Source organism: Lacticaseibacillus jixiensis (assembly GCF_042847315.1).
In the GTDB taxonomy this organism is placed as follows: Bacteria; Bacillota; Bacilli; order Lactobacillales; family Lactobacillaceae; genus Lacticaseibacillus; species Lacticaseibacillus jixiensis.
On record NZ_BAAFPR010000023.1, the window covers coordinates 1 to 49,349 of the forward strand.

General features: G+C 50.9%; 41 protein-coding genes. 32 read left to right on the plus strand and 9 right to left on the minus strand.

From position 1 onward, the window contains the following. Positions 1-445: 445 nt before the first annotated feature. The 6 genes from ACGG90_RS12000 to ACGG90_RS12025 all read left to right on the plus strand — a co-directional run bounded on the left by ACGG90_RS12000 (position 446) and on the right by ACGG90_RS12025 (position 6,169). A complete protein-coding gene (locus ACGG90_RS12000; protein ID WP_390409721.1) occupies positions 446-1,411 on the plus strand; it encodes an ABC transporter permease in 966 nt (321 codons plus the stop codon). A 12-nt stretch (positions 1,412-1,423) separates the two neighbouring features. Further along, positions 1,424-2,347: a carbohydrate ABC transporter permease gene (locus ACGG90_RS12005; protein WP_390409723.1), complete on the plus strand. Its 924-nt coding sequence runs from the start codon at positions 1,424-1,426 to the stop codon at positions 2,345-2,347. A 52-nt stretch (positions 2,348-2,399) separates the two neighbouring features. Beyond that, complete coding sequence (locus tag ACGG90_RS12010; protein ID WP_390409724.1) at positions 2,400-3,884, plus strand: ABC transporter substrate-binding protein; 1,485 nt, start codon at positions 2,400-2,402, stop codon at positions 3,882-3,884. A 193-nt stretch (positions 3,885-4,077) separates the two neighbouring features. Then, positions 4,078-4,917 carry an MBL fold metallo-hydrolase gene (locus ACGG90_RS12015; RefSeq protein WP_390409726.1) on the plus strand — a complete coding sequence of 280 codons (840 nt, stop codon included), beginning with the start codon at positions 4,078-4,080 and terminating at the stop codon, positions 4,915-4,917. Continuing rightward, positions 4,914-5,501: a YitT family protein gene (locus ACGG90_RS12020; RefSeq protein ID WP_390409727.1), complete on the plus strand. Its 588-nt coding sequence runs from the start codon at positions 4,914-4,916 to the stop codon at positions 5,499-5,501. Before ACGG90_RS12015 ends, ACGG90_RS12020 begins: the two co-directional genes overlap by 4 nt. Next, positions 5,492-6,169, plus strand: coding sequence for an endonuclease/exonuclease/phosphatase family protein (locus ACGG90_RS12025; protein WP_390409728.1), 678 nt, complete (start codon positions 5,492-5,494; stop codon positions 6,167-6,169). The genes ACGG90_RS12020 and ACGG90_RS12025 overlap by 10 nt, the downstream gene beginning before the upstream one ends. A 353-nt stretch (positions 6,170-6,522) precedes the next feature. Here the strand turns inward: ACGG90_RS12025 and ACGG90_RS12030 are convergent, their stop codons facing one another. Beyond that, positions 6,523-6,921: a prepilin peptidase gene (locus ACGG90_RS12030; protein ID WP_390409730.1), complete on the minus strand. Its 399-nt coding sequence runs from the start codon at positions 6,919-6,921 to the stop codon at positions 6,523-6,525. 298 nt (positions 6,922-7,219) lie between these two features. Between ACGG90_RS12030 and rpsL the strand changes: the two genes are divergently transcribed. The 5 genes from rpsL (at position 7,220) to ACGG90_RS12055 (ending at position 13,009) form a co-directional block, all read left to right on the plus strand. Continuing rightward, entirely contained in the window at positions 7,220-7,639 is a 420-nt protein-coding gene (gene rpsL / locus ACGG90_RS12035; RefSeq protein WP_056964667.1) for a 30S ribosomal protein S12, read from the plus strand. A 55-nt stretch (positions 7,640-7,694) separates the two neighbouring features. Continuing rightward, positions 7,695-8,165 (plus strand): 30S ribosomal protein S7, encoded by a 471-nt coding sequence (rpsG, locus tag ACGG90_RS12040; protein WP_390409733.1) that lies wholly within the window; start codon positions 7,695-7,697, stop codon positions 8,163-8,165. A gap of 130 nt (positions 8,166-8,295) precedes the next feature. Continuing rightward, the gene (fusA, locus tag ACGG90_RS12045) at positions 8,296-10,383 is read left to right on the plus strand and encodes an elongation factor G (protein WP_390409735.1); all 2,088 of its coding nucleotides are present in this window, start codon (positions 8,296-8,298) and stop codon (positions 10,381-10,383) included. A 759-nt stretch (positions 10,384-11,142) separates the two neighbouring features. Further along, positions 11,143-12,084, plus strand: coding sequence for a dihydroorotate oxidase (locus ACGG90_RS12050; protein WP_390409736.1), 942 nt, complete (start codon positions 11,143-11,145; stop codon positions 12,082-12,084). A gap of 73 nt (positions 12,085-12,157) precedes the next feature. Beyond that, positions 12,158-13,009 (plus strand): SDR family NAD(P)-dependent oxidoreductase, encoded by an 852-nt coding sequence (locus tag ACGG90_RS12055; RefSeq protein WP_390409738.1) that lies wholly within the window; start codon positions 12,158-12,160, stop codon positions 13,007-13,009. 56 nt (positions 13,010-13,065) lie between these two features. On the opposite strand, the gene brnQ is transcribed toward ACGG90_RS12055, so the two are convergent. Continuing rightward, positions 13,066-14,445 (minus strand): branched-chain amino acid transport system II carrier protein, encoded by a 1,380-nt coding sequence (gene brnQ / locus ACGG90_RS12060; protein WP_390409739.1) that lies wholly within the window; start codon positions 14,443-14,445, stop codon positions 13,066-13,068. 1,076 nt (positions 14,446-15,521) lie between these two features. Here brnQ and ACGG90_RS12065 point away from each other — a divergent pair. From ACGG90_RS12065 to ACGG90_RS12125, 13 genes are all read left to right on the plus strand, one after another. Then, a complete protein-coding gene (locus ACGG90_RS12065; RefSeq protein ID WP_390409741.1) occupies positions 15,522-16,805 on the plus strand; it encodes a PTS sugar transporter subunit IIC in 1,284 nt (427 codons plus the stop codon). A 361-nt stretch (positions 16,806-17,166) separates the two neighbouring features. Next, positions 17,167-17,949: a MurR/RpiR family transcriptional regulator gene (locus ACGG90_RS12070; protein ID WP_390409742.1), complete on the plus strand. Its 783-nt coding sequence runs from the start codon at positions 17,167-17,169 to the stop codon at positions 17,947-17,949. A 78-nt stretch (positions 17,950-18,027) separates the two neighbouring features. Beyond that, positions 18,028-18,717, plus strand: a complete 690-nt coding sequence (gene rpiA, locus ACGG90_RS12075; protein ID WP_390409744.1) for a ribose-5-phosphate isomerase RpiA — start codon at positions 18,028-18,030, stop codon at positions 18,715-18,717. A 212-nt stretch (positions 18,718-18,929) separates the two neighbouring features. Continuing rightward, positions 18,930-20,678, plus strand: a complete 1,749-nt coding sequence (gene ilvD, locus ACGG90_RS12080; protein WP_390409746.1) for a dihydroxy-acid dehydratase — start codon at positions 18,930-18,932, stop codon at positions 20,676-20,678. Between the two features lie 352 nt (positions 20,679-21,030). After that, positions 21,031-21,354 (plus strand): metal-sulfur cluster assembly factor, encoded by a 324-nt coding sequence (locus ACGG90_RS12085; RefSeq protein WP_390409748.1) that lies wholly within the window; start codon positions 21,031-21,033, stop codon positions 21,352-21,354. An 86-nt stretch (positions 21,355-21,440) separates the two neighbouring features. Then, positions 21,441-22,418: a bile acid:sodium symporter family protein gene (locus ACGG90_RS12090; RefSeq protein ID WP_390409750.1), complete on the plus strand. Its 978-nt coding sequence runs from the start codon at positions 21,441-21,443 to the stop codon at positions 22,416-22,418. 91 nt (positions 22,419-22,509) lie between these two features. After that, the gene (locus ACGG90_RS12095) at positions 22,510-23,733 is read left to right on the plus strand and encodes an MFS transporter (protein WP_390409752.1); all 1,224 of its coding nucleotides are present in this window, start codon (positions 22,510-22,512) and stop codon (positions 23,731-23,733) included. 371 nt (positions 23,734-24,104) lie between these two features. Next, positions 24,105-25,193 carry a PTS transporter subunit IIC gene (locus ACGG90_RS12100; protein ID WP_390409754.1) on the plus strand — a complete coding sequence of 363 codons (1,089 nt, stop codon included), beginning with the start codon at positions 24,105-24,107 and terminating at the stop codon, positions 25,191-25,193. A gap of 206 nt (positions 25,194-25,399) precedes the next feature. Then, positions 25,400-27,037, plus strand: coding sequence for a peptide ABC transporter substrate-binding protein (locus ACGG90_RS12105; RefSeq protein ID WP_390409756.1), 1,638 nt, complete (start codon positions 25,400-25,402; stop codon positions 27,035-27,037). Between the two features lie 279 nt (positions 27,038-27,316). Continuing rightward, positions 27,317-28,612, plus strand: coding sequence for a serine/threonine transporter SstT (sstT, locus tag ACGG90_RS12110; RefSeq protein WP_390409758.1), 1,296 nt, complete (start codon positions 27,317-27,319; stop codon positions 28,610-28,612). A 246-nt stretch (positions 28,613-28,858) separates the two neighbouring features. Further along, entirely contained in the window at positions 28,859-30,346 is a 1,488-nt protein-coding gene (locus ACGG90_RS12115) for an APC family permease (protein WP_390409760.1), read from the plus strand. Between the two features lie 308 nt (positions 30,347-30,654). After that, complete coding sequence (gdhA, locus tag ACGG90_RS12120; RefSeq protein WP_390409762.1) at positions 30,655-31,998, plus strand: NADP-specific glutamate dehydrogenase; 1,344 nt, start codon at positions 30,655-30,657, stop codon at positions 31,996-31,998. Between the two features lie 298 nt (positions 31,999-32,296). Continuing rightward, complete coding sequence (locus ACGG90_RS12125) at positions 32,297-32,497, plus strand: cold-shock protein (protein ID WP_125753234.1); 201 nt, start codon at positions 32,297-32,299, stop codon at positions 32,495-32,497. 886 nt (positions 32,498-33,383) lie between these two features. Here the strand turns inward: ACGG90_RS12125 and ACGG90_RS12130 are convergent. After that, positions 33,384-33,929 (minus strand): TetR/AcrR family transcriptional regulator, encoded by a 546-nt coding sequence (locus tag ACGG90_RS12130; protein WP_390409765.1) that lies wholly within the window; start codon positions 33,927-33,929, stop codon positions 33,384-33,386. A gap of 124 nt (positions 33,930-34,053) precedes the next feature. On the opposite strand from ACGG90_RS12130, the gene ACGG90_RS12135 reads away from it, so the two are divergent. Both ACGG90_RS12135 and ACGG90_RS12140 read left to right on the plus strand, forming a co-directional pair. Continuing rightward, positions 34,054-34,755: an ABC transporter ATP-binding protein gene (locus ACGG90_RS12135; RefSeq protein ID WP_390409767.1), complete on the plus strand. Its 702-nt coding sequence runs from the start codon at positions 34,054-34,056 to the stop codon at positions 34,753-34,755. Positions 34,756-34,760: 5 nt separating this feature from the next. Continuing rightward, positions 34,761-37,373 (plus strand): ABC transporter permease, encoded by a 2,613-nt coding sequence (locus ACGG90_RS12140; protein ID WP_390409769.1) that lies wholly within the window; start codon positions 34,761-34,763, stop codon positions 37,371-37,373. 157 nt (positions 37,374-37,530) lie between these two features. Here ACGG90_RS12140 and ACGG90_RS12145 read toward each other — a convergent pair whose 3' ends face one another. The 3 genes from ACGG90_RS12145 to ACGG90_RS12155 all read right to left on the minus strand — a co-directional run bounded on the left by ACGG90_RS12145 (position 37,531) and on the right by ACGG90_RS12155 (position 40,915). Then, positions 37,531-38,352 carry a hypothetical protein gene (locus ACGG90_RS12145; RefSeq protein ID WP_390409771.1) on the minus strand — a complete coding sequence of 274 codons (822 nt, stop codon included), beginning with the start codon at positions 38,350-38,352 and terminating at the stop codon, positions 37,531-37,533. A gap of 181 nt (positions 38,353-38,533) precedes the next feature. Beyond that, positions 38,534-39,910 carry a glycoside hydrolase family 1 protein gene (locus ACGG90_RS12150; protein ID WP_390409772.1) on the minus strand — a complete coding sequence of 459 codons (1,377 nt, stop codon included), beginning with the start codon at positions 39,908-39,910 and terminating at the stop codon, positions 38,534-38,536. A 294-nt stretch (positions 39,911-40,204) separates the two neighbouring features. Beyond that, on the minus strand, positions 40,205-40,915 hold the full coding sequence (locus ACGG90_RS12155) for a GntR family transcriptional regulator (protein WP_390409774.1): 711 nt from the start codon (positions 40,913-40,915) through the stop codon (positions 40,205-40,207). A gap of 136 nt (positions 40,916-41,051) precedes the next feature. Between ACGG90_RS12155 and ACGG90_RS12160 the strand changes: the two genes are divergently transcribed. The 3 genes from ACGG90_RS12160 (at position 41,052) to ACGG90_RS12170 (ending at position 43,740) form a co-directional block, all read left to right on the plus strand. Continuing rightward, on the plus strand, positions 41,052-41,378 hold the full coding sequence (locus ACGG90_RS12160) for a PTS sugar transporter subunit IIB (RefSeq protein ID WP_390409776.1): 327 nt from the start codon (positions 41,052-41,054) through the stop codon (positions 41,376-41,378). Between the two features lie 427 nt (positions 41,379-41,805). Continuing rightward, on the plus strand, positions 41,806-42,135 hold the full coding sequence (locus ACGG90_RS12165; RefSeq protein ID WP_390409777.1) for a PTS lactose/cellobiose transporter subunit IIA: 330 nt from the start codon (positions 41,806-41,808) through the stop codon (positions 42,133-42,135). Positions 42,136-42,303: 168 nt separating this feature from the next. Continuing rightward, positions 42,304-43,740: a 6-phospho-beta-glucosidase gene (locus tag ACGG90_RS12170; RefSeq protein WP_390409779.1), complete on the plus strand. Its 1,437-nt coding sequence runs from the start codon at positions 42,304-42,306 to the stop codon at positions 43,738-43,740. A 204-nt stretch (positions 43,741-43,944) separates the two neighbouring features. Here the strand turns inward: ACGG90_RS12170 and ACGG90_RS12175 are convergent, their stop codons facing one another. Continuing rightward, a complete protein-coding gene (locus tag ACGG90_RS12175; protein WP_390409780.1) occupies positions 43,945-44,085 on the minus strand; it encodes a hypothetical protein in 141 nt (46 codons plus the stop codon). 559 nt (positions 44,086-44,644) lie between these two features. Continuing rightward, entirely contained in the window at positions 44,645-46,162 is a 1,518-nt protein-coding gene (glpK, locus tag ACGG90_RS12180; protein WP_390409782.1) for a glycerol kinase GlpK, read from the minus strand. A gap of 179 nt (positions 46,163-46,341) precedes the next feature. On the opposite strand from glpK, the gene ACGG90_RS12185 reads away from it, so the two are divergent. Further along, positions 46,342-46,749 (plus strand): YxeA family protein, encoded by a 408-nt coding sequence (locus tag ACGG90_RS12185; RefSeq protein WP_390409783.1) that lies wholly within the window; start codon positions 46,342-46,344, stop codon positions 46,747-46,749. Positions 46,750-46,840: 91 nt separating this feature from the next. Here ACGG90_RS12185 and ACGG90_RS12190 read toward each other — a convergent pair whose 3' ends face one another. Then, entirely contained in the window at positions 46,841-47,947 is a 1,107-nt protein-coding gene (locus tag ACGG90_RS12190) for an SLC13 family permease (RefSeq protein WP_390409785.1), read from the minus strand. 172 nt (positions 47,948-48,119) lie between these two features. Here ACGG90_RS12190 and rlmH point away from each other — a divergent pair, with 172 nt between their 5' ends. Next, complete coding sequence (gene rlmH, locus ACGG90_RS12195) at positions 48,120-48,599, plus strand: 23S rRNA (pseudouridine(1915)-N(3))-methyltransferase RlmH (RefSeq protein WP_390409788.1); 480 nt, start codon at positions 48,120-48,122, stop codon at positions 48,597-48,599. 74 nt (positions 48,600-48,673) lie between these two features. Next, on the plus strand, positions 48,674-49,114 hold the full coding sequence (locus ACGG90_RS12200; protein WP_390409786.1) for a GNAT family N-acetyltransferase: 441 nt from the start codon (positions 48,674-48,676) through the stop codon (positions 49,112-49,114). Positions 49,115-49,349: the final 235 nt, after the last annotated feature.

Genomic DNA, 49,349 nt, shown 5'->3' on the forward strand with positions numbered 1-49,349 from the left:
TTCAAACCACCACATTTTTAAAGTGATCAGGCGAAGCGTATTTAGCTTACCAAAAAAGTGACGACCGTTTTCGGCCCCTCCCTCTTTGATACAGAGTCCACAAAACCTAAAACATAAAACATAAAACATAAGACCAGGATCACAAGTTCAAGACCTAAAACCTAGTTCAAAACCCTTGACTAATCGTAGGAATCGGAGGCTGAGACATAAAGCGCTTTTAGCCAATAACGCAAGCTGCTCTGCACCACGATTCGCACTATGAATCGCGGTGCAGAGCAGTTTGCGTTATTTGGCGTTGCTTTGTGGAACGCGACTAAGTGACTGATGTCTTGGTCACTGGCCTTAAATGCCATAGTTTGGCAACGAAGACCCATAATTTGGCAACTGAACATAATTGTAAGCGCTTATATAATGAACCTATATCATGAATAAAGGAGGAATGGTGATGCAGACTTCGCAATCTGCCGTTTCGGGAACTCGAAAAAAAGGGCTTTTTGCAAAACTATACAAAAATCGTATTTTCTTCTTATTGGTCGCACCAGGGGTATTGTATTTGATCTTCTTCTTCTACATTCCGGTGCTTGCTAATGTGGTCGCGTTTCAGAATTTCCAGTATTCCGATCAAGGGTTCTTGTATAGCTTGTTTCACAGCCCTTCGGTTGGCTTCAAGAACTTTGAATTCTTCTTTAAGTCGCAGGATTTCTGGATCGTCTTGCGCAATACAGTTGGGTATAATCTGACCTTCTTGTTGTTGAATTTCTTCTTTGCGATCTTCTTTGGCATCGTGATGAGTCAAATGCGCAACGTGCGACTGTTGCGGGTATTTCAGACGTCAATGCTGTTTCCGTATTTCCTGTCTTGGGCGATTTTGGCCTATTTCTTGTATGCCTTCTTGTCTGCGGATAAAGGGATCATCAATCACTTGATTACCGCTTCCGGCGGCAAGGCGATCGATTTCTATAACACCCCTGCGGTATGGCCGTTCATCATCGTCTTTATGGGGGTTTGGAAAGGAATCGGGTATAACAGTATCTTGTATTTCGCCACGGCTTCTGGGATCGATCCGTCTTATTACGATGCGGCAATGATCGATGGCGCCAACAAGTGGCAGCAAATTAAGAACGTCACCTTGCCGCATGTGCTGCCGATTGCGACGTTGATGTTGATCATCAACATCGGCGGGATCTTTCGTTCAGACTTCGGGTTGTTCTACTTAATGCCGCGGGCGTCTGGCACATTGATCAATGTGACGCAGACTTTTGACACGTATATTTATCGCGCCTTGACGACAACCAATGACATCGGCATGTCGACGGCCGCGGGTTTGATCCAATCAGTGGTCGGCTCGATCATGATCTTAGGCAGCAATGCCATTGTGCGAAAATTGCAACCTGATTCTGCATTGTTTTAGGAGGGGGAAGTCTTGGCTAAGAAGAAAAAGCACATTAGCGCGGTGGAGATCCGCAAATTTAGCGCTGGGACGAACCTGTTTTTCAATATCTTTCTGGGCATCTTTGCCTTGAGTTGTGTCTTGCCGTTCGTCTTTATCGTGATCCTGTCTTTGACCAAGGAAAGTGATATGGCGATCTACGGCTACCAATTCTGGCCGAAGCATTGGACGTTTGCCAGTTATGAATACCTGACAGGGATGGGCGGTCAAGTGATCCGCTCCTTCGGGGTCACGGTGGTGGTTACGGTCATTGGGACGTGCATGAACAGTTTGTTTTGCTCGACTTATGCTTATGCGATTTCTCGGCGGGACTTTGATTATAAGAAGTTCTTTACGATCTTCGCCTTGATCTCGATGCTGTTTACTCCAGGCATGGTGCCGCATTATTTGGTGGTTACCCAGTTATTAAATCTGAAAAACAGTATCTGGGCGTTGATCTTGCCGCCGGCCTTTGGGGTGTTCAATGTGTTGATCATGCGGACCTTCTTCTTGACGCAGATTCCAGAGTCGATCATTGAATCAGCACGGATCGACGGGGCCAGTGAATTGCGGATCTTCAAAAGCATTGTGGTGCCCATGGCGGTACCAGGGATTGCCACAATCGCTTTGTTTTCGGCATTAGGTTATTGGAACGAATGGTTCAATGCGATGCTTTATACCGATGATCCAAGTGTCACGCCGTTACAATATTTATTAGTGAAGATCCAGAATAATATCGAGATGTTGACCCAACAAGCCGCCCAAGGGGGATCCACAATGGCAGCAGGTACCGAGATCCCCACTGAAGGAATGCGCTTTGCAGTTGTTGTGGTGGCCACATTACCAATTGCGATGACTTATCCATTCTTCCAGAAATATTTCGTCAAGGGGATGACGATTGGCGGGGTCAAAGGTTGATTCAAGCGGACTTGGATTTGTTACAACTCACAACTAACAGGAGGGATTTCTGATGAATAAGTGGCACAAAGGGTTTGCGCTAGTTGGCTTTGCTGCTGCCGCCTTGTTCTTGGTCGGGTGTGGCAACAAGAGCAGTTCCAGTAGTGAGAGTGGTGGGAAAACTGTCGTGACAATGTATCGTCCAGGCGATGAGTTGACGAATTCCAAAGAAATGATGAAGATCGTCAACAAAGAGATCCAGAAGAAATATCCCAAAATCGAATTACAAATCAAGCCAATTGCCTGGGGGGACTATCTTCAAAAATATAACGTGATGTTGACTTCTGGTGAAGGTTTTGATTTGGCCTTCTCGCAAGGCAGCTATGTGGATAACGCCCACAAAGGGGCTTTTGCAGATCTGACCAGTTTGATCAAGCAATATGCGCCGAAAGCTTATGCTTCGGTTAATGATGCGTATTGGAAAGGGGTCAAAGTCGATGGCAAGATCTTCGGCTTCCCAACCAATGCCAATGTCTTTTCTTCCGAAAAACTGGTGTTTAACGGCACGTATTTGAAGTCAGACAACATTAATGTTGATGCCGTGAAAACATTAAATGACGCCACCCCGGCATTGGCGGCTTTCCATAAAGCCAACCCAAGCAAGGCGGCCTTTGCCATCGTTAAAGGGTACCACGCGCCGGTATATGATGCGACGCACACTTATGAATACCCATTAGGCAACTCGGTGCCGTTGGTTTTAGATGCGGCAGGCAAGTCCACTAAGATTGTTAACCCGTACGACACCGAAACCATGCGCAATAACCTGGCGATTTTGCACAAATGGTATCAAGCCGGCTACATTCCCAAGGACGCCGCCACTTCAACAACGCAATACACCTTGCCTGAGGACACTTGGTTTATGCGCATCGAAACCAACGGCCCATTCGACTATGGCAACACGGCTTTAGAGAATGCCCGGATCGGCAAAACTGTTGTGACCAAAGGGATCTCGACGCCGTACAAGTCCACTGCCGATGCCCAAATGGCGGTATACGTGGTGTCTAAGGCTTCCAAGCATAAGAAAGAAGCCGTCCAAGTGCTTAACGAATTGAACACCAACAAGAAGATCCTCAACACAATGGTTTGGGGGATCGAAGGCAAGCAATGGGAATTCACTGACAAGCAAAAAGGCAAGATCAAGACCCTTAAAGGTTACCAAGCCAAGACTTATTACGGGGCTTGGATGACTGGCAATAACAAATTGTTGTATACAAAAGACAGCGTCACCGATGCGCAAATCGCCGAACGTGACCAGTCCATCAAGGATACGAAAGAATCTGCTGGTTTAGGCTTTGTGCCAAACACCGAATCGGTGAAGACAGAAATGACTAACATTGCCAATGTGATGAGCAAGTATTCTGATATTATCAACACCGGTACCGTAGATCCAGTACCAACCATTGAGAAGATGGATAAGGAACTGGCGGCAGCCGGTTACGCTAAGGTGCAAAAAACGGTGCAGGCGCAATACGATAAATTCTTGGCAGCCAAGAATTAGACGCGCAAAAATTGGGCTGAGCGGCGAAATTAGGCGCTCAGCCTTTTTGTATCCAGAGCGGAACAAAGCGATTTTAGCGGGTCGGATAGCCTAGCCAAGCTGTTTGAGGCGCACTTTGCCTCGTGCAGCTTGGCGTAGCTAGCCGCACCCGCGTTGCTTTGCGCAGCTCGACGAAAATGAGAGGGATAATAACGTGAAGCTTAAATATTTAGGCACCGCCGCTGCCGAGCGGGTGCCGGCGTTATTCTGCCAATGCGCCGTGTGCCAACATGCCTGGCAAGTCGGCGGCCGGGATCGGCGGACTCAGCAGCAAGCCTTGTTGGATGATCACCTGTTACTCGATTTTTCTGGCGATAGTTATTTACACATGCTGCAATATCAACTTGATTTGGGTCAGATCACGACATTACTTATCACCCATTGGCATGCCGATCACTTCTATGGTGAAGACCTCACACTGAGAATGCATGGTTATGCAAAAGGCCCCTTGGCGCCATTGACCGTGTATGGCAATGCATACGTTGAAGATTTCTATGCGCGCGCCTTTGCCTTGGAAGACCGCAGTGATCCGACACGCATTCAATATCAGGTATTGCACATTCACGAGCCAGTGGTGATCAGTCATTATCGTGTTTATCCGCTGCCAGCCCAACATGGGCATTTTGAAGGTGACTGTTTCATCTATGCAATTCAAGATCTGCACGATGGGCATACCTTGTTGTATGCCCATGATACCGGGATGCTGCCTGAAGCAGAGTTTGCATGGCTGGCGGCGCAAGGGTTGCGCTTTGATTTGTTGTCGCTGGATTGTACCGGCCAAGGATTGCCAAGTGCCGGGCCGATGCACATGTCATTGACAGAAGATGTGGCGTTTGTTGCAGCGCTGGCTAAGCATGGGCTGTTAGCTGAAACGCCGGTAATTGTGACCAGCCATTATTCGCATAATTCCGGGGCAACTTATGCGCAAATGCAGGTGTTAGCTGATGCAGTGGGGTATGTGACAGCATATGATGGCCTGGAGGTAACGGTGTGAATTTAACGCGGTCGTTGGCAAAAATTGCACTTGGTGATTTTGTGATGGCCTTGGCTTATGCACAGTGGGTGGTACCGCAACGCTTGATCAATGGCGGCGTGACAAGCTTGGCTTTGATCTTGACGCAATCGGGTTATGGCAATGTGCCCTTATGGACTAACGTGTTGACCATCGGGTTGCTGATTGCATGCTGGAAGTGGCTTGGCCGAGAAAACTTGCTCAAATCGGCATTCTCCAGTATTGCCTATATTCTGAGCTTTGATTTGTGCGCGATGTTTCATTTGCAGTACCCCGCTATATTGTGGTTGGATCTGCCGCTGGCGAGTTTGGCGATCGCCTTTGGCTATTATTGTTGCTTATCTGAAGGGGCCTCAACAGTTGGCGTCGATGTGATCGCGTTGATTTGGGTGAAGTTTCATCCCCACATGTCAGTCGCCGCCTTGATCCGCGACTTAAACCTCATCGTATTAATGCTGGGCGCATTGGTTTTGGGTTGGCGCAGTGTGTTGCTGGGAGTCGTCTTCAGTGTGCTGTATACGGTGATACTAAATCGTTTATTAAAGGAGCAACGCTTGTGCGCGTGAATATTGCAACGTTTAATGTGGCTGGCGGCCGCCAGCCGGATTGTGAGGCAATCAACCGCTTGTGCCGGCGCAAGCAGGTGAATATCCTTGGGGCCCAAGAAGTCGACGTGAACACAACACGGATGCCTTTGGACATGCCCAAGCGGATCGCCGGCGCTGATTATCAATATGAATTTGCTGCCAGTATGCCGTTGTTAGGCGGCGCATACGGGCTGGCCTTGTTTGCCGATCAAGCCCTCACTGATTCTTCTGTTTATCGCTACGCTGCGCATGGTGATGAACCGCGAATCTGCCAACATGCCGTGTATAACCAGACGCTGTCGCTTTATCACACGCATCTTTCGTTTGAAAGCGAAGCGATCCGCCGCCAACAAGTCGCCGCGCTCAAGCAGCTGATCGCCACGGATCCCCTACCAGCAAAGGTGGTTTTGGGAGATTTTAACATGGATCAAAGTCACGCCGAATGGCAGGCGTTCCAACCAGATTGGTGCCTGCTGAATGGTGATGGCGGTCAATGGTTTGAGACTTTCTCTTGGCGTGACCCAACGATGCGTGTATTTGCAATCGATAATATCTTGCTGTCGCCTGCTGTGCATTATCACAAGCGCTGGGTGGCAGACACCATCTTGTCAGACCATCAGATGTTGATTGGCGAAATCGACTATTAAGCTGCTGGATACCAAAGCGGAGCAAGCGCTCTTAGCGGCTGATATAAGATGGGATGACGCAAAGGCGCTCTTTGCCTTGGCGGCGTCACAGCTTATATCACTGCCGCGTCGCTTTGCGCAGCTGGACGATACCAAAGCGGAGTGGCGCGTCTTTAGCGATGTGTGTAAGGCAGGATGACGTTTGGGCGCTTTTGGCCCAAGCGGCGTCACGACTTACACGCAATCGCGTTGCGCCACGCAGCTCGACGATACCAAAGCAGATCAGATACGAAGGATGTTTTATAACACAAAGCAGTGCGTATCGCGAGACGAATGCTAAATCGCGATACGCTGTTTTGTGCCGTTTCAGCTGGCTAAAGCACTAACCAGCTGCTAGGGATGAGGCTGCACACGACAGCAGCCAATGCCAAGTGCGGCAGCCAAGGCAAATCATGATGATGGCTGATCAAGCCGTACGCCAAGCCGGTGATACACGCGCACAACAGCAGCCACAGCATGGCAGCGGTGGGAAAGCGACTGGCCAAGACGGCCAACAGCCAAGCATCGGCAGAGCCTAGCCAGTGTTGCCACACCAGCAGGTAGGCACCAATGAACCAAACTACAGGCGGCCACCATAAGCTGCCTGTGGCCAATTGAGCGATGATGGTTAACCCGCACCATACTTCAAAAGGGCAGGCAGGAACGCTTTGGCTGCGCCAATCACAGACAGACCAAATGCCCAGTCCAATGAAAAAATCGAGTGTAAGCAGCATGAGCTCACCTCCTTGGGGTGAAAAGGTGCTATGCTTGGTATACGCGGTGATGGTTTGCTTTTCGCCGCAGTTCAGCAAAAAATTTCTCGCAGTTGCCAAGAGAAGTGCTTGACACTCGACGTGAAAACTTAGTATACTATCAAAGGTGCTTTTTTCCAGTTATTCGGGTTTCCCGGACGTGCGAACTGGTCAATTGCCACTTCGCCGTCCAGTAGGCCATTTTTTTATGATTAAAAATGAACCGCCTGGATGTGTGGACTTGAAAAGTTAAACCAGAATCGAAAGGAGGAACCTTGAAATGCCTACTATTAACCAATTAGTACGTCAAGGTCGCAAGTCTCAGGTAACCAAGTCCAACTCTCCTGCGTTGAACTTCGGTTATAACAGCAAGAAGAAGTCTCTTACTAACACGCCAGCTCCGCAAAAACGTGGGGTGGCTACTCGTGTCGGCACCATGACACCAAAGAAGCCAAACTCAGCTTTGCGTAAGTATGCCCGTGTGCGTCTGTCCAACTTGATCGAAGTGACAGCCTACATCCCAGGGATCGGCCACAACCTGCAAGAACATAGTGTTGTGTTGATCCGTGGGGGCCGTGTTAAGGACTTGCCAGGGGTCCGTTACCACATCATCCGTGGGACGCTTGATACTGCCGGTGTTGACGGCCGTATGCAATCTCGTTCCAAGTACGGTGCAAAGCGCCCTAAGGCCAAGAAGTAATCAACTGATTACAACGTTTCAATAACTAACACGACTATAAGAGGAGGCAATCAGCATGCCACGTAGAGGTACTGTTTCAAAGCGTGACGTCTTACCTGATCCAGTTTACAATTCTAAGCTGGTTACCCGCCTGATCAACCATTTGATGATCGACGGTAAGCGCGGTAAGGCCCAAACGATTTTATATTCTGCATTTGATATCATTAAGAAGGAAACTGGCAACGAACCAGTCGACGTCTTCGAAGAAGCAATGAAGAACGTTATGCCAGTGCTTGAAGTTAAGGCTCGCCGTATCGGTGGTTCTAACTATCAAGTGCCGATCGAAGTCCGTCCAGATCGTCGGACGACTCTCGGCCTTCGTTGGCTTACGCAATACTCCCGTGCTCGCGGTGAACACACTATGGACGAACGCCTTGCGCGCGAAATCATGGATGCGGCTAACAACACCGGTGCGGCTGTTAAGAAGCGTGAAGACACCCATAAAATGGCAGACGCTAACCGCGCCTTTGCACATTATCGTTGGTAAGACAGTTTGGCTATTATATCCTTCCTTTGTTGGCATATAGTAGCCAATTGTTTTATCCATAGAAACTCGCAAGTGTATTTAGTATGCTTGCAAACGTACACCTTAAATTTGAGAGGAGAACTACTTTCACATGGCCAACAAGCGTGAATTTCCGTTAGACCGGACCCGCAACATCGGGATCATGGCCCACATCGATGCTGGTAAGACCACTACTACCGAACGTATCTTGTATTACACCGGTAAGATCCACAAGATCGGTGAAACTCATGATGGCGCGTCCCAGATGGACTGGATGGCACAAGAACAAGAACGTGGGATCACGATCACGTCCGCTGCCACTACAGCCTTCTGGAAGGATCACCGGGTCAACATCATCGACACCCCAGGGCACGTGGACTTCACTATCGAAGTTGAACGTTCCTTGCGTGTGCTTGATGGTGCCGTGACTGTCTTAGACGCCCAGGCTGGGGTTGAACCTCAGACTGAAAACGTCTGGCGTCAGGCTTCCACGTATTCCGTTCCGCGGATCGTGTTCGTTAACAAGATGGACAAGATCGGCGCAAACTTCAAGTATTCCGTTGAGACTTTGCATGATCGTTTAGGCGCTAATGCCCACGCCATGCAATTGCCAATCGGTGCTGAAGACAACTTCGAAGGTATCATCGACTTGATCGAAATGAAAGCCGATTTATACGACGAAGATGCTTTGGGTTCCGAATGGGATGTTGTTGACATTCCGGACGATTACAAAGAAGAAGCTGAACAAGCCCACACTGACTTGATCGAAGCCGTTGCCGACGTCGATGAAGGCATCATGGACAAGTACTTGAACGGCGAAGAAATCAGCAAAGAAGAATTAAAGGCTGCGATCCGTAAAGCAACCTTGAACTTGGAATTCTTCCCAGTTTTTGCTGGCTCTGCCTTCAAGAACAAGGGTGTTCAGATGATGCTTGATGGTGTTGTTGACTACTTGCCATCCCCATTGGATGTTAAGCCTTACAACGCCACTGATCCTGAAACTGAAGAACCAGTTGAATTGACTGCCGGCGACGACAAGCCATTCGCTGCCTTGGCCTTCAAGATCGCCACTGATCCTTTCGTTGGCCGTTTGACTTTCATCCGGGTTTACACTGGGACGCTTGAAGCCGGTTCTTACGTGCTTAACGCTTCCAAGAACAACCGTGAACGTGTTGGTCGTCTGTTGCAGATGCACTCCAATCACCGTGAAGAAATTCCTGAAGTCTTCTCTGGTGATATCGCTGCTGCTATCGGCTTGAAGAACACCACCACTGGTGATTCTTTGACTGACGTTGATCACCCATTGATCCTTGAATCTCTGGAGATCCCAGCCCCAGTTATCCAAGTTTCCATCGAACCTGATTCTAAAGAAGACCGTGATAAGCTGGATGTTGCCATCCAGAAGCTTTCTGAAGAAGACCCGACTTTCCAAGCTGAAACTAACCCTGAAACTGGCGAAACTTTGATCGCCGGCATGGGCGAACTGCATTTGGATATCATGGTTGACCGGATGAAGCGTGAATTCAAGGTCGGCGCCAAAGTTGGCGAACCTCAAGTTGCCTATCGTGAAACCTTCACCAAGCAAGCAAGCGCACAAGGTAAGTTTGTTCGCCAGTCTGGTGGTAAAGGTCAATATGGTGATGTTTGGATCGAATTCACCCCTAATGAAGAAGGCAAAGGCTTCGAATTTGAAGATGCCATTGTCGGTGGTGTGGTTCCTCGTGAATACATCCCGTCTGTTGAACAAGGCTTGAAGGAAGCAATGGCTAACGGTGTCCTCGCCGGTTACCCATTGATCGACGTTAAGGCTAAGCTTTATGATGGTTCTTATCATGAAGTCGATTCTTCTGAAGCGGCCTTCAAGGTTGCGGCTTCTATCGCGTTGAAGAACGCTGCTTCTAAGGCTGGTGCCGTGATCCTCGAACCGATCATGCACGTTGAAGTCGTTGTCCCAGAAGATTACCTTGGTGATGTGATGGGTCAAATTACCGCTCGTCGCGGCCGTGTCGAAGGCATGGAAGCACGTGGTAACGCCCAGATCGTCAACTCCATGGTACCGCTGGCTGAAATGTTCGGTTACGCAACGACTTTGCGTTCCGCAACTCAAGGCCGTGGGACTTTCACCATGACTTTCGATCACTACGAACCAACGCCAAAGTCTATTCAAGAAGAAATCATCAAGAAGAACGGCGGCAATTAATGCTGGAAGTGTCTCACCATTATGGTGAGGCACTTTTTTTGTAACCAGAGCGGAGCAAAGCGGGTTTAGGGCGGAGTGTAAGGCAGGATGACGTTTGGGCGCTCTTTGCCCAAGCGGCGTCATGACTTACACGCAAGCCCGTTGCTTTGCGCAGCTCGACGAAGACCCCAGAGCGGAGCAAAGCGGGTTTAGGGCGGAGTGTAAGGCCCGGAAACGGTGAGCGGAGGCGGCTGGAGCTTCGGCCAAATGGCGTGGAACGTGGTGGGCGGCGGGCGAGCTAACTCGACAACTCCGCTGCGCTGCGCCTGTCGAGTGGATCTCGCCCGCGCGCCTTCTTCTAAGCACCTCCGCGCGTTGCGCTACGATGCTAAGTAGAACGACACCACTGACGCCATTTGGCCTTCGCCCCAGCCGCCTCCGCTCGCCGTTTCCGCCGAAGTTCAAAGATTTAACGCCTCTGTGATTTGGTCAGAGTGGTGAGTTGTCCAATGATCAAATAGTTGCAGATTATGGATGTTGGTGAATTTGAATCTGGTACAATATCAGCAGCTAACTCTCATTGTCTAAGTTTTGCTTTGGAAGTAGCATGATGTTGATCGATTTGTAACCAATTGCAATCTGTTACCGTTTATCGTTCAGTACGTCGCTTTTGTACCGCCTGATTTGTCCAAAATTACCGATGACGTTTGCGCGTTATCAGGGTATGATAGAAAACAGTGTAAAGTCGAAAGCACAGTTGAGAAAAGGAGATTTGATCAAATGTTGTCACTTGCCACCACTATTGCCGGGCGCCACTTTGATACTTGCTTGATGAACGCCGCAGGGATCCGTTGCCAATCTAAACGCGACTTAGACGCGCTGGTGCAGTCACAAGCCGGCGCTTACGTGACCAAAAGTGCCACGCCACAAGCGCGCAGCGGCAATCCGGAACCGCGTATGACGACAATGCCGCATGGCAGCTTCAATTCCATGGGCTTGCCCAACAATGGCTTGGATTATTATCTGAAGTACGTTTTGGCAGATCAACAGCAGCGTCCAGGGACGACGAATTTCTTGTCCATCGCCGGCACCAGTTTACAAGACAACTTGGACATGCTGCACAAAATCAACGACTCGGCTTATCAAGGCTTCGTGGAGTTGAACTTATCTTGCCCGAATGTGCCAGGCCATCCGCAAACCGCATATGATTTTGACCAAACGCAAAAGACCTTAGAAGCAGTGTTTGCTTTCTACCAGAAGCCATTAGGCGTGAAGCTGCCGCCGTATTTTGACCTGGCTCACTTCGATACGATCGCAGCAATCCTCAACCAATTCCCGTTAAGCTTCGTGACCACCATCAACAGTGTTGGTAATGGCTTAATGGTTGATTTCGATACCGAAACCGTGGCTATCAAACCAAAAGGCGGCTTCGGCGGCATCGGCGGGGCCAGCGTGAAGCCAACGGCCTTGGCCAACGTGCGCGCCTTGTCGCAACGTCTGAATCCGTCGATTGCGGTGATCGGCGTGGGCGGTATCATGAATGGCCGCGACGCCTTTGAACACATTCTGTGCGGGGCATCGATGTTGCAAATCGGGACGCAATTTGGCTATGAAGGTACCGCCATCTTCGCCCGCATCGCCAAGGAGCTCAACGACATCATGCTGCTGAAAGGCTATTCGACTATCGACGACTTCCGCGGCAAGCTCAAGACGCTGGATTAGTTGCGACTTTGGGCCGAGGGCGCAAGGCTTAGGCGGTGTTACACTAAAGCCATCAATATGCGGAGGAAAGCTTATGCAGAAAACGATTTTGATCACCGGGGCATCAAGCGGCATGGGGAAGGCCGCCACGCAATTGTTCGCCGATCACGGCTGGCAGGTGTTTGCCGGCGCGCGGCGTGAGCAATTGATTCCCACCGGCGATAATATTCACCCGTTGCACTTAGATGTGTGCGATCACACCAGCAACTTGGCCTTTGTCGCTGCGGCGTTGACGCAACAAACTCGCTTAGATGTGTTGTTAAATAACGCCGGCTATGGCGAGTTTGGACCGCTTGAAGAAGTGCCGCTGGCCAGTGCGCGCAAGCAGTTGGAAACCAATTTGTTAGGGGCAGCAGATTTGGCGCAATTGGTGTTGCCAATCATGCGCCGACAAGGTTATGGCCGCATCATTAACAACTCCAGCATCGGTGGGGATATGTATTCACCGCTGGGCGGCTGGTATTACGTATCCAAGCATGCGTTAAACACGTGGTCGGATACTTTAGACTCAGAAATTCGCCAGTTCAACTTGCGCTCGGTGGTTGTAGAACCTGGTGGCACCGAGTCCAACTGGTCGACCATCGCCATGCAGCACGCGCAAGCCAACCTCAAGCCGGATTCGCCTTACCAGCGTTTGACTGATGGCTTCCTCAGCTTGTTCGACCGCTTCTTGACTGTCTCCAGTGCCACATCTGAAGACTTGGCAGAAGTGTTCCTGCGTGCTGCCACTGACAAAAGGCCGCATCGGCGCTATTACAATGCGCCAGCTGATCGCGCCGTTGCCGCTTTTGCCCGCATCCATCCAGGGGTGTTTGCGCAGGTCATGCGCTTCGCCTCGGCGCTTGCCATTAAAGTCGCCAAGACGCCAACAGAAGCAGAAGAATAAAAAAATTGCTCGCACAGTTTGACCTGTGTGAGCAATTTTTTGCTTTTGGGAAGAAGCTAGTTGGTGGCGTGGACGCCAGCGCGTTCACGGACACGATAAACAACCAGGCCTAGAACAAAGCCAACCAAGGCTGGGACGACCCAGGCCATCCCCATTGCAGCAAAGGGGAAGACGCTGTGTTCGAAACTCGTCAAGGCCAAGCCGACACTGGATTGAGAAACAACTGCTGGGAAGTTGGCCACCATGTCAAAGAATGCCGGTACGGCGGTGAACGCTACGGTAAAGCCGTAAACCACGCGGGCGTGGTTGAACCAGCGGCCGGTGACACTCAAGAGGATCAAGACCATGGCAAATGGGTACAAGAACATCAGCATTGGCGTGGACCATGCGATGATGGTTGCAAGCCCGAAGTTAGCCGTTAAGAAACTGGCAAAACTCATTAACGCCAGCCATTGCACATAAGAAAGTACTGAGAAATGCTTATGGAAGTCTTGGGCAAAAGCGGCAACTAAACCAACGGCAGTCGTGAGGCAAGTGACGGTCAACAAGGTCGCCAACAAAGCATGGCCAGCGGCGCCGAAGTAATAGGTAACAACTTGGTTGAATGCCGTACCGCCTTCAGCGCTGAGTTTGAAGTGAGCCAAAGACTGCGCGCCCAGGACGATCAAGAATAAGTAAACCACACCGATCATGCCGGTAGCCAAGACCCCGGCTTTAGCCGTTACTTTGGCGACGCTGCTTTGACGATGCACGCCTAAGCCGCGGATCGCCGTAACCACCGTGACCCCAAAGGCCAACCCGGCCAAGGCGTCCATGGTGTTGTAACCTTGCAAGAAGCCGTTAAAGAAGCTGCCCCCTAAGGCAGTGTAGCCTGCGGCGCTGGCTTGCGCGCCGGCGTGGCCCATGGCATGGCTGAAGCCAAAGAAGAATACGAAGAATAAGAGCAATAAGAAAACTGGGTTCAAAGCTTTACCAATGGCACTGGTGATGCGCTGTTCCTTGTATGACAGCAAGAACGCCGCCAAGAAGAATAATGCCGAGAACACCAGCAAGCCGCCAGATTGCATCGATTTTGGCAACATCGGTGCAACCCCAGTGGTGAAGGAAACCGTGGCAGTCCGTGGGGTACCAAACAGCGGGCCGATGGTCAAATGGATCAACACCATGAACAATACCGCAAACCATGCGCCTAAAGGCTTGCCGATATCATAAACCCCTTCGGCATGCATTGCCGAAACCGCCAGTACTGATAGCAGCGGCAAAACAACGGCGGTGACTAAGAAGCCTAAAGCCGCAGGGATCCAGTGACTGCCGGCCAATTGCCCTAAGTGCAGCGGGAAAATCAAATTCCCGGCACCGAAGAACAAGCCGAACAACATTGAAGCGACAAGCAAGTAGTCTTTTTTGGTGAGCTTTTTTTCTGTTAATTTCTCCATCGATAATTCCTCCTAGTAATCACGCGGTTTACACCGCGTGGGGTGTCCAAACAAGCGTAATATTGCTAATGCCATCTTTCATTGGTCACCATCTCCTTTGGGCAATGAATGCGGGCCTAGGTTCCCGCGGACTGATTCCTTGAGTAGGGTGTTCGGGTATCGTCGAGCTGCGCAAAGCAACGCGGCAGTGATATAAGCGCTTTGCTCCGCTTGGGTAGCGTCGAGCTGCGTGGCGCAACGCGATTGCGTGTAAGTCGTGACGCCGCTTGGGCCAAGAGCGCCCAAACGTCATCCCGCCTTACACACATCGCTAAGTGCGTGCCACTCCGCTTTGGTATCGTCGTCGAGTTGCGTGGCGCAACGCGGGTGCGGTTAGCTACGCTGGCATACTCGAGGCAAGAAGCGCCTCAAGCATGCCAGCTAGGCTACCCGACCCGCTAAAAGCGCGCCACTCCGCTCTGGTATCGTCGAGCTGCGCAAAGCAACGCGGCAGTGATATAAGCTGTGACGCCGCCAAGGCCAAGAGCGCCTTTGCGTCATCCCACCTTATATCAGCCGCTAAGAGCGCTTTGCTCCGCTCTGGGACAAAAAAACGGCGCCCTTAGTTTTCACTAAGGGCGCCGCAGCACGATACCACCTTAATTCGCTACTTGTGTCGCCACAAATAGCCTCGAAACGTACAGCCATGACGGCGATACGCGAACACGATAATGGGTGTTTCCCATGACACGTTACTTAGTTCGGTGTCCTGCTCGAAAGGGATATTCGTCGTGCTTGCGCTTGCTTCCTTCCACCTGACGAAGCTCGCTTGAAGCGCAAAACCGATTACTGGTCTTTCTCATTGCATTTTGATTTCTTGATTCTGAGTATAGCATGAGATTTCTCACTGTCAACCATGAAATTCGACTGAGAAGAAATTCTGCCCTTTTTGCGTGCAATCACTGGGGTCAACTTGGTAACCTTAAGGTAGGGCCGATCCAGTGATACACCGCTCTGTTACATGTATCATTGAGTCGCCTGGAGTTGGGATGCTATAACATTAAGTGTAAGCGGAAACAAAAAAGGGGGAAAAGTTTATGCAGAGATTTATCGCGTTCATGGAGAAGCATTTCCTGCCGATCGCTGCGAAAATTGGTAACCAACGCCATTTGATCGCGATCCGGGATGCTTTTGCCTACACGATGCCACTGATGATCCTTGGCGCGTTTGCGACTTTGATCAATAACCTGCCGATTCCGGGCTATCAAGCCCTGATGAACGGGATCTTCAGTGAGAAGATGAAGGACGGGACGTTTATTTGGACCAAGCTCGGGGGGAACTTATGGAGTGGGACCTACGCTGTGTTAGGCGTAATGATCGCATTCTTGGTCGCATACAACTTGGCAAAGTCTTATAACTCCGCGCCAGTTGCTGCAGGTATTGTTTCATTAGGATCATTCTTCGCCGTTGGTGGGGCCAGTGGGATGGACTCCAGCGGTTTATTCATTGCTTTGATCGTTGCTATTATTTCTGTTGAGATCTTCCGGCGTTTGGAAGCCAACAAGCACTTGGTCATCAAGATGCCTGATTCAGTACCGCCGGCGGTTGCAACCAGCTTCGCCGCGCTGTTGCCTGCGATGATCACGATGCTGGTGTTTGGGTTTATCACCACGCTGTTTAACGCCGCGCATGTCGAGAACCTGGTATTGGCCTTCTACAAAGCTGTTCAACAACCATTCATGGGGATGGCCAACTCATATCCTACGGCGCTGCTGATCGCGTTCATCACGCCGTTCCTGTGGTTCTTCGGGTTGCATGGGGCCAACATGATCGACCCATTCATGCAAACCATCAACGCCCCTGCCATCACGGCCAACTTGGCTGCGTTGAAGGCCGGCGAGAAGATCCCTTATGTGGTTAACAAGCCATTGTTTGATTCATTCGTTAACATGGGCGGTACCGGGGTGACGATTTCTTTGATCATCGCCATTTGGTTATTTGCCCGCAAGAACAAAGCTTACAACATGGTGGCATCGATGTCTTTTGCCCCTGGGTTGTTCAACATCAATGAACCATTGACCTTCGGCTTGCCGATCGTCTTGAACCCGATCTTGTTTGTACCGTATATCGTTGCGCCAATGGTCTGCATCACCATCGCCTACTTCGCGACGACCACCGGCTTCATGCCGGCATGTACCGTCATGGCGCCTTGGGTAACGCCGCCGATCATCGGTGGGGTGATCGCCACGGCCAGCTGGCAAGGCGGGGTGATCGCCGCAGTCAACTTGGTGGTCGCCACGATCATTTATGCACCGTTTGTGGTCATGGCCACCGCCATGCAAAACAAGAAAGACGCTGCTGAAGCAGCCAAGGCTGCCTAAGCTTGATCAGCCTGTTCCCAATGTTGGGAGCAGGCTTTTTTGGTGGGTGCGCAAACTTGTATCAGCGGCGATCGCCACTTGGGGTTTGATGAATGTGACACGACCTGTTGGATAGCTGATGGACCGGCAATGGCAGCGATTCAATAAGTTGTAGGAACAAATTCGTCAAAAGTCACACAGTGTAACATTTCTGGCATTTGTATCATTGCAACCGCTTTTGTGACAAGATATAATATGATGAAAAGGCAAGGGAATGCGTTACCGGTTACCTAAACCACAACATTGGTAAACGATTAAATTATTCATGGGGACAAATCCAATTTGTTCGCAGGTGATACAAGGGGTTTTATGGGAGGCCATTATGCTTTTTCTAAACTACACACCGGACCTGACCGAAACAGACATGACGATTTATCGCGAAATCGTCAAAGACATGGACGCCGTGGTTTACATGCGCATCCGTGATCTGGCTGAGGCGACCTATTGCAGCACCGCCAGCATTCAGCGCTTCTGTCAGAAATTCGATTGTTCCGGCTGGGCAGAGTTCAAAACCAAGCTGCGGATGTATAACACGCAGCGCAACAACAGCGGCCAGCTGCCTAACGACATTGACGGCGGCGAAATCGTGCGCTCGATTCAAGCTTGTGAAGACGGTCAATACCAACAATCCATGGATCGCGCTGCACACCTGCTATACGAACACGCCCAAGTGATGTGGGTCGGCGTTGGCACCTCGCATGTCGTGGCTGAATATGGTGCCGTGACTTATTCCAACAGTGTCAACATGTCTTTTGCGGTGAGCGCACCAAGCGCCCATCCCTTGGTGGATTATTCCGAGGCGGTGTACGCATCGATGTGTGCGGTGATCTGTTCGGTAACTGGCGAGAATCGTGTGGTGATCGGCTACATGAATGAGCTGCTTAAGCATGGGGTGCCGATCATTGCCATCACCAATTCGGCCAATTCCACGATCGCCCGCTTGGCCACAGTGGCGCTGGCCTATTACGTTACGCCGCAAGACTTAGACGGCGGCAATCTTACCAGTCAAACCCCGGCGATTTATATCATTGAGAAGATCACCCGCCGGGCCATGATGCTGGCGCGGCCGGAAAACGTGCGGCAGCTGGAACAAGCAAATTTATAGGCGGTTAACTTATGTTGAATGCCGCAGCGTGGCGCGCTAGAATTAGCAGTAGTTGTCACACCAAGCATGGAGGAAATTATGCCGACACAAGACGAATTGAAACAACAAGCTGCCAAGCTCGCAGCCGAAATGGTGCAGCCAGGGATGGCTTTAGGCGTTGGAACCGGCTCAACAGTGGCGTTTTTTATCGATGAATTGGCCAAGCGCAACCAGCAAAGCCCATTGAATTTGGCGGCGATCGTGACCACATCCAGCCGCTCGCAGAAACAACTTGAGGCCAATGGTTTTACGGTTAACGAATTGGCAGACGTGGATCAGCTGGATCTGACCATCGACGGCGCTGATCGCGTCGACGCTGATCTTAACGGCATCAAAGGCGGCGGGGCCGCGCACACGTTGGAGAAGAATGTGGCGATCAATTCCAAGAAGAACTTGTGGATCGTGGATGAATCCAAGGTTTGTCAGCGCTTAGGCGGCTTTCCTTTGCCAGTGGAAGTGCTGCCGGTATCTGCCAAGCAGAACTTCGCCAAGTTTGAACAAGCCGGCCTCAAGCCCAGTTACCGGCTCAAAGCAGACGGCAGCCGCTTGCAGACACATTATGGCAACTGGATCATTGACCTTAACGTCGATCCGCTGCCGGTACCAGCAGGCTTAGCGGCGTATCTTGATGGGTGCGTCGGCGTAGTCGAACACGGGTTATTTCTCAACATTGCATCAGAAGTGTTGATCGCCAAAAGCGACGGCACCATCGAACATCGCGTTAAATAAGTTGCCACTAAATGAGAAAAAGGCTGTTCACCCTGCTGGTGAGCAGCCTTTTTACTTTGCTTAAAACCGGCAAAATATTGTTGTTAATTAGCCTTTTAGTTGGTAGATCATGCCTTAAATTAAAATTTACCTGTTGACACATTAGAGAATGGTGATAATATTGCCATTAACCGAAAAGATTCGGCAGATAATCCAACATGGAAGGTGAGCAAATGAGTGACACGTTAAACTTCACCGTCAGCGGTGACGACATGCAAAAGCGCAGTGACGAAATTACGGTCGGTGTCGATCGGGCTCCGGGGCGCAGCTTGTTGTACGCGACTGGTAAAGTTAAAGATCCAGAGGATATGAAGAAGCCGTTTATCGCGATTTGCAATTCGTATATTGAGATTGTGCCAGGCCACGTGCACTTGCGCGAACTTGCCGATATCGCCAAAGAAGAAATTCGCAAAGCCGGCGGGATCCCGTTCGAATTCAACACGATTGGCGTTGATGATGGAATCGCCATGGGCCACATTGGGATGCGGTATTCACTGCCGAGTCGTGAGATCATTGCCGATTCAGCTGAAACGGTGATTAATGCGCACTGGTTCGATGGCGTCTTATACATGCCGAACTGTGACAAGATCACCCCAGGGATGATCATGGCCAGCTTACGGACCAATGTGCCTTGCACCTTCGTCTCCGGCGGCCCAATGAAAGCCGGCGTTGACCCGCACGGTAAAGCCGCCACCCTTTCGACCGTGTTTGAAGCCGTTGGTGCCTTCAAAGACGGCAAGATGTCTAAAGAAGACTTCTTGGAACTTGAACGCCACGCTTGTCCGTCATGCGGCTCTTGTGCCGGCATGTACACCGCAAACTCCATGAACTCCTTGATGGAAGCACTGGGCTTGGCTTTGCCGTACAACGGCACGGCTTTGGCCACTTCTGAAGAACGCCGCGAATTGGTACGCAAAGCCGCTCGTCAGGTGATGTATAACGTGGAACACGACATCAAGCCGCGCGACATTGTCACCAAAGAAGCCATCGATGACGCTTTTGCCTTGGACATGGCTATGGGCGGCTCCACCAACACCGTCTTGCACGGCTTGGCCATCGCACATGAAGCAGGCATCAAGTACTCTGAAGAAGACATCAACGTCATCGCCAAGAAGACGCCGCACATCGCCAAGATCGCGCCAAGTTCTTCTTACACGATGGAAGAAGTTCACGAAGCCGGCGGGATCCCTGCCATCTTGAACGAGTTGATCGAACACGGCGGTATCTTGCATCCGGACCGCTTGACCAACACTGGCAAAACGCTGCGCGAAAATGTGGCCGGCGCGCATACCAAGAATCCTGAAGTCATTCGCACCATCGACAATGCTTATTCTCCTGAAGGCGGCTTGTCCGTATTGTTTGGCAACATCGCCAAAGACGGCTCCGTCATTAAAGTGGCGGGTGTTGATGACGATATTCATGAATTTACTGGCACTGCCGTATGTTTTGATTCTCATGACGAAGCCGTTGAAGGCATCGATAATGGGACAGTTAAAGCCGGCGACGTGGTGGTTATCCGCTACGAAGGCCCTAAAGGCGGCCCTGGTATGCCGGAAATGCTTAACCCAACTAGTGACATCATCGGCCGCGGTTTAGGCCGCACCGTTGCTTTGATCACCGATGGCCGCTTCTCTGGTGCCACCCACGGGATCTGTGTGGGCCACGTGTCTCCAGAAGCTGCTTCTGGTGGTGAAATCGCCTTGATCCATGATGGCGACAAGATCACCATTGACTTGACCAACCGGACGTTGAACGCCGACGTTTCTCCAGAAGAATTCGCCCGGCGCCGCAAGGAACTCAAGCCATTCAAGCCAAAAGTCCGCTTCGGTTACTTGGCACGCTATGAATACTTGGTCACTTCCGCCAACACCGGCGGCGTCATGTTAGGTGCCGATGAATTGTTTGGTAAAGAAGACGAATAGCCAGAGCAAAGTGGCGCGCTCTTCGCGGTGGATATAAGACGGGATGGCAGTTGGGCGGTTTTGGCCCAATTGACGTCACGCCTTATATCACGCCGTGTTGCGCCACGCAGCTCGACGAGGAAACCCAGAGCGCAGCGGCTCGAACTTAGCGATGTGGGTAAGATGGCCTGCGCCACTGGCGGTTTTTGCCAATGGCGCGGGACAGCTTACACGCGATCGCGTTGGGCTGCGCAGCTCGACGAAGAAATCAAAGCGCATTTAACGCTGTACTCGACAGCTTTTCGTATCACGTTACTCAAACCCATCAATTCGTGCGGCTCTTTGAGCGTGCCGCACACTAAGGAGGCTGCTTATGGTAGAAACAACGACGACTTCAGACTTGCAAGATCGTTTACTGGCGGATCTCACGTCTGTGATCGATCCTGAATTAGGCGTTGACCTGGTGGCCCTTGGTTTGATTTATGGCTTGAGTATGCAAGATGGGGTCGTGACGGTCACCATGACGTTAACGACCATGGGCTGCCCGATTTCACAAGTACTTGAGAACATGATCGAATCGGCGCTGGAGAAAGAACCAGAAGTCTCTGCCGTGAAGATCGATATTGTATGGACGCCAGCCTGGACCCCGGACAAAATGAGCCGCTATGCCAGAATGGCGCTAGGCTATCATTATTGAACCATCAACATATCGCCTAATGGGCCAACGCCGCGCGGGGCGAAACACCGCGCTAATGAATTATTAAGGAATGAAGAGGCGAGCTTATGGATAAAGTCGAAGCTTTTGGTAAATGGGTCAGTCATTGGTTTACGCTGATCGTCGTCATTTGGGCGGCATTTAACTATTTCGTACCAGCAACTAGTACTGCAGTCATTCCTAACACCAGCTACTTGTTGGGGATCATCTTGTTTGGGATGGGACTGACCTTGCGCGGGGAAGATTTCGCGCGCATTTTGAAACGGCCTTTGCCTGTGCTGTTAGGCACAGTGGCGCATTATGTGATCATGCCATTGATCGCTGTGGTCTTATGCAAAATTTTCAACCTTCAAGGCGCAACGGCTGCTGGGGTCATCTTGGTGGGTTCTTGCCCAAGCGGGACGAGTTCTTCAGTGATGGCTTACTTGGCAGGCGGCGATGTGGCGCTTGATGTGTCCATCGAAACCTTATCCACTTTGATCGCACCTTTGGCTTTGCCAGGTTTGCTGGTATTGTATGCCGGCAAGTATGTGCCGATCCCAACGCAATCCCTGTTTATGAGCACAATCAAGATTGTCTTGGTTCCGATCATCTTAGGTGTCGTGATCCACACCTTGTTCCGCAAGCAAGTGGACATGATCACCCGCGCGTTACCGCTGGTTTCACAAGCGGCGATCTTATTGATCATTGGTGCCGTGGTGTCGGCTAACCATGCCAACCTCTTCACGGCTGCCACTGCCATCGTGATCCCGGTCGTGATCTTACACAACTTGTCTGGTTATGCTTTGGGGTTGGGCTTCTCCTTCTTGATCCGCTTGAAAGAACCGCAACGCAAAGCCATCACCTTCGAAGTGGGGATGCAAGACTCTAGTTTAGGCGCGACGTTGGCCATGGCATATTTTGCCCCGGCTGCGGCGATCCCGTCGACATTGTTTAGCATCTGGCATAACATCTCCGGGTCTGTCTTGTCTTCATGGTGGCGTGCCCACTCTGAAAGCAAAGGGACACTGGATCGGCAGGCTGCTGCCGCTCGTGCTACCCACTAGCATATGACTGTCATACACACGACGCGTTGAGGCGAAGGCTTCGACGCGTTGTTTTGGTATTTGATCAACACAAATTAGGTAGGTGATAGGAATGAAACGTGAACGCTGGCAGACAAACTTAATTTATCTGTGGTTCGGCAACTTTATGACCGGCATGGGCTTTTCCATGACGATGCCGTTTCTGCCGTTATATATTCAGACATTGGGACATTTCGGAAAGTGGCAGTTGAATTTGTTGAGCGGGTTTGCGTTTGCAATCACCTTCTTAGCCAAAGCCATTGTGTCACCGTTTTGGGGACGCTTAGCTGACCAATACGGCCGCAAGCCGATGTGTTTGCGGGCGAGTTTAGGGATGACTTTTACGATCGCCTTGTGCGGCTTTGTGCCCAATGTGTGGGTGCTGGTGGTGCTGCGGGCGATTCAAGGGTGTTTCTCCGGTTACATCAACAATGCCAATGCGATCATCGCTGCCAGCGTGCCAGTTGAACGCTCAGGCAAGGCGCTGGGCACTTTGGCCACTGGCAATGTTGTTGGCACCTTACTTGGTCCGTTATTAGGCGGGGCGCTGGCCGGGATGTTTGGCTACCGTTCCAGCTTCTGGGTCACTGGGGTGATGATGCTGGCGGTGTTTGTGCTCACACTGTTCTTTGTGCACGAAGAATTCACCCCGGTACAAAAGGCGCAAATGGTGCCAACGCGCCAGATCTTCAAGCAGATTCGTTATCCGCGCTTGATCTGGGGCCTGTTCATCACGACGATGGTGATCCAAGCCGCCAATATGTCCATCACCAGCTTTATCAGCCTGTTAGTTGATGCAATGGTGAAAGATCCTGGTCAAGTGGCGTTTGTGTCTGGGGTGATTTCCAGTTTGCCTGGGATCGTCACGCTGATCGCCAGTCCCTTGTTAGGGGCGTTGTCTGATCGAATCGGCCCGGAGAAAGTCTTGATGGGCGGCTTGGTCATGGCAGTGGTATGTTTTATCCCAATGAGCTTCATTTCCAATATTTGGCAGCTTGGCGGGTTAAGAATGCTGCTGGGGATCTCAGATGCCGCCTTGCTGCCGGCAATCCAGGCTTTGATGACGCTATATGTGCCAAAAGCGGGTTTTGGGCGGATCTTTTCTTACAATCAGTCTTTTCAGGCGATGGGCTCAGTGTCTGGGCCAATGTTAGGCTCGATTGTCGCCAGTTTGTTCAACTATCGCGGCGTGTTCATGATGACGGCGATCATGGAAGGCGTCAATGCTTTGATCTTGTTCCCGGCCACGCGTGAAGTATGGCGGACCAAGGGCCAATTGGCCGCTCAAGAAGACTGAACAAGTCAGCCAGCTAACGATTCTGGATCTTGCAGAAGCGGCGGCTGGCTTTTTTGGTGCGGTTGATCAGGCATGGATGAAAGAATAATGTGAGGCCAATAGTTGCCGATGTCATGTAACCTTCCAGCCAAGATGCAACAGATCGTTCGGGTGTTTGGGCTTGATTTCGGCGCCTGTGTTGCAGGAAATGGGTCGATTATGAGATTAAGGATGAGAAAAAGCTTACCGTACAAACGCCGATAACACGCGGTTTTTAGATATTTTTCAAAGAATTATTAAAAAACGATTGCAATTCAAATGAGATTGTCCTAATATACAGTCATTCGCAATTATCAGTACACACACAAACATAATTTTTGGAGGCGACAGGAATGTCGAATGCAGCTAATACAGAATCACCCAAAACCATGATGGATTGGGTTTACCGAGTTTCAGCCGGGGTCGCAAATGCCGTGCTGGTTTGCTTAGGGATCGGGCTTTTGTTCCAAGCCTTAGCAAACTTCACCCACTGGACTGCTTTGTACCAAGTCGGGACGATCGCGCAAGTCTTGCTTGGCCCAGCCTTCGGGGTTGCCGTAGCGATGACGCTGCGGGCCAACACTTTAGTCGCATTCTCTGCGATGATCAGCTCCACAATCGGTGCTAACGCCGCTTTCTTGACCCATATGGCCACTAAAGGCGACGCCACTGCTACCGGCTATACCATGCTCCACGCTTCAGGCAGCGTTGTGATGACCACTGGCCAGCCAGTTTCTGCCGTTGCCGCAGCTTTGGTTGCTGTGTTAGTCGGCAACTACCTCACCGGTAAGACGCCTTTGGATATGTTCTTGGTTCCATTTGCCGCAACTTTCGTCGGGATCGTTGCTGGGTTAGGGTTTGCTTATGTCACCACGCCATTCTTAGTTTGGTTATCCGGGATCATCGCCAAGACCATGCTGGTCAACCCGATCCTTGGTTCCGCCATCGTCTCTGTTGCTTGGGGCCTGTTCCTGATGACGCCTGCTAGTTCTGCCGCATTATCTGTTGCCGTTATGCTTTCACCATTAGCCGCTGGCGCCGCATTGATCGGTACCACGGCACAATATGTTGGTTTCACTGCAATTTCCTTCCGTGAAAACGACTTAGGCGCCAACATCGCCCAAGGCGTCATCACCCCTAAAGTCCAATTTGGTAACTGGCTGGAGAATCCTGCCTTAGCCGCCGGCCCAATGTTATCTGCTGCTGTGATGGCACCTTTGGCCACTATCTTCTTCCATTTCCAAACGACTGCCGCCATGGGTGGTTTAGGCCTTTGCTCCTTCATCGCACCAGTTGGGTTAGCCAGTGTTTCCATGAAGATGTTCTGGGTTTACATCGTCTTTGGGATCGTCGGCCCAGCCGTTCTCTCCACGGTTGTCTTCAAGTTTGAAGAAGCCATGAAGTGGGTCAGCCAGAAGCAACTGCACCTGACCATTGTTTAAACTGTGAATATGAGAGCACTGCAGCGGCTGATGAGATCGCTGCAGTGCTTTTTATTTGCGTAAATCGGGGATCGGCGGGTATGATAACAGATAGCACAAGTTGTCGATTATTTGATGAAAACATGAACTTTATGAGTAAAATTGCTTTACTTTCATCTAATTTTAATGTAATCTAAGGCACAGAAACCAATGAGGGGGTACCACAGATGGAATATAAGAAAGTAGCAGCGGCCGGTACTGTATTGTTAGCCGCCACGCTGACGCTGGCAGCATGCGGCAACAAATCGGCCAGCGAATCTCCGGCTAAAACCAAGACCTGGTCACGCATGGTTAAAGATGTCATCCAAACGCAAGATGATGCGCGGATCGTTGATGTGATCTCCGGCCAAACTGCCGTGGATACTATGGAAGGTTTGTACCGTTATACTGGCTCTGAATTGAAGCCGGGACTGGCAACGTCTGTGGTCAAGCCTACTGATAACGGGTTGACTTACACGTATAAGCTGCGCAAGTCCACTTGGAGCAACGGCGATAAGTTGACCGCCAAGGATTTTGTTTATTCTTGGCAGCGCGCAGTTGACCCTAAGACCAAGTCTGAATATGGCTATTTGTTCTCCGGCATCAAGAACGCCGACAAGATCATGGCAGGCAAGGAGAAGCCGGCTAACCTTGGGATCAAAGCCGTGGATGACTACACGCTGCAAGTAACTTTGGAACATGCGATTCCGTATTTCAACACGATGATGGTCAACCCAGTCTTCTTCCCGACCAACAAGGCTGCCGTCGACAAGTATGGCAAGAATTACGGTTCCCAATCCAAATATATCGTCAACAACGGCCCTTATACTTTGAAGGGTTGGAACGGGACCAACAACAGCTGGTCTGAAGTCAAGAACAACAAATATTGGAACGCCAAAGACGTGCACATCAAGACCATCAAGACTCAAGTGGTCAAGGATTCAACGACTGCTTTGAACTTGTACAACTCACACAAGCTTGATGACGCCGTGCTCGCCGGTGCAACTGCCCAAAAGAACCGCACCAACAAGGATTACTCTGGCTTGAAGCAAGGCCGTACGACTTACTTGGATATGAACGAAAAGAAGGTGCCAGCCTTCAAGAACGCCAAGCTGCGTCAAGCGATTTCCATGGCGATCGACCGCAAGCAGTTTGTTGACAAGGTCTTAGGCGATGGGTCTATCGTTGCCCAAAACCTTTCACCAGAAGGCATGAGCAAGAACCCAGCGACTGGCAAAGACTTCGCCAAAGAAGCGGCTGCTTCTGCCGCTGGCGACACGTCTTCATATAACTTGACTCAAGCTAAGAAGCTGTGGAGTCAAGGCTTGAAAGAAGCCGGCAAGTCCAGCTTAGATCTGACTTTATTAACTGACGATACTGAACAAGCCAAGCAAAGTGGCGAATACCTGCAATCGGCATTGGAGAAATTGCCTGGTTTGAAAGTCACCATGTCTGCTGTACCATTCAAGACGCGGATCGCGCGTTCCTTGTCTGGTGACACCCAACTGGTATTATCCAGCTGGCAAGGGGACTACCCAGATCCGATCACATTCTTGGATCTGTACACCACTGGCAACACGTATAACTTCGGCTTCTGGAGCAACAGCAAGTACGATGCTTTGATCAAAGCATCGAAGACCACTGATGCCACTAACGACACGAAGCGTTATGACGACTTGCAACAAGCCCAACAACTGTTGACGCAACAAGCCGGGATGGTACCGCTGTATCAAACTGTCGAAGCACATTTGGTCAACCCATCGATCAAAGGCCTGACTTATAGCCCAGCCAATATGTACAACTTTGTTGGCGCCAGCTTGAAGTAAAGCGAACAACGTTTTTTGAACGGATCTGCACAACCTGTACACAGGTGCTGCAGATCCGTTTTTGTATGTGATCAGCTGGCACAGCCGCTTGTATAACAGTGTGGACAAGACTGTTTACCGTGTAAATGGCCGCATTTTCATATTGTTCTTAGAAAAAGTTAATCTTATGTGTCAAAATCCATAGACAACTGTTTAAGAATGGTGTACGATAATTTGCATCAACTTGAAATCATTCTAGCCGATATTGTTGGCTATTGTACTTACTAGGAGGAGTTGCTTATGTTTGCGAAATATCGCTCGGTCAGTTTGATCTTGCGGATCGTTATCGGTTTGGTCTGCGGGGCGTTGTTGGCGGTTATCTTTCCCAAGGCGGCATTCATTGGGATCTTAGGCCAGTTGTTTGTTGGGGCCTTGAAAGGGATCGCACCAGTGATGGTGTTCTTCTTGATCCTTTCGGCGATTTCTGCCTTTCATGAAGGCGGGGAGAATCACTTTGGCTCAGTGATCAAGTTATACTTGTCTGCGACGCTGCTTTCAGCGTTTGCGGCGGTGGCGGCTTCTTGGCTGTTCCCGTTGAAGCTGGCTTTTCCCAAAAGCGTGCATGTTGCCGCTTCAGCGCCTAAGAGCTTAGGCAAGGTCATTGAAGACTTGCTGGTCAATGCGGTAGGCAACCCCTTGGCAGCGATCGTGAATGCCAACTACTTGTCCATCTTGTTTTGGGCCTTGTTGATCGGGTTCATGTTGCGCCTGGCTTCCAAGCAGACCCGCGCGACGATCACCGATATCTCTGATGCGATTATCAAAGTTGCCCAACTTGTGATCGAATTTGCCCCATTTGGGATCGCCGGTTTGATCTATACGTCCATTTCCGAAACCGGTTTTGCCAGCGTGGCCAAGTATGGCCAACTGGTGATCTTGTTAGTCGGCACGATGGCGGCGGTATATTTGATCTTGTATCCGCTGATGGTGTTCTTGATGACTGGCCAGAATCCTTATCCGCTGACGTTCTGGACGTTGAAGGTATCTGGCATTCCGGCATTCTTCACGCGCAGTTCTGCGGTGAACATTCCAATCAACTTGCAAGCTTGTGAAGATTTGGGGTTAAACAAAGAATCTTATGCCGTATCGATCACCTTAGGCGGTTCGGCCAACTCAGGCGGCGCGGCGATCACTGTGTCGGTCATGACCTTGGCAGCTTGTTCGACATTAGGCATTCATGTTTCCTTCTTCTTGGCGATCATCTTATGTGTGCTGACGGCCTTGGCTGCCACCGGCGCTTCTGGGATCGCCGGCGGGAGTTTGCTGATCATCCCAATGGCCGCTTCGATTTTCGGGATTTCCAATGATATTGCCATGCAAGTCGTTGGGATCGGGTTCATCATTGGCGTCGTTCAAGATTCTGTGGAAACGGCGGTCAATTCCGCATCTGATTTGTTATTTGCCGCAGCAGCTGAATGGCATGACGTGCAGAAACAAACCGGCAAGAAGATCGATATTAAAGCAGCGGTGCATGCTGCCAACCATAAACAAGCTAAGCGGGTCCCGGCTAAAGTTGTCGAAGGCCAAGAAGCATAATCCAATTCTCCTAGGCTGAGGCCAAAAGCAGCCTTGGTCAATCAGCTCAACAGCTCTGCATTGCGATCAATGATCGTGATGCAGAGCTGTTTGCGTTTGTTGACAGCAGCCGCGATCGGCATTGCGGCGCTGATGGGAATTAAGGTTGACATTAGTGGCAATTAATGGAAGAATATTGAGAGCGTTTCTCATAATCTTACAAGTCACTAATTTAACGTTACACGTCAACAAATCAGGAGGACAACAATGCATCGGCTGCTTACTCGGATGCTACAAAAAGAAGACCCTAGCGTCTATGAAGACAAAGATTCACAATTACCCCGGGTCCTGCGCGTCAAAGATTTCTTAGCTTTAGGCGTGGGCACCATCGTTTCCACAACGATCTTCACCTTGCCTGGTGTTGTGGCAGCGACCCATGCGGGGCCGGCTGTGGCGTTATCATGTTTAGGCGCGGCGATCGTGGCCGGTTTGGTGGCTTTTGCTTACGCGGAAATGGCGGCGGCGATGCCGTTTGCCGGATCGGCGTATTCATGGATTAATGTGGTGTTTGGTGAAGTGTTTGGCTGGATCGCCGGCTGGGCGCTATTGGCTGAGTATTTCATCGCTGTGGCGTTTGTGGCGTCGGGCTTATCGGCCAACTTGCGCGGGTTGCTGGCCAGCTTTGGGGTTGTGGTGCCGAATGCCTTAGCCAATCCGTTAGGCCATAACGGCGGGGCGATCGATTTGATCGCGACAGTGGTGATCATCTTGGTGGCGTTATTGTTGTCACGCGGGGTCAATGAAGCGGCGCGAGTCGAGAATATCTTAGTGGTGTTGAAGGTCTTGGCGATTTTAGCCTTTATTGCAATTGGTTTAACCGCGATTCATCCGCAGAATTACACGCCGTTTATCCCGGCTTATCATGTTAACGCTGATGGTTCGCCATTTGGCGGCTGGCGCGGGATCTATGCGGGGATGAGTACCATTTTCCTGGCATATATCGGGTTTGATTCGATCGCTGCGAATTCCGCAGAAGCCAAAGATCCGGAAAAAACGATGCCGCGGGGGATCATCGGCAGCTTGATCATTGCGGTGATCTTGTTTATGGCGGTATCGTTGGTGTTGGTGGGGATGTTCAAATACTCCGCATATGCTGGCAACGCTGAACCAGTGGGTTGGGCCTTGCGCCAATCTGGCCACCGTATGGCCGCAACGGTGATCGAATCCGTGGCGGTGATCGGCATGTTCACGGCTTTGATCGGGATGATGATGGCCGGCAGCCGCTTGCTGTACAGCTTCGGGCGCGATGGCATGCTGCCTAAACAACTCGGCAAGCTCACCAAAGCCAAGAAGCTGCCGAACAACGCGTTGTTGACCTTAACGGTGATCGGTGTGATCATCGGCGCTTTGTTCCCATTTGAATTCTTGTCCCAATTGATTTCTGCCGGCACCTTGATCGCCTTCATGTTTGTCAGCTTGGGCATTTATCGTCTGCGGCCAAGAGAAGGCCAAGATATTGCCGACCCAGCGTTTAAGATGCCGTTGTATCCGGTGATGCCGGCTTTGGCGTTCATCGGGGCGCTGATCGTGTTCTTAGGCTTGGATGTGCAAGCCAAACTGTATTCCGGTGCTTGGTTTGTGATCGGCATTGTGGTGTATCTGGCTTATGGCATGCACCATTCAGTGCTGGATAAACATACTGCAGCCGCTAAAACAGCGACTGTGGTCAAGAAAGATATTGAAACTGATAATTGATGCGCAACATCAGCGTCTGCAGTGGTCACACGACCATCGCAGACGTTTTTTTGTGTCATGAAATATGGCAATTTCGTGATAAAAGGCGTGGTATGTCAGGTTTAATGCAATTGTTGTGCAAGACAGCTAATTTGTATTGATTGCTTAGGCACGGTGCACATCGTGTCTGATGACTAAAAGGTGATATAATAACAAAGACCTGTTGGTAGAAGCTATCTTTTCTGCGATCAAGTTGCTGACGACGTATCTTTTACTTAATTTTGCGTGATTCATTGTCATTAAATCTTAATGAAGAAGGGTGATATTATATGACACAAGCAACCGACTACATTCAAAGCGTTCGCGCCAAGATCCAACAACGCGACCCCAACCAACCAGAATTCCAAGAAGCGGTTTCGAACTTCTTTAAGACGATCACACCGGTATTCGAGAAGCATCCTGAATACATCAAGGCTAATGTCTTGGCTCGCATCACTGAACCAGACCGCGCCATTCAATTCCAGGTGCCGTGGCAAGATGATGAAGGCAATATGCAAGTTAACCGCGGCTTCCGCGTCCAATTCAATTCTGCCATCGGCCCGTACAAAGGCGGCTTGCGGCTGCACCCTTCGGTTAACTTATCGATCGTGAAGTTCTTAGGCTTTGAGCAGATCTTCAAGAACTCGCTGACCGGCTTGCCAATCGGCGGCGGCAAAGGCGGTTCGGACTTTGATCCTAAAGGCAAGTCTGACAACGAAATCATGCGCTTCTGCCAGTCGTTCATGCTGGAATTACACCGTCACATCGGCTTGGACATCGATGTGCCGGCCGGTGATATCGGCGTTGGCGGCCGCGAAATTGGTTACCTTTATGGAATGTACAAGCGGCTGCATGGTGCAGAACGCGGTATCTTGACTGGCAAAGGCTTAAGCTACGGCGGCTCCTTGGCCCGGACTGAAGCCACCGGTTATGGCTTGTTGTACTACACCAACGCCATGCTTAAAGAAAATGGCCAATCTCTGGAAAACAAGCGCATCGTGATTTCTGGGGCCGGCAACGTGGCCATTTACGCCACTGAAAAGGCGGAACAATACGGCGCCAAGGTTTTGACGGTTTCTGATTCCAGCGGTTATGTCTATGATGAAAACGGCATCGACGTGGCCACGTTGAAGCAGATCAAAGAAGTTGAACGCGCCCGTATCAGCGAATACGCCAAGCGCGTTGCCACTGCCGAATATCACGAAGGTTCCGTCTGGGATGCGGATATCAAATATGATGTCGCCTTGCCATGTGCCACCCAAAACGAAATCAACGGCGACCAAGCCAAGAAGCTGCACGCCAATGGGGCGATCGCCATTGCCGAAGGCGCCAACATGCCTTCTACGCCAGAAGCGATCGCGCAATACCAAGCTGACGGCATTCTGTACGGTCCAGCCAAGGCTGCCAATGCTGGTGGCGTTGCGGTTTCTGCATTAGAAATGGGCCAAAACTCCCGCCGCGCTTCAGATTCATTCGCCACAGTTGATGGCCAGCTTAAGACCATCATGGAAACCTTGTTCCAGAATTCCGTAGACGCCGCCAAAGAATACGGCGTTGCCGGTGATTACCTGGCCGGTGCCAACATTGCCGGCTTCACCAAAGTTGCCGATGCCATGACTGCTCAAGGCTGGTAAAACAAGCGCCACAACCAATCAAAGCGTCGCGATCCGGCTGGTGCCGGGTGGCGGCGCTTTGTTGCTGAGAAGACCCCATGTTATCCAACACTTTGTTGCAACCGTATCCATTATTGATGGCATCAACTCGAGAAAATAATTCTTTCTGGCAAAACGTTAGGTTTTACTTGCCGGATGTGTTATACTGAACTCAAGTAATTAACAGAAGCGAGAATTATTGTGTCATGCATAATGAATTTTCCTTTCGAGATTACCGTTGTTTGTCACTCAGTTTTTAATTTTAAAGGAGATTCATCTAATGCAACAAGGCACAGTTAAATGGTTCAACGCTGACAAGGGTTACGGTTTCATCACTGGTCAAGATGGCCAAGATGTTTTCGTTCATTTCTCCGCCATCCAAGGCGAAGGCTACAAGTCCCTTGACGAAGGCCAAGCAGTTTCCTACGATATCGAACAATCCGATCGTGGCCCGCAAGCTGCTAACGTTAACAAGCTGTAATTAACAGCCTATTAACAATAAAGAACCGTCTGACATTTGTCAGGCGGTTTTTGTTTGCGCAGAACTGTGTAGTAAGCGCGTACTTAGCAAGCCGGAAACGGTACCTGGCGGCCACATTGTGTTCCGGTCAGATGGCGTGGAACGGGGTGGGCGGCGGCAGAGCTAACTTTGCATCTCCGCTGCGCTCCGTATGCAAAGTGGATCTCTGCCGCGCGCCTTGTTCTAAGCCCCTCCGCGCGTTGCGCTCCGTTGCTAAGAACAACGACACCCCTGACGCCATCTGACCTCCGCACAATGCGGCCGCCAGGTACCGTTTCCTACAAAGTGGGAATCAGAATCCAAGTGGATTGATCAGATATCGATTTGCCAAACGGGATTGTGATTCCCGCCTTAGATGAAATAGCGCCTAGTAGCCGAGACGCAATGCAGACACCAATTCTTGTTGCCATCGTAATTTATCGAGTTTATTATTTATTCGCGTAATCGTTGGCGTGACGGTATTCTGATCAGTTGAACCCTACGAAGTAACGTCAGACTGGTTCTGCGATACCTTAACCGCCATCATGAACAAGCACCCGCATGATCAAATCGTCTTTGATCACCTGGATTGAGTTCTGAAGCGGATTGTGGAGGAAATGGCGACCGGGGAAAGCTGGGGCGGAGGCCAAATGGCGTCAGTGGTGTCGTTCTTCTTGGCAACGGAGCGCAAAGCGCGGAGGCGCCTAGAAGAAGGCGCGTGGACGAGATCCACTCGACAGGCGCAGCGCAGCGGAGTTGGAAAGTTATCGTCCGCCGCCCACCCCTCTACTCCGGTCGCCACGCCATTTGGCCGTAGTCCCAGCTGTCCCCGGTCGCTATTTCCGGCCGCTAGCGACAGCTGCAGCCTTCAGCGGCCGAACTCGGTGACGTTGGCAATGATCGTGGCGATGGTGGCAGGAGACTCGCAGGCACCGTTGGTTAGCCACCGGATGATCACTTGAATAGCGCCGCTGCAGGAAAATTCGAAGTAATAATCCAATACTGCCGGATCTGTCACGTTGAAGCGCTGGGCATAGCGGCGTTTGGTTTGAGCGCGCAGCGGACGCAAGATCGCCTCCAAGACACTGCTTTGATGGATGTTGTGCAAGATGATCGCTGTGGCGGCGTCGGCTTGTTGAATCACGGCCAAGACTTTCGGCAGCCAATCAAGCAAATCAACATCGGCGCCGATCAGCGGCGTGACTTGTGCCGCAAGATCTTGTTCGATGGCGGCAAACAACGCTGCTGGGTTATCGTAATGGGCGTAGAAGGTGCCGCGGTTAACGTTGGCGGCTTGGCAAATTGCTGTAACGGTGAGTTCGCTAAGCGGCTGTTTTTGCAATAAGGTGATCAAAGCGCTTTTGAGCTGATCGCGGGTGTATTGTACGCGGCGATTATTTTTGATTCCGACCATGAGGGCTTCCTTTCAACACTTTGTTGATAAGTGTTCAATTCATGACAGACTGATGATTTTTTGTGGTTGAGGTCATTTTGCCATAGCGCGATAATATTAGCAACGAATCTATAGGGGGCAAAACGTGGCTTATATCGAAGTAAAGCATGAATTCAAGACCTATCAAATGGGTGAAACCAAAATCGACGCCAACCACGACTTGAGCTTCGAATGCGAAGCCGGGCAGCTGACGGTGATCTTAGGCCCTAGTGGCGCCGGCAAGTCGACGGTATTGAACATCTTAGGCGGCATGGATACGCCTACTAGCGGGCAGGTGCTGATCGACGGGGTGGACATCGCCAAGTTCAATGACAAGCAATTGACCCAATATCGCCGCGATCAAGTCGGCTTCGTCTTTCAGTTCTACAACTTGGTGCCAAACCTCACCACCAAAGAAAATGTGGAACTGGCCAACTCCATTGTGGCAGATGCGTTAGATGCCGAAGAAACCCTGCGCAAAGTTGGCTTAGGGGCACGCTTGGACAACTTTCCGTCACAGCTTTCCGGCGGCGAACAGCAGCGCGTGGCCATTGCGCGGGCTTTGGCGAAGAATCCCAAGCTCTTGTTGTGCGATGAACCTACCGGCGCGCTGGATTATGAAACTGGCAAGCAGGTCTTGCAGCTGCTGCAAGACGCCTCACGCCAAGACAACAAAACGGTATTGATCATCACCCATAACGCGGCGTTGGCTAAGATGGCTGATCGCGTGATCCGCATCAATGATGCCAAGGTGCGTGAAGTGGTCGATAACAAAGCGCCGGTGCCGGTTGCCAAGATCGAGTGGTGAGCGTGATGAAACCAATGACGAAGAACTTATGGCGCGAGATCCGCGCCAGTCGCGGCCGTTTCATCGCCATTATCTTGATCATCTTGATGGGGTGTTTGATTTTTGTTGGGGTCAAGGCTTGCGGGCCGGGGCTTAACGAATCCATGACCACCACGGTGCAAGACTTGCACTTATCTGATGTGCAGCTGCTTAGTACCACCGGCTTTACCAAGCAAGATGTGGCCACCGCCGAACAAGTCGCCGGCGCTTCGGCGCAACGCGTGAAATTCACTTATGTCACCGGCGGCAAAGATGCGCAGTGCGTGGCGTTGTATGGTTATGACAAAGCCAACACCATCAACCAATTGGCCGTCCATTCCGGGCACTTGCCGCATGCGGCTAACCAAATCGTTTTAGACCAGAAGGCCAAAGACGACTATGGCTACAAGCTGGGTCAGAAGTTTACTTTTGACGCAGAAGCCAAACTCAAGCGGCACACTTATACGATCGTCGGCTTTGTTGATTCGCCGCAATATATCGACAAAGGCTTGCGCGGCGCGGCCAATGTCGGCGACGGGACAGTGCGCTTCTTTGCTTATGTGCCGCAAGCGCAAATCGACTTGCCAGTGGCAACATTGCTCAATATTCGCTTCAAGCACTTGCAAGGTGCCAACACCTACGCTGACAGCTATAAACGGGCACGCAACCAGAAGCTTAGCGAGTTGAAGCAGGTCTTCAAAGCCCGCAAAGCTGCCCGCAGCAAAGAAGTTTATCAACAAGCCGCTAAGCAGCTGGATGCCCAACAAAGCAAGCTTGATGCCGGCCAAAAGCAGCTGACTGCCGCTAAAGCGCAAGTGGCCGCGGCCAGTCGCGGTGCAGTGACCACGACGCCAGAGTTGACCAAGCAAGAACAAGCGCTGGCTGCGGCGCAGAAGCAATTGACCAAAGCGCGCACCAAGGCCAAACGTGCTGCTAAGACGACTTATACTTGGCAAGACCGCTCTGATTTGCCGGGATTTTCGGCTTTTGGCGAGTCAAGTGAACGGATCGCGGCAATCGCCAACGTTTTCCCGGTGTTCTTCTTCTTGATCGCTGCTTTGATCACCTTCACCACGATCACGCGGATGGTTGAAGAAGCGCGCGGGCAAATCGGCACCTTCAAAGCCTTGGGGTATGGCAAATGGGCGATTGCCCGCAACTACTTGGAATATGCCGTGATTGCCGCGATCGTCGGCGGCGTGGTTGGCAGTGTCTTTGGTAACGTGACCTTGCCGCGCTTCATCTTGGCGCTTTATCATCAAACGATTCCGATGACCACCACGGTGCGCTTTGAATGGGGCAGCTTCTGGTTGGCGATGCTGTTTGCCTTGATTGCGACAGTTGGTGCAGCGGCGTTTGTGGTGCGGCGCGAATTGGAAGAAGGACCGGCGGCACTGATGCTGCCTAAAGCCCCGAAGTCAGCTAAGCGGATCTTGTTGGAGAAGATCACGCCATTGTGGCGGCGGTTGAATTTCAACCAGAAAGTCTCGTACCGTAATTTGTTCCGCTATAAAAGCCGCATGGTGATGTCGATCATCGGTATCGCCGGCGGCTGTGCCTTGATCTTAACCGGATTTGGGATCCGCGATTCGATCATTGCCAGCGGCCAGCGGCAATATGGCGACATCGTGAAGTATCAAGCCGTCGTTGCGCTGAAAAATGGCGATCAAGTCGCCAAAATGCGCAAGGTGTTGGCCAAGCACAGCCAATATCAAAGCAGCACCGTGGTGGCGACGGCTACAGCCACGGTGCGCCATGGGGATGAAAGTGTCGCTTCGGTGAACGTGTTCACTCCGCAAAGCGCCCAGTTTGCAGATTATGTGCACCTTGAATCCAAGCAAGGCAATAAGCTGACCTTGCCTAAGCGCGGCGCGGTGATCAGCCAGAAAACTGCCACCTTGTTAGGCGCAACTGCCGGGCAAAGTGTCACTGTGCGCGTGAGCGGCAAGGCTGCGGTGCGGGTGAAAATCGCCGCGATCACCAAGAACTACATCGGCGATTATTTGTACCTGAGCCCAGCGGCTTATCAAGCCGCTTGGGGCAAAGCCGCCACCAGCAATGCCTTGTTGGTGCGCTTGCACAAGCAATCCGACCAGCAGCGCAATACGTTGGCACATCAGCTGTTGCAGTCTGGCACAACACTTGGCACCAGTTATGTCGCCGATCAGAAAGACACCATCGACAAAATGTCTGCCACCTTGAATCCAGTAGTGGTGATCTTCATTGTGATGTCTGGGTTGTTGTCGTTTGTCGTGATGTACAACCTGACTAATATCAATGTTTCTGAACGTATTCGCGAGTTGTCCACAGTGAAAGTACTTGGCTTCTACGATCGCGAAGTGACCATGTATGTGTCGCGTGAGAATATCGTGTTGTCCATTGTTGGAATCGTGGCCGGTTACGGCGTTGGCAATGCCTTGACTTGGTATATTCTCAAGCAAGCCACCACGGCACAAGTGATGTTTCCGCTGGTGATTCATTGGCCAGGCTACATTGCAGCAGCGGTGCTGATGGCATTGTTTACTGCCATCGTGATCTTCGTCACCCACAAGCGCCTGCAGCACGTTGATATGGTATCGGCTTTGAAAGCCACTGAATAATTCAAACAGGCTGAGACATCAAGCGGTTGCGCCAATAACGCAAGCGGCTCTACGCCACGATTCTGCACTTTGGAATCGCGGAGTAGAGCCGTTTGCGTTACTTGGCGTTGCTTGATGGAACGCGACTATGTAACTTATGTCTTGGTCACGTTTTGATTTATTCAGCACTTGAGCTGGCAGAAGCAGTACTGCTGCTGGCGGCACTTGAGTGGTCGGCGGCAGGTTGGGTAACGCTTGATGAAGCGGCGCTGCTGCTTGACGCTTGGGCTGGGGCAGTTGATGAGGTGGTGTTGGTAGATGCTTGAAGCGCGCTGGTTGAAGTTGTTTCAACTGGATGCGTCGCGGTGCTAGGCGCTGAGGTTTGCTCTGGCAGTTTGTCGGCAGCAGATGCCACAACGGCTTGCGCTTGCGCTTCAAACGCGGCATCGGCTGTGTTAGGCACTTTGGCTAGTGCATCTTTGGTGTTTGCGATGGCTTCTGGGGTGACTGGGTCAGCTGTTTTGAGGGCATCCACGGCGTCGGCCGCTTCGGCTTTGGCGTGCAAAGTCGTGACAGGTTGTTGATAGACTTGGGTAAATAACGGCTTGTCAGCAGTTAAAGTTTCGTATGCGCTTAATGCCGCTTGCGCACTTTGACTGTAGGTGTTGTCAGTCGTTACTGGCGCTTGGGTGGCATTGGTCACTTCAAGCATCTTGGCGGCGGAGGCAAGATCTGCTTGCGCAGTTTTCAAATGGGCGGCTTGATGCGGCGTCAGCGGCGCCTTGTTCAAAGCTTTGAGCCGATGCTTGGCGGCGATGATCTTTCTGGCGGTCAGATGCACCGCCGGCAGTGCGCGAGTGCGATTGCGATACAGTGCATCGACTGCGGCGTCGGCTTGACGCAGCTGGGTGTCGGTTTGTTGCAGTTGTTGATAATAGCTAAAGCCTGCCACCGCCACTGCGATCGGCAAGGCCAGCCATGCGGCTCGATAGCGCATCATGATCTCCTCCTCATATGTTGCCTTAAGCATACAAAGCGGAGATGACACCAAGGTGACAAATACATAATAATTTTGCTATAAATATCGTTGTGACTATATTTTTTGAATATTTTCCTAAACTTGTTCAAATTTTATAAAAAAATTCCCAGACTGGCAAAAGCGGCCTGGGAATTGCTTGTGATCAATTTAAATCGGCGCCGTTAGTGGCGATGACTTGTTTGAACCAGCCGAAAGATTTCTTCGGGGTCCGGCGCAAGTCGCGTAAGTCGTGGTTGGTGCGGTTGACGTAAACCATGCCATAACGCTTGTCCATGTTGCCACTGGAACTTGGGATGTCGATTAAACCCCAGCCTAAGTAGCCGATCACCGGCACGCCGTCTTCGTAAATGGCCTGCTTCATGGCTTCAATATGTTGACGGTGGTAATCGATGCGATAGTCATCTTGAATCTGCGTCTTGCCATCAGAAACTTCGCGGATGCCAATACCGTTTTCGATGGGGAACAGCGGGAGGTGATAGCGTGAATAGACTTTGTCCAGAATGTCGCGGAAGCCTAACGGATCGACGTTCCAGTCCCATTCGTTAGCTTGGGTGTAAGGGTTGTGAACCATGCCGAAGTCCAAGTAGCGATTCGGTGCGGTGTTGATCGGCACGCGGCTGGAATCGATGAGGTGGCTGCGGTAATAGGAGAAGGCAAAGAAGTCTGATTTCAACGCGTCAAACGCCGCTTGGTCAGCTTCAGTGATGTCGATTGCCAAGCCGTGATTCTTGGCGTAAGTCAGCACTTCCGTTGAGTAATGGCCATGGACGAATACATCCAACAGGTTGTTGTTCATGAATTCGTCGATTTGGCGGGCATATTGCACGTCACGCGGATTGCTGGTGGCTGGGTAGCATTCTTCATACGCCAGCATGCCGCCGATTTTGGCATCGCTGGTATCATGCAGATAATTGGCGACGCGGGCATGGGCGACCATCACATGATGATTGATGGTGTAGGCTGCTTGCAAAGTGGGTTCGCCGTGATCAAAGCCGGCAATGTGGAACACGCCAGAGCCAAAATACAGATTCTGTTCATTAAAGGTGATCCAATAAGGGACTTTGGCGGCAAATTCGTCGACCATGCGCTTGCCATAGCGCACGAAAGCATCGACGACGTGCCGGCTCATGAAGCCGTTATAGCGCTTGGCCAAAGACAACGGCATGTCGAAGTGATACAAGCAGATCATGGGGGTGATGCCGCGCTTGATCAAGTCGTCGATTTGCTTGCGGTAGAATTCGATGCCTTCTTCATTGAATTCGCCGTCGCCAGTCGGGCAAACCCGGCTCCAAGAAATCTGGAAGCGATAAGCATTCATGCCGGCTTCTTGCATCAGTGCGAAATCTTCGTCATAGCGGTGATACTCGTCGATAGCGACGGACCAGTCGCTGGTATGTTCAGTGGCAGGACGGTCATCATAGACGGATTTACCTTTGCCGCCTTCAGTAATGCCGCCTTCAGTTTGCATGCTGGATGTGGAGTTGCCCCACAAGAAGCCTTCTGGAAATGGTTGTGCCATATGTTTTTATTCTCCTTCGCAAAAAAATTCCCCGGTTCAAATAAACAAAGCGGAGCAGCCCGAACTTAACGATGTGTGGTCTTTAATAAGGCCCGGAAAGGTGTTGCTCCAAAATTTCGAATCAAGTTATTGAGCAATTAGCGCACATTGTTCGATGTTTAAACCACAGTCGCGAGTTGAGTCGATCAAACAAAGCGGCGCAAAGCACACTTATATCCCGCCGCGTCGCTTTGCACAGCTCGACAACGGTTAAAATTGCCCGCTTTGTTACCGCATTCATTCTACCACGCAACATCAATTGCTGGATAGATGTGCAGAGTGGAAGTAGAAGCTCATTTTCTCATCGGCGTAGATTGCCTTGGAAAAGTTAAATAACGTGTTGTTTTTGGTATAGTTCATTTGGGCTAAAGTCAAGCGCTGGTCGCCTTCTGCTAGGCCGAGCAGAGTTGCTTGGTCGGCAGCGAGGCTGGTCATGGACATGTAATCGTCTGATGCGACAACGGTGACGTTGAAGGTTTCAGCAAGGAATTCGAAAATCGACGAGTTGATACTGTCAGTGGAAAGAAATGGTACGACACTCGTGAGGTAATACGATTCCTCCAACGCATAGATTGCATTGTCCATATAACGCAAGCGGATGACGCGATAGACTTCGGCGTCGCCTTCAACGTTGAACTGCTGAGCCAATGGGATCGTACTGGCAAGCGCTTTATCAAAGGTGACGATCTTACTCGTCGGGCGCGGGGCAGTCTTGATTAAAGGCTTACCTGCGCCAACTGATAGGTTGACAGCGTGCTTAGAGTTGAGCTGAATGTGGTTGATGTAGTATCCTGATCCTTGTACACGTCTTAATAACCCTTGTTGATAAACAACGTCAATGGCACGGCGGATCGTGTTGCGGCTGACGCCGAAGCGTGCCATGAGCTTGGCTTCGGTGGGCAATTTGCTGGTAAACTGGCCATTGGTGATCGATTGGATCAGCTGGTCGGCGATGTCGTGGTACATGTGGATCACCTCCAAATGTGACAAATTTTGGTTGCAAGTACTTGTTTAATTTGTACCCATGTATTATTATAACATTGTATTGAAAACGCTTTAAGCTTTTGACGCAAATTTTTTCGACTAAAGGGGAAAAAACATTATGGCTAAGAAGACGATCATGTTAGTATGCTCAGCGGGGATGTCCACCAGCCTGCTTGTGTCCAAAATGCAAAAGGCTGCCGCAGCCGATGGTATTGAAGCGGACATCTTTGCAACCGCATCCACTGATGCCGATAACAAGCTGGAAGAGAAGCACCCAGACATCTTAATGCTCGGCCCTCAGGTGCGCTTCATGCTGGATAACTTCAAGAAGAAAGCCGCCGATATCCCAGTCGAAGTCATCAACATGCAAGACTACGGCATGATGAATGGCGAGAAAGTCCTTAAAGAAGCCCTTCGCGCCATCGATGAAGGCGCTAAAGCATAACCAGAGCGCAGTGGCGCGCATTTAGCGGTGGATATAAGGTGGGATGGCAGTTGGGCGTTCTTTGCCCAATTGACGTCACGACTTATATCGCGCCGCGTTGCGCCACGGAGCTCGACGATGAGCCCAAGCAGCTAACGCAATAGGTAGACAGCAGGATGTCACACCTATTTCGTTATTCTGCACAGTTTAACCAACCACTAGGCGCCATTGCGCGCCTGCACTTTCATATTCGATGAAGCGCGTATCAGAAGTACGCGCTGGAAGCCTTTGACAACAAAGAAGACTGGACGTCCTTCCAACATCGAATGTGAAAGTGGAGGTGCGCAAGCGAAGCAGGATTCGCTGGCGCCGACAATCATTTACAAATTGCACGATCATTTACAGCATATTTGTCCAGAAGCAAACCAACCATATTAGGGGGACCATCATGGCAGAAGAAGAGAACAACGAAAACATGCAAGCCGTCATGGGCTTGATCATCAATGGCGGCAACGCCAAAAGCTCCGCATTTGAAGCAATCGCCGCAGCCAAGAAAGGCGACTTTGACCAAGCCAAAGCCAAGCTTAAAGAAGCTGACAATTTCTTAGTTGACGCCCATAACAGCCAGACTAAAATGCTGACGGCAGAGGCTAACGGCGAGCACGCACAAGTCACCTTGTTGATGGTGCATTCACAAGACCACTTGATGACTGCGATCACCTTCCGTGACTTAGCAGGTGAAATCGTGGATCTGTACCAGAAGATCGCTGAAAAGTAGGCAAAAGTATAGTCTTTTGTCAAAAGATGATTTAAAATAAAAGATGGCTGGAGGTTTGCTCTGGTCGTTGCCTACACAACTGAGCCAAGCCTAGTCTTGGCTCGTTTTGCCATTATCGCCGGCTCCGGGGGGAACGACGGTAAGTGCGGAAGATAAGGAGAGTTGAATATGACTAAAGGTTACCAGATGCCCGATGGGTTTCTTTGGGGTGGCGCGGTTGCGGCGCACCAAGTCGAAGGGGCGTGGCAAGCCGGCGGCAAAGGCGTCTCCATCGCTGACGTGATGCGCGCCGGGGCCAAAGACGTGCCGCGGTTGGTTGATGATGCACCACAAGCCGGTGAAGTTTATCCCAACCATTGGGGCATTGATTTCTATCATACCTACAAGGAAGACATCAAGTTGTTTGCCGAAATGGGCTTGAAGTGTTTCCGGACCAGTATCGCTTGGACGCGCATTTTCCCCAATGGGGATGAGGCGCTGCCAAACGAAGACGGCCTGAAGTTCTACGATGATTTGTTTGCCACTTGCAAGGCCAATGGTATCGAGCCGATCGTGACGTTGTCTCACTTTGAGATCCCGTTGCATTTGGTGAAAGCATACGGCGGCTTCCGCAGCCGCAAAGTGGTCGATGCGTTCGTGAAGTTCGCTCAAGTGTGCTTCGAGCGCTACCATGATGTGGTCAAATACTGGATGACGTTCAATGAGATCAACAACCAAGCCAGCTGGCGCGATCCGCATCCGTTGTTGCAGAACTCCGGTTTGTTGCTGGATGATGCGACCAACGCCGAAGAAGCGATGTTTCAAGCGGCCCATCTCGAATTCGTGGCCAGCGCCAAAGCGGTGCAAATCGCGCATGTTATTGATCCGACGCTGAAAGTGGGCGCGATGATCGCCATGACGCCGATTTATCCGTTGTCTGCAAAGCCTAAAGACGTGATGATGGCTGAACGCGCCATGCGTTATCGCTACTATTACGGCGATGTCCAAGCCACCGGTGAATACCCGGCTTGGCTGGCCAAGTATTGGGCACGCAAAGGTTATCATGTTGAAATCACAGACGCCGATCGCATTGCCTTGAAAGCCGGCGCTGTTGATTATGTCGGCTTCTCGTATTACAATTCGCTGGCAGTCGACTATAAAGACGACAACCCAGACATGGATTATGATGAAGCCAACTCCGTCGTAGAGAATCCTTATGTGCCACGCTCTGATTGGGGCTGGCAAATCGATCCCGTAGGTTTGCGGTATGGCATGAACTGGATGGCCGCGCGCTGGCACAAGCCATTGTTCGTTGTTGAAAATGGCTACGGGGCTTACGATGAAGTCGTTGATGGTCAAGTGCATGACGATTATCGCATCGATTATTTGCGCGATCATGTCTTACAAATGGAAAAGGCAGTGGTTGAAGATGGCATCGAACTGTGGGGTTATACACCTTGGAGTGCCATTGATATCATTTCTGCTTCGACTGGTGAAATGAAGAAGCGTTACGGCTTGATCTATGTGGATCAAGACGACAAAGGGAACGGTTCTGGCAAGCGTTTGAAGAAAGATTCATTTAACTGGTATAAGCAAGTGATCGCGTCAAACGGCGCAGATTTGTAATATGACACAAAGAGACGCTCACGTCACTTGATAGGTGATGTGGGCGTCTTTTGGTGTTGGATGGCGCATAAGCATCTAATAACAGATCGAATATGACTCGATTCAAATTGGCGGTATCCTTACCTCATCATAGTGAATGGTGAGGTGTTTTTAATTCAGAGAAACCTGAGATTGTTGAGATTAAAAAGGACAAACCATTGCGGCCTAATGCTTGCTTGTAATTTTAATGCCGGGGTGGTCATGGGCGAGGCCCTGGCGAAGCAGACCTTGCTGCTGACTGCGGGTGTCGCGCGCTTTTTTCAGCGCCACTTCTTTGCGCGACCGCTTCTTGTTGTGTTTGGGCATTTGTCTCATTCCTTGCTAAAAGTTAGTGAGACTAGTATAACACGGCGGGCAGTAGGACGCTAGCCAGGTGACAGCAGCAGTCTGCCACTTAGACAGAAGAAGTAATGGTGGTCAAGCGGGATGATTCGTGAAATGCTGCTGCCAGCAAACATAACGAGGCAGTGCCAATGGCAACGACAACCGAAGATCTGCTTAAGCAAGCGCTCGAACAAGTCCAATTCCTTACAGAGCAAGTCGCTTATTTAATCCCCCCGGCGGTAAAATTTGAAAAACTAACCTAAACAAGCAGAGCACCGCAATCTCAAAAATCCAGATTGCGGGGCTCTTTAGTACGGTCGATTATTAGGCGCTTACGATGGCGCAACGCGGGTGCGGCTAGCTACGCCAGCAAACTCGGAGCAAAAAGCGCTCCAATTTTACTGGCTAGGCTACCCGACCCGCTAAGAGCGCGCCACTCCGCTCTGGTTCGTCGAGCTGCGCAGCCCAACGCGGCGTGATATAAGTCGTGACGCCAATTGGGCAAAGTACGCCCAACTGTCATCCCGCCTTATATCCACCGCTAAGAGCGGGCTGCTCCGCTCTGGGGTTTAAACATCATCGCCGCGGCCACTGCTGATTGCCAGCCGGCGTATAATGATGCCCGCTGCGCTTCAGGCATGTGGGGGGTGAAGCGTTTGCCGATTTTGGCGATGGCTTGCAGCTCATCGGTATTTTGCCAGAAGCCCACGGCCAAGCCGGCTAGGTACGCGGCGCCCATGGCGGTGGTTTCAAGATTGGCGGCGCGTTCGATTGGCGTGTTCAACAAATCTGCTTGAAACTGCAACAAATAGTCGTTCATCGCGGCGCCGCCATCGACGCGCAAGGCGGGGATGGTGATGCCGGTGTCTTTAAACATCGTGTCCACAACGTCGCGGGTTTGATAAGCGAGGCTTTGCAAGGTTGCTTTGATGAAGTCGTCGCGCGTGGTGCCGCGGGTGATGCCAAATACCGCGCCGCGTGCGTCTGAGTCCCAATACGGGGCGCCTAAGCCGGTGAAGGCTGGCACGACATATACTTCGTTTTGGCTGGTTGAACGGCGTGCTGCCGCTTCAGAAGCTGGTGCAGAATCGATCAATTGCATGGCATCACGCAGCCACTGAATCGCGCTGCCTGCCACGAAAATGGATCCTTCCAGCGCATAATGCACCTGACCATCGATGCCATAGCCGATGGTCGTTAATAAATTATTGGCAGACATGATCGGCTCAACGCCGGTGTTCATCACAATGAAGGCGCCAGTGCCGTAAGTGTTCTTGACCATGCCTGGTTCCAAGGCCAACTGGCCAAACAAGGCGGCTTGTTGATCGCCTGCCATGCCGGCGATCGGCACCCCAGAGCCATAGAAGTGATAATCCGCAGTGAGGCCATAGACTTCAGAATTGCTGCGCACTGTAGGCAGCATCACTCTGGGGATGTTGAGCAAGTCCAAGATCTCTTGATCCCAATCCAGCGTGTGAATGTTGAACATCATGGTGCGACTGGCATTGGTGTAGTCGGTGACATGGATCGCGCCGCCAGACAGCTTCCAAGTCAGCCAAGTGTCGATGGTACCAAACAATAATTCACCGGCTTCTGCCCGTGCTTGCGCGCCTGGGACGTGGTCGAGGATCCAGCGCACTTTGGTTGCGGAAAAATACGGATCGATCAATAAGCCGGTGTGCTCATGGATCAAATCGTTGTACCCGCGGGCTTTCAAAGCGTTGGCAATAGCGTTGGTTTGCCGCGATTGCCAGACGATGGCGTTATAAATCGGCAAGCCGGTTTGCTTGTCCCACACTACCGTGGTTTCGCGCTGATTGGTGATGCCAATGGCGCGAATCTGCTTAGGCTGGACGCCTGAGTCAATGAAACTGGTGGCAATTGTGGACAACACGGCGTTCCAGATTTCGTTGGCATTATGTTCGACCCAGCCGGGCTTGGGAAAATATTGCGGGAATTCGCGTTGGGCATCAGCGACTTTGCGGCCGTTGTGGTCGATGATCAAGGTGCGGGTGCTGGTGGTGCCTTCGTCGATGGCGAGGATATATTCATTTGCCATAATACTCTCCTTCACAGGCGGCGACTTGCTGACACCGCTTACTCAACCATCATAGCGCGAAGCTTAGATGAGCTCAACTGCCAAGCACTGGTCTGGTTAGAAAGTCGCGTCGATGATTCGGACCAACGACGGATGCGCTTTCTCGTGCTTCTGGTATCCTAATAGTTGTTGGGGGTGAGATGATGAAACGCTGGTTGAAGAAAAGTTTGCTTGCTGGTTGTGTGATCGCCTTAGGTTTGTGCATCACACCGCTATTGACCCGCAATCAAACCACGACAGCCGCAGCGGCACTGGACTATGTCAATCCGCTGGTGGCTGAAACCACAGTTTATGTCTCACCGCGTACCAGCAGCGTGCAATGGCACGCCAACAATCATGGCGGCATGGATTACAGCTATCACGTGACAAGCTTTGATGCCCAAGGCCACGCGCGCGCCATCGTGCTGCACGCAACAGACGCACCGCTTGAAACGACCGGCTACTTGGCCGTGTCAACCAAAGGCCAAACGGTGCTGCAGTGGCGGCACATCAACGCTAAGCAGGTCCCGCCTGCCGCTTTACATCAAATCAGCCGTACCCAACACTAACGGCGCTAAACATTTTACCGGCTGGCGCATTGGTTTGTGCCGGACGCAAGACACACAAAAACCGCCTCGCACGAGAGACGGTTTTTGTGTGTTAAAAGACAAAATCCAGGATGAGCCAACCCATGACCCCAAGGATCGCCAGGCCCAAGAAATTCAACGCAGAGAAGCCGATGAAGAACTTGCCCGAGTCTTTGTTGCCAAATTCGGTGTATTGCTTGAACACCAAGAGGTTGCACATACTGCCGACTACCGTACCTAAGCCGCCGATGTTGGAACCTAAGAACAGCGCTTCTTGGAAGTTGGTGAACTTGGCGATCAGCACCGTCGAAGGCACGTTGGAGATGATTTGACTGGAGAACATGCTGGTCAAGAACACCGAATGCTCACTGGCCATCAGCCCGCCGATCAAAGCCACCACCCAAGGCAGTTGGCGCAAGACACTGACAATCACGAAGAATCCGCCGAATGTCAGCACGACAGCATAATCGACGTCTAGCATGATTTTGCGGTTAAAGGCCAAAGCCAAGGCAATCGCCGCAATGGCGCCGACCCAGCTGGGAATCATTTCCAAGACCCCGCCGAAGATGATCAGCGCCACGATCACGGTGATGATCGTCGGCCGCGTCTGCACGCGGATGTCTTGAGCCGGAACGTTAGGTAATGGGGTCGGCTTGATGAACTGGGTGAAGCAGGTGATCAAGATCAAGCTGGCGATCAGCAGCGGAATCGACCAGGTGAAGAAGGTCCCAACTGAGATGCCATAATGATTCATGAGGAAGATGTTATGCGTGTTCCCGAATGGAGTGAAGGCGCTGCCGAAATTGGCAGCCATGCCGATCAACGTCACCGGTAGGATCTCAGGCAGATCGAATTTCTTTGCGATCCGCAAGTACAGCGGCACCAAGGTCAACACTGTGACGTCATTGGTGAGAAACATGCCAGCGACGAGCGCCAACAACACGAACAACCATGTGAGCTGGCGATTCGTCGTGGCGCGACTGGTAAGCCGATAAGCAAAATAATCAAGGATATGTAGATATTCGAAAATCTGGATGACAGTCATCATCCCGAGAATCGAAAACAACGTGGAAAAGTTGATATCGGCTAGTCGCGGCCTGGCGAAGAACAGACTGAGCACCGCCAAGGCTGCGGTGATTTGCAACACGCGGTCTTTGACAATGTTTTTAATTACGGACATGTTTTAACCCTCTCCAAAATTGACTCAACACTCCCATTTTGCGCTAAAAATCCGAACGGTACAACATCTCTTGTGTAAAACTCGTGTAAACATTTATAGTGTCACTTTTACAATTGGATTAGCACAAGGCATAATCAGTTATACTGGTAGAGAATGGAGCGTGAAGATGTCAATGAATATCAAGATCATCGCCGTGGGCAAGTTGAAAGAGAAATACTTCAAAGACGGCATTGCAGAATACAAGAAGCGCATGAGCAAGTTCGCCAAAGTCGAGCTGGTGGAAGTGCCAGACGAGAAGGCCCCAGAGTCACTATCTGAAGCCGAGATGCTGCAAGTCAAAGAAGCAGAAGGCGAGCGGATCTTAGGCAAGATCAAAGACCGCGACTGGGTGATCGCGTTAGCCATCGAAGGCAAGCAGCGTTCTTCAGAAGCCTTCGCCAAAGAAATCGATGATTTGGCGACTTATGGTCATTCCGATATTGATTTCGTGATCGGCGGCTCCTTGGGCTTATCGCCGCAAGTGATGAAGCGCGCCGACAACACCTTGAGTTTCGGCAAGCTGACCATGCCGCACCAGTTGATGCGCTTGGTGTTGATCGAGCAGGTGTATCGAGCGTTCATGATCAATATTGGCAGCCCGTATCATAAGTGATGGTTTTTTTTGAAAGTCCAAGGATGATGGAATGATTGTTAACGTATCGACAGGCACAACTAGAAGATGTCAATATGCTCAATCAGATTATTTGCGAGCAACTTGCCTACCAGCCGGAATTTCCAGAGACGAGACTCCTGATTGCTGAGGTGCTGGCGAGCAGTAGCGACAATGTCTTTGTTTGTGTCGACGAAGGAATCGCAGTTGGTTTCATTCACATTACGACTTATCGTATCTTTTTAGTCGGAGTGGCAATCAATATCATGGGCTTGGCAGTGAGTTCGGACTATCAACATCAGGGGATTGGTCGTGAGCTCATGCAATTAGTTGAAGATGATGCACGAAAACGCTCGATCCACACCATTCGGCTAAATTCTGGGATTGAACGGGAAGATGCACATCGATTCTATCAGAAATTAGGACGTTCTGTTGATAAAACACAGTTTAGATTATCTAAGCATTTTACTTGGAAAAGTAATGAGGAATTTGAACACGCAACTGTCGATATTGAATGAAGCCTGTTTTGTATTCAATGAATAAAGTAAATTTTTTCCCCGCGTTTTACAATCAAGTTAGCCACTATCGTTAGCACTCAGACAAAATAAAAAACACCAAGTCGATACGACCTGTTATCATTAAAGTTCCTACACAATTAATGAAAGAGGTATCGTCTTGATGCAAGAACAGAATATCATGTCTCACACCAAAGGTCACCATCTGACTGCTTTCGAACGTGGAAAAATCGCTGCA

Coding starts and splice junctions, on each gene's coding strand:
- rpsG (WP_390409733.1), top strand. CDS start 7,695: ATGCCACGTAGAGGTACTGTTTCAAAGCGTGACGTCTTACCTGATCCA.
- ACGG90_RS12070 (WP_390409742.1), top strand. CDS start 17,167: ATGCTTTTTCTAAACTACACACCGGACCTGACCGAAACAGACATGACG.
- ACGG90_RS12140 (WP_390409769.1), top strand. CDS start 34,761: ATGAAACCAATGACGAAGAACTTATGGCGCGAGATCCGCGCCAGTCGC.
- rlmH (WP_390409788.1), top strand. CDS start 48,120: ATGAATATCAAGATCATCGCCGTGGGCAAGTTGAAAGAGAAATACTTC.
- ACGG90_RS12055 (WP_390409738.1), top strand. CDS start 12,158: ATGCAGAAAACGATTTTGATCACCGGGGCATCAAGCGGCATGGGGAAG.
- sstT (WP_390409758.1), top strand. CDS start 27,317: ATGTTTGCGAAATATCGCTCGGTCAGTTTGATCTTGCGGATCGTTATC.
- ACGG90_RS12105 (WP_390409756.1), top strand. CDS start 25,400: ATGGAATATAAGAAAGTAGCAGCGGCCGGTACTGTATTGTTAGCCGCC.
- ACGG90_RS12085 (WP_390409748.1), top strand. CDS start 21,031: ATGGTAGAAACAACGACGACTTCAGACTTGCAAGATCGTTTACTGGCG.
- ACGG90_RS12010 (WP_390409724.1), top strand. CDS start 2,400: ATGAATAAGTGGCACAAAGGGTTTGCGCTAGTTGGCTTTGCTGCTGCC.
- ACGG90_RS12065 (WP_390409741.1), top strand. CDS start 15,522: ATGCAGAGATTTATCGCGTTCATGGAGAAGCATTTCCTGCCGATCGCT.
- ACGG90_RS12050 (WP_390409736.1), top strand. CDS start 11,143: ATGTTGTCACTTGCCACCACTATTGCCGGGCGCCACTTTGATACTTGC.
- ilvD (WP_390409746.1), top strand. CDS start 18,930: ATGAGTGACACGTTAAACTTCACCGTCAGCGGTGACGACATGCAAAAG.
- ACGG90_RS12000 (WP_390409721.1), top strand. CDS start 446: ATGCAGACTTCGCAATCTGCCGTTTCGGGAACTCGAAAAAAAGGGCTT.
- ACGG90_RS12125 (WP_125753234.1), top strand. CDS start 32,297: ATGCAACAAGGCACAGTTAAATGGTTCAACGCTGACAAGGGTTACGGT.
- ACGG90_RS12190 (WP_390409785.1), bottom strand. CDS start 47,947: ATGTCCGTAATTAAAAACATTGTCAAAGACCGCGTGTTGCAAATCACC.
- ACGG90_RS12115 (WP_390409760.1), top strand. CDS start 28,859: ATGCATCGGCTGCTTACTCGGATGCTACAAAAAGAAGACCCTAGCGTC.
- ACGG90_RS12030 (WP_390409730.1), bottom strand. CDS start 6,921: ATGCTGCTTACACTCGATTTTTTCATTGGACTGGGCATTTGGTCTGTC.
- ACGG90_RS12160 (WP_390409776.1), top strand. CDS start 41,052: ATGGCTAAGAAGACGATCATGTTAGTATGCTCAGCGGGGATGTCCACC.
- ACGG90_RS12095 (WP_390409752.1), top strand. CDS start 22,510: ATGAAACGTGAACGCTGGCAGACAAACTTAATTTATCTGTGGTTCGGC.
- fusA (WP_390409735.1), top strand. CDS start 8,296: ATGGCCAACAAGCGTGAATTTCCGTTAGACCGGACCCGCAACATCGGG.
- ACGG90_RS12130 (WP_390409765.1), bottom strand. CDS start 33,929: ATGGTCGGAATCAAAAATAATCGCCGCGTACAATACACCCGCGATCAG.
- rpsL (WP_056964667.1), top strand. CDS start 7,220: ATGCCTACTATTAACCAATTAGTACGTCAAGGTCGCAAGTCTCAGGTA.
- ACGG90_RS12185 (WP_390409783.1), top strand. CDS start 46,342: ATGATGAAACGCTGGTTGAAGAAAAGTTTGCTTGCTGGTTGTGTGATC.
- ACGG90_RS12155 (WP_390409774.1), bottom strand. CDS start 40,915: ATGTACCACGACATCGCCGACCAGCTGATCCAATCGATCACCAATGGC.
- ACGG90_RS12100 (WP_390409754.1), top strand. CDS start 24,105: ATGTCGAATGCAGCTAATACAGAATCACCCAAAACCATGATGGATTGG.
- ACGG90_RS12175 (WP_390409780.1), bottom strand. CDS start 44,085: ATGCCCAAACACAACAAGAAGCGGTCGCGCAAAGAAGTGGCGCTGAAA.
- rpiA (WP_390409744.1), top strand. CDS start 18,028: ATGCCGACACAAGACGAATTGAAACAACAAGCTGCCAAGCTCGCAGCC.
- ACGG90_RS12150 (WP_390409772.1), bottom strand. CDS start 39,910: ATGGCACAACCATTTCCAGAAGGCTTCTTGTGGGGCAACTCCACATCC.
- ACGG90_RS12090 (WP_390409750.1), top strand. CDS start 21,441: ATGGATAAAGTCGAAGCTTTTGGTAAATGGGTCAGTCATTGGTTTACG.
- brnQ (WP_390409739.1), bottom strand. CDS start 14,445: ATGGAGAAATTAACAGAAAAAAAGCTCACCAAAAAAGACTACTTGCTT.
- ACGG90_RS12145 (WP_390409771.1), bottom strand. CDS start 38,352: ATGATGCGCTATCGAGCCGCATGGCTGGCCTTGCCGATCGCAGTGGCG.
- glpK (WP_390409782.1), bottom strand. CDS start 46,162: ATGGCAAATGAATATATCCTCGCCATCGACGAAGGCACCACCAGCACC.
- ACGG90_RS12170 (WP_390409779.1), top strand. CDS start 42,304: ATGACTAAAGGTTACCAGATGCCCGATGGGTTTCTTTGGGGTGGCGCG.
- gdhA (WP_390409762.1), top strand. CDS start 30,655: ATGACACAAGCAACCGACTACATTCAAAGCGTTCGCGCCAAGATCCAA.
- ACGG90_RS12165 (WP_390409777.1), top strand. CDS start 41,806: ATGGCAGAAGAAGAGAACAACGAAAACATGCAAGCCGTCATGGGCTTG.
- ACGG90_RS12200 (WP_390409786.1), top strand. CDS start 48,674: ATGCTCAATCAGATTATTTGCGAGCAACTTGCCTACCAGCCGGAATTT.